Annotated in this window: 47 protein-coding genes and 1 riboswitch (1 of these 48 running past the window's edge); of the genes, 26 read left to right on the forward strand and 21 right to left on the reverse strand. The window is 72.0% G+C overall.

Features of this window, described 5'->3' with window-relative positions; genetic code table 11:
• The 3 genes from ACOWU6_RS13625 to ACOWU6_RS13635 form a co-directional block, all read left to right on the forward strand.
• A partial coding sequence (locus ACOWU6_RS13625; protein ID WP_421076008.1) for a DUF222 domain-containing protein occupies positions 1-646 on the forward strand: 646 nt, incomplete at its 5' end.
• A 51-nt stretch (positions 647-697) separates the two neighbouring features.
• On the forward strand, positions 698-1657 hold the full coding sequence (locus ACOWU6_RS13630; RefSeq protein WP_421076009.1) for a phosphotransferase enzyme family protein: 960 nt from the start codon (positions 698-700) through the stop codon (positions 1655-1657).
• Between the two features lie 21 nt (positions 1658-1678).
• Entirely contained in the window at positions 1679-2611 is a 933-nt protein-coding gene (locus ACOWU6_RS13635; RefSeq protein ID WP_421076010.1) for an aminotransferase class IV, read from the forward strand.
• Between the two features lie 25 nt (positions 2612-2636).
• Here ACOWU6_RS13635 and ACOWU6_RS13640 read toward each other — a convergent pair whose 3' ends face one another.
• Both ACOWU6_RS13640 and ACOWU6_RS13645 read right to left on the reverse strand, forming a co-directional pair.
• A complete protein-coding gene (locus ACOWU6_RS13640) occupies positions 2637-3623 on the reverse strand; it encodes a nuclease-related domain-containing protein (protein ID WP_421076011.1) in 987 nt (328 codons plus the stop codon).
• A 59-nt stretch (positions 3624-3682) separates the two neighbouring features.
• A complete protein-coding gene (locus tag ACOWU6_RS13645) occupies positions 3683-4582 on the reverse strand; it encodes a LysR family transcriptional regulator (RefSeq protein WP_271174351.1) in 900 nt (299 codons plus the stop codon).
• A gap of 99 nt (positions 4583-4681) precedes the next feature.
• On the opposite strand from ACOWU6_RS13645, the gene ACOWU6_RS13650 reads away from it, so the two are divergent.
• Entirely contained in the window at positions 4682-8137 is a 3456-nt protein-coding gene (locus ACOWU6_RS13650; protein ID WP_421076012.1) for a bifunctional proline dehydrogenase/L-glutamate gamma-semialdehyde dehydrogenase, read from the forward strand.
• Between the two features lie 264 nt (positions 8138-8401).
• On the opposite strand, the gene ACOWU6_RS13655 is transcribed toward ACOWU6_RS13650, so the two are convergent.
• Positions 8402-9793, reverse strand: a complete 1392-nt coding sequence (locus tag ACOWU6_RS13655; RefSeq protein WP_421076013.1) for a D-alanyl-D-alanine carboxypeptidase family protein — start codon at positions 9791-9793, stop codon at positions 8402-8404.
• Positions 9794-9858: 65 nt separating this feature from the next.
• A riboswitch (TPP riboswitch) is annotated at positions 9859-9969 on the forward strand.
• On the opposite strand from ACOWU6_RS13655, the gene ACOWU6_RS13660 reads away from it, so the two are divergent.
• From ACOWU6_RS13660 to ACOWU6_RS13675, 4 genes are all read left to right on the forward strand, one after another.
• Positions 9961-10581: an ECF transporter S component gene (locus ACOWU6_RS13660; RefSeq protein WP_421076014.1), complete on the forward strand. Its 621-nt coding sequence runs from the start codon at positions 9961-9963 to the stop codon at positions 10579-10581. Its footprint overlaps the riboswitch before it by 9 nt.
• Before the next feature lies 1 nt (position 10582).
• Positions 10583-12067: an ABC transporter ATP-binding protein gene (locus tag ACOWU6_RS13665; RefSeq protein WP_421076015.1), complete on the forward strand. Its 1485-nt coding sequence runs from the start codon at positions 10583-10585 to the stop codon at positions 12065-12067.
• Positions 12064-12849, forward strand: a complete 786-nt coding sequence (locus tag ACOWU6_RS13670) for an energy-coupling factor transporter transmembrane component T family protein (RefSeq protein WP_271174346.1) — start codon at positions 12064-12066, stop codon at positions 12847-12849. The genes ACOWU6_RS13665 and ACOWU6_RS13670 overlap by 4 nt, the downstream gene beginning before the upstream one ends.
• 65 nt (positions 12850-12914) lie before the next feature.
• Positions 12915-13913 carry an aldo/keto reductase gene (locus ACOWU6_RS13675; protein WP_421076016.1) on the forward strand — a complete coding sequence of 333 codons (999 nt, stop codon included), beginning with the start codon at positions 12915-12917 and terminating at the stop codon, positions 13911-13913.
• 12 nt (positions 13914-13925) lie between these two features.
• Here the strand turns inward: ACOWU6_RS13675 and ACOWU6_RS13680 are convergent, their stop codons facing one another.
• Positions 13926-15185 carry an Nramp family divalent metal transporter gene (locus ACOWU6_RS13680; RefSeq protein ID WP_421076017.1) on the reverse strand — a complete coding sequence of 420 codons (1260 nt, stop codon included), beginning with the start codon at positions 15183-15185 and terminating at the stop codon, positions 13926-13928.
• A gap of 217 nt (positions 15186-15402) precedes the next feature.
• On the opposite strand from ACOWU6_RS13680, the gene ACOWU6_RS13685 reads away from it, so the two are divergent.
• On the forward strand, positions 15403-16242 hold the full coding sequence (locus ACOWU6_RS13685) for an SDR family oxidoreductase (protein ID WP_421076018.1): 840 nt from the start codon (positions 15403-15405) through the stop codon (positions 16240-16242).
• Between the two features lie 7 nt (positions 16243-16249).
• Here the strand turns inward: ACOWU6_RS13685 and ACOWU6_RS13690 are convergent, their stop codons facing one another.
• The gene (locus tag ACOWU6_RS13690; protein ID WP_421076019.1) at positions 16250-16975 is read right to left on the reverse strand and encodes a phosphotransferase; all 726 of its coding nucleotides are present in this window, start codon (positions 16973-16975) and stop codon (positions 16250-16252) included.
• A gap of 60 nt (positions 16976-17035) precedes the next feature.
• Between ACOWU6_RS13690 and rlmN the strand changes: the two genes are divergently transcribed.
• From rlmN to ACOWU6_RS13705, 3 genes are all read left to right on the forward strand, one after another.
• Positions 17036-18286, forward strand: coding sequence for a 23S rRNA (adenine(2503)-C(2))-methyltransferase RlmN (gene rlmN / locus ACOWU6_RS13695; RefSeq protein WP_282980105.1), 1251 nt, complete (start codon positions 17036-17038; stop codon positions 18284-18286).
• Positions 18287-18412: 126 nt separating this feature from the next.
• Positions 18413-19426: an aldo/keto reductase family protein gene (locus ACOWU6_RS13700; RefSeq protein ID WP_271174340.1), complete on the forward strand. Its 1014-nt coding sequence runs from the start codon at positions 18413-18415 to the stop codon at positions 19424-19426.
• 100 nt (positions 19427-19526) lie between these two features.
• Positions 19527-20441 (forward strand): cytochrome b/b6 domain-containing protein, encoded by a 915-nt coding sequence (locus ACOWU6_RS13705; RefSeq protein WP_421076020.1) that lies wholly within the window; start codon positions 19527-19529, stop codon positions 20439-20441.
• A gap of 128 nt (positions 20442-20569) precedes the next feature.
• On the opposite strand, the gene ACOWU6_RS13710 is transcribed toward ACOWU6_RS13705, so the two are convergent.
• From ACOWU6_RS13710 to ACOWU6_RS13725, 4 genes are all read right to left on the reverse strand, one after another.
• On the reverse strand, positions 20570-21847 hold the full coding sequence (locus ACOWU6_RS13710; RefSeq protein WP_282980100.1) for an ATP-binding protein: 1278 nt from the start codon (positions 21845-21847) through the stop codon (positions 20570-20572).
• 131 nt (positions 21848-21978) lie between these two features.
• Positions 21979-23076, reverse strand: a complete 1098-nt coding sequence (locus ACOWU6_RS13715) for an NAD(P)-binding domain-containing protein (RefSeq protein WP_336619522.1) — start codon at positions 23074-23076, stop codon at positions 21979-21981.
• Between the two features lie 131 nt (positions 23077-23207).
• A complete protein-coding gene (locus ACOWU6_RS13720; protein WP_421076021.1) occupies positions 23208-26753 on the reverse strand; it encodes a choice-of-anchor I family protein in 3546 nt (1181 codons plus the stop codon).
• Between the two features lie 186 nt (positions 26754-26939).
• On the reverse strand, positions 26940-28886 hold the full coding sequence (locus ACOWU6_RS13725) for a bifunctional metallophosphatase/5'-nucleotidase (RefSeq protein WP_421076022.1): 1947 nt from the start codon (positions 28884-28886) through the stop codon (positions 26940-26942).
• Between the two features lie 121 nt (positions 28887-29007).
• Here ACOWU6_RS13725 and ACOWU6_RS13730 point away from each other — a divergent pair, with 121 nt between their 5' ends.
• Positions 29008-30153 carry an alpha/beta hydrolase family protein gene (locus ACOWU6_RS13730; RefSeq protein WP_421076023.1) on the forward strand — a complete coding sequence of 382 codons (1146 nt, stop codon included), beginning with the start codon at positions 29008-29010 and terminating at the stop codon, positions 30151-30153.
• Here the strand turns inward: ACOWU6_RS13730 and ACOWU6_RS13735 are convergent, their stop codons facing one another.
• The 4 genes from ACOWU6_RS13735 to ACOWU6_RS13750 are packed head-to-tail and all read right to left on the reverse strand — an operon-like array spanning position 30154 to position 32529.
• Positions 30154-30810, reverse strand: a complete 657-nt coding sequence (locus tag ACOWU6_RS13735) for an SRPBCC domain-containing protein (protein ID WP_421076024.1) — start codon at positions 30808-30810, stop codon at positions 30154-30156.
• Between the two features lie 2 nt (positions 30811-30812).
• Entirely contained in the window at positions 30813-31199 is a 387-nt protein-coding gene (locus tag ACOWU6_RS13740; protein WP_421076025.1) for an ArsR/SmtB family transcription factor, read from the reverse strand.
• Between the two features lie 50 nt (positions 31200-31249).
• Positions 31250-32014 (reverse strand): coenzyme F420-0:L-glutamate ligase, encoded by a 765-nt coding sequence (gene cofE / locus ACOWU6_RS13745; protein ID WP_324013872.1) that lies wholly within the window; start codon positions 32012-32014, stop codon positions 31250-31252.
• Between the two features lie 5 nt (positions 32015-32019).
• Positions 32020-32529: a GNAT family N-acetyltransferase gene (locus tag ACOWU6_RS13750; RefSeq protein ID WP_271174330.1), complete on the reverse strand. Its 510-nt coding sequence runs from the start codon at positions 32527-32529 to the stop codon at positions 32020-32022.
• 151 nt (positions 32530-32680) lie between these two features.
• Here ACOWU6_RS13750 and ACOWU6_RS13755 point away from each other — a divergent pair, with 151 nt between their 5' ends.
• Together ACOWU6_RS13755 and ACOWU6_RS13760 are read left to right on the forward strand one after the other, a co-directional pair.
• A complete protein-coding gene (locus tag ACOWU6_RS13755; protein WP_421076026.1) occupies positions 32681-33208 on the forward strand; it encodes an acyl-CoA thioesterase in 528 nt (175 codons plus the stop codon).
• A gap of 33 nt (positions 33209-33241) precedes the next feature.
• On the forward strand, positions 33242-34546 hold the full coding sequence (locus ACOWU6_RS13760; protein ID WP_421076027.1) for a hypothetical protein: 1305 nt from the start codon (positions 33242-33244) through the stop codon (positions 34544-34546).
• On the opposite strand, the gene ACOWU6_RS13765 is transcribed toward ACOWU6_RS13760, so the two are convergent.
• From ACOWU6_RS13765 to ACOWU6_RS13775, 3 genes are read right to left on the reverse strand one after another with little or no spacing between them, the layout of a single operon-like run.
• Positions 34436-34960 (reverse strand): hypothetical protein, encoded by a 525-nt coding sequence (locus ACOWU6_RS13765; protein ID WP_421076028.1) that lies wholly within the window; start codon positions 34958-34960, stop codon positions 34436-34438. The genes ACOWU6_RS13760 and ACOWU6_RS13765 overlap by 111 nt on opposite strands.
• 1 nt (position 34961) lies before the next feature.
• A complete protein-coding gene (locus tag ACOWU6_RS13770; protein WP_421076029.1) occupies positions 34962-35522 on the reverse strand; it encodes a hypothetical protein in 561 nt (186 codons plus the stop codon).
• The gene (locus ACOWU6_RS13775) at positions 35519-36250 is read right to left on the reverse strand and encodes a hypothetical protein (RefSeq protein ID WP_421076030.1); all 732 of its coding nucleotides are present in this window, start codon (positions 36248-36250) and stop codon (positions 35519-35521) included. The genes ACOWU6_RS13770 and ACOWU6_RS13775 overlap by 4 nt, the downstream gene beginning before the upstream one ends.
• 77 nt (positions 36251-36327) lie before the next feature.
• Here ACOWU6_RS13775 and ACOWU6_RS13780 point away from each other — a divergent pair, with 77 nt between their 5' ends.
• Positions 36328-40056, forward strand: coding sequence for a proline dehydrogenase family protein (locus ACOWU6_RS13780; protein WP_421076031.1), 3729 nt, complete (start codon positions 36328-36330; stop codon positions 40054-40056).
• Between the two features lie 24 nt (positions 40057-40080).
• Here ACOWU6_RS13780 and ACOWU6_RS13785 read toward each other — a convergent pair whose 3' ends face one another.
• A complete protein-coding gene (locus ACOWU6_RS13785) occupies positions 40081-41349 on the reverse strand; it encodes a TetR/AcrR family transcriptional regulator (RefSeq protein WP_421076032.1) in 1269 nt (422 codons plus the stop codon).
• 120 nt (positions 41350-41469) lie between these two features.
• Between ACOWU6_RS13785 and ACOWU6_RS13790 the strand changes: the two genes are divergently transcribed.
• The 7 genes from ACOWU6_RS13790 (at position 41470) to ACOWU6_RS13820 (ending at position 50646) form a co-directional block, all read left to right on the forward strand.
• Positions 41470-42774, forward strand: a complete 1305-nt coding sequence (locus ACOWU6_RS13790; RefSeq protein WP_421076033.1) for an MFS transporter — start codon at positions 41470-41472, stop codon at positions 42772-42774.
• Complete coding sequence (locus ACOWU6_RS13795; protein ID WP_421076034.1) at positions 42771-44549, forward strand: glycoside hydrolase family 3 protein; 1779 nt, start codon at positions 42771-42773, stop codon at positions 44547-44549. The genes ACOWU6_RS13790 and ACOWU6_RS13795 overlap by 4 nt, the downstream gene beginning before the upstream one ends.
• A gap of 82 nt (positions 44550-44631) precedes the next feature.
• The gene (locus ACOWU6_RS13800) at positions 44632-45462 is read left to right on the forward strand and encodes a histidine phosphatase family protein (RefSeq protein ID WP_421076035.1); all 831 of its coding nucleotides are present in this window, start codon (positions 44632-44634) and stop codon (positions 45460-45462) included.
• Between the two features lie 397 nt (positions 45463-45859).
• Positions 45860-46729: a dimethylargininase gene (gene ddaH, locus ACOWU6_RS13805; RefSeq protein WP_282980086.1), complete on the forward strand. Its 870-nt coding sequence runs from the start codon at positions 45860-45862 to the stop codon at positions 46727-46729.
• The gene (gene rocD / locus ACOWU6_RS13810; protein WP_421076036.1) at positions 46726-47925 is read left to right on the forward strand and encodes an ornithine--oxo-acid transaminase; all 1200 of its coding nucleotides are present in this window, start codon (positions 46726-46728) and stop codon (positions 47923-47925) included. The genes ddaH and rocD overlap by 4 nt, the downstream gene beginning before the upstream one ends.
• Positions 47926-48113: 188 nt before the next feature.
• On the forward strand, positions 48114-49400 hold the full coding sequence (locus ACOWU6_RS13815) for an MFS transporter (protein WP_421076037.1): 1287 nt from the start codon (positions 48114-48116) through the stop codon (positions 49398-49400).
• Positions 49401-49620: 220 nt separating this feature from the next.
• On the forward strand, positions 49621-50646 hold the full coding sequence (locus tag ACOWU6_RS13820; protein ID WP_421076038.1) for an Ltp family lipoprotein: 1026 nt from the start codon (positions 49621-49623) through the stop codon (positions 50644-50646).
• A 123-nt stretch (positions 50647-50769) separates the two neighbouring features.
• Here the strand turns inward: ACOWU6_RS13820 and ACOWU6_RS13825 are convergent, their stop codons facing one another.
• The 3 genes from ACOWU6_RS13825 to ACOWU6_RS13835 are packed head-to-tail and all read right to left on the reverse strand — an operon-like array spanning position 50770 to position 52990.
• Positions 50770-51123, reverse strand: coding sequence for an L-rhamnose mutarotase (locus ACOWU6_RS13825; RefSeq protein ID WP_271174324.1), 354 nt, complete (start codon positions 51121-51123; stop codon positions 50770-50772).
• A 53-nt stretch (positions 51124-51176) separates the two neighbouring features.
• Positions 51177-52544 (reverse strand): MFS transporter, encoded by a 1368-nt coding sequence (locus ACOWU6_RS13830; protein ID WP_421076056.1) that lies wholly within the window; start codon positions 52542-52544, stop codon positions 51177-51179.
• 5 nt (positions 52545-52549) lie between these two features.
• Positions 52550-52990 carry a MarR family winged helix-turn-helix transcriptional regulator gene (locus tag ACOWU6_RS13835; protein WP_271174323.1) on the reverse strand — a complete coding sequence of 147 codons (441 nt, stop codon included), beginning with the start codon at positions 52988-52990 and terminating at the stop codon, positions 52550-52552.
• 59 nt (positions 52991-53049) lie between these two features.
• Here ACOWU6_RS13835 and ACOWU6_RS13840 point away from each other — a divergent pair, with 59 nt between their 5' ends.
• From ACOWU6_RS13840 to ACOWU6_RS13850, 3 genes are read left to right on the forward strand one after another with little or no spacing between them, the layout of a single operon-like run.
• Positions 53050-53907: an alpha/beta fold hydrolase gene (locus tag ACOWU6_RS13840; RefSeq protein WP_421076039.1), complete on the forward strand. Its 858-nt coding sequence runs from the start codon at positions 53050-53052 to the stop codon at positions 53905-53907.
• A 60-nt stretch (positions 53908-53967) separates the two neighbouring features.
• Positions 53968-55017 carry a lipoyl protein ligase domain-containing protein gene (locus ACOWU6_RS13845; RefSeq protein ID WP_271174321.1) on the forward strand — a complete coding sequence of 350 codons (1050 nt, stop codon included), beginning with the start codon at positions 53968-53970 and terminating at the stop codon, positions 55015-55017.
• Entirely contained in the window at positions 55014-56024 is a 1011-nt protein-coding gene (locus ACOWU6_RS13850) for a DNA-methyltransferase (RefSeq protein ID WP_271174320.1), read from the forward strand. The genes ACOWU6_RS13845 and ACOWU6_RS13850 overlap by 4 nt, the downstream gene beginning before the upstream one ends.
• Positions 56025-56036: 12 nt before the next feature.
• Here the strand turns inward: ACOWU6_RS13850 and ACOWU6_RS13855 are convergent, their stop codons facing one another.
• Positions 56037-57671, reverse strand: partial view of a 5'-nucleotidase C-terminal domain-containing protein gene (locus ACOWU6_RS13855; protein WP_421076040.1) — the 3' portion only. Its footprint extends 408 nt past the window's final position; the window shows 1635 of its 2043 coding nt (coding positions 409-2043); its start codon lies off the right edge, out of view; the stop codon is at positions 56037-56039.

Consider the following 57671-nt stretch of genomic DNA (forward strand, 5'->3'; position numbering starts at 1 on the left):
CCGCACCCCCGGACAGAAACGCCACGACGCGTTCTTCGCGATGATCCAGGCCGCCTCACGCGCCGCCGAGACCCCCACCCTCGGCGGCGCCGCCCCCACCGTCATGATCCACATCACCGCCGACGACCTCACCACCACCAACCCCACCGGCGACGGCCCGGGTTCCGCGTTCGCCCGCCCGCGGCACGGCATCGCGCACCTCGACGGGGTCGACGCGCCCGTCCCCGCGACCGTGGCCCGCCGGATCGGATGCACCGGAGACATCCTCCGCGCCGTGTTCAGCCCCGAAGGGCGCATCCTCGAGCTGCGCAGCATCCAACGCTGCTTCACCCCCACCCAACGCAAAGCCATCGTCGCCCGCGACGGAGGCTGCATCATCCCCGGCTGCACCATCCCCGCCGCCTGGTGCGAGATCCACCACGTCCAAGACCACGCCCGAGGCGGACCCACCGAAACCGACAACGGCGTCCTGCTCTGCTGGTGGCACCACCACCACCTCGACACCTCCGGCTGGAACATCCACATGCGCCACGGCGTGCCCTACATCGCCGCCCCCAACTGGATCGACCGACACCACCGCCACCGACCAGCACCCACCTCCCGCACCCGACTCCACACCAAACTCACCCAACACCTCAGATGCTGACCACCGCACCATGAGGGTCGTCCCCAGATCTGCTCCCCGTAGCATCGCTGCATGACCCTGCCTGCTGGCCTGTCGATGCTGTGGGAGCAGACCTCTCCCGACGCGGCGCTTCTCGAACGGTTCGGGTTCACCGGTCTTCCCGACGCCTCGGAGTGGCTCTCGGTCACGCTGCGCGAGGGGTGGGGCATCGGTCTGCACGGCGTCGCCCGTCTCGTGATCAGCGATCGCAACGCGATCGTCTGGGTGCGCAGCGGCAGCGGCCCGTTGGTCGTCAAATGGTCCTGCGCGACGGAGCAGTTCGATCGGCTGGCTGCCTCCGCCGAGATCCTCAGATCGCTTGCGGCGCGCGGGGTCCCCGTGGCGGAACCGATCCTGACGACGGAACGTCGTGCCCGCGCGGTGCAGGACGGCCCGCGCGGTCCGCTCTCCATGGCCGTCCTCCCCGAGGTGTCGGGCGTCTGGCTCGACACGGCTGATCTGGACGCCGTTCACGCTGCGGGGCAGTGCCTTGCTCGACTCCACGACGCCCTGGGCCGCGAAAGCGGTGACAGCGCCCTCCAGGTGGACGTCGGCGACCCGCGAGCACGGATCCGAACCTGGCTCGCGCACCACGATCGACGTGAGGTTCCGGAGGCCTCCTCGCGGCTCGAAGCGCTCCTCGTTGACCTGCCCGACCTCGAGGACACGCCCCAGCTCGTGCACAACGACTTCCGGGCCGCGAACATCCTGACCCGCGGCTCCACCGTCGCCGCCGTACTGGACCTCGACGAGGTCGCGACCTCACATCGGGTGAACGACCTCGCGCGCGCGTCGGTGTACCTGCGCACCCGGTTCACCGACTGGCGGCCGACCTCCGAGGCGACGCGCGAGAGCCTGCGGCGCGGGTACGAGTCCGTGAGAGCCCTCGGAGAAGCGGAGCGCGCATGGCTCGAAGCTCTCATCCTCTGGCACGGGCTCATGGCCATCCCGTTCGGCGGTGATCCGTCCGAGTGGGCGGCCGCGCTCCGCTGAACCCGGCACTAGCGTGATCCCATGACCGATTTCGGAGTCTTCTTCGGGCGGGCCGACCAGCTCCTCGACACGTCCTTCGCGGGCGAGCCCGACATCCGCGCGATCGACCCCGCCGCCGCCAGCGTGTCCGCGTTCGACCTCGGGCTGCTCCGCGGCGACGGCGTCTTCGAGGCCACGACGATCGTCGACGACGTGCCGCTCGCCTGGCACCTCCACGTGCGGCGCCTCCTCCAGTCAGCGGCCGCGCTCGACCTGCCGGCCCCGAACGTCCGCGCACTCGACCTGTTCGTGCGCGCGGCCATCCGGCGGATGAGCCCGATCGCCCGCGCCCACATCAAGCTCGTGATCACGCGCGGGGCCGATGCGACCCTGTCGGCGGTCGATGTGCCGACGTCCCCGACCGTCTTCGCGATCATCGACCCCGGGTTCGCTCCCAAGAAGCCCGAGATCGAGGTGGCCACGCTCGAGCGCGAGCTCCTGCGCGATTCCGCTCAGCGCGCACCGTGGCTGCTTCTCGGCGCCAAGACCCTCTCGTATGCGACGAACATGGCGGCGCGCCGCGAGTACGAGCGACGGGGAGCCCAGAACGGCGTCTACGTGACCCGCGACGGCTTCGTTCTGGAGGGGCCGCAGTCGTCGATCGTCCTGCGCGAGGGCGCCCGAGTCGTGACGCCGCATCCGCGGATCGGCATCCTCCACGGCACGACGCAGGTCGAGCTCTTCGCCTGGGCGTCGCTGAACGGCCTCGAGGTCGCCTACGAGGACGTCGAGGTCGAGCGGCTGCACGCGGCCGACCAGGTGTGGATGATGGGCGCATCGTTCGTGCAGTCCGTCACCGCGATCGACGGGCGCGCCATCGCGCACGATCGTGCCGCGACGGACGCGATCAACGCGTTCATGCAGACCGAGCGCGCAGCGATCGACGCCTGGACGCGCGCGCACGTCCCGGGCTGAGAAGCGCGCGCACGCGCCCGCCCGGTCAGCTCTCGTCGGCCCCGAAGCGCGTGGCGTCGGCGCCGAGGGCGGACAGCGTCTCGAACAGGGCCGCGTCGTCTCGCCGCGTGTCGTCGTTGCCGGTCCGGCTCGCGAACGACTTGAGGCACGCGACGAGTCCGTCGGCGCCCGCGACGACCCACGTGCTCGCTCCGCCCGATGACTGGTCTCGCTGCCGGAGGTGCGCCTCGGCCCGCTCGTGCGAGTAGAGCACGCAGGTGTCGAACCAGATCGGCTCCGACAGCTCCTGCTCGACGAAGCGCGAGAGCTGCTGCGCCTGACGCCGCACCTGCACGACGGGCGCCCGCTCGCCGAGATGGCGGTTCACGGTGATCGACTGCGGCGACTCGGGATCGCGGCGCAGCTGCACGGCGAAGTGCTCGCCGAGGTCGTTCTCGTCGACGAGCTTGCCGAACGCCTCGTGCACGGCGGATGGCCGCACGCCGTCGAAGAGCACGCCCTGCCAGCGCTTGTTCTCGATGACGAGCCGCGCGCCGTCGAGCAGGAGCACGTGGTCGATCTGCGTGACGAAGGTCCGCGTCTCGAGCGCGTCGGAGGGCATGAACACGACGTTCGTGTGGAGGCTCCCGCGAAGACCGAGCTGCTCGCACGCGGCGAGGATGAGCCGACGCGATGCGGCCTCCCACTTCAGCCCCGTCGCGAGCGTCTCGCGCGTGCGGCGCGCCACCTCCATCGACGCCGCCGTCTCGGCGCGCAGTCGCATGGTCTCGCGCTCGTGATCGTCGGATACCGCGGCGAGCCGGCTCTCGTGCTCGGCCGCCAGCGTCGCGACCTGGTCTTCATGCGCGCGGGTCAGCTCCGCGGCGCGCGTCGCGCTCGCGACCTCGATCTCCGCCACTCGACGACGTGCGCGCTCCCTGCCGCGGCGGTTCGCGATGACGAGCACCACGACCGCGATGAGGAGCACACCGCACCCCGCGCCTGCCACCCACAGCCACTGCGTCTCATCCACGACTCCAGCCCATCACATCTCGGCGGCATCCTCGTCGCGGCGTCCCGCTGAGGTGCGACTCAGGTCTCGGGGAGCGAGCGGAACGCCTCCGCGAGGGCGTCGCGAGCGATCCGGAGCCCGGGCAGACGCTGTGCCGACACGCGCGTCGAGGTGAAGATCTCGCGGTGCGGCGAGCCGGGCAGGTCCACGAGCCGCGGCTCTGCCTCGTCGGCCGCGACGGCGAGACCCGGGATGAGCCCGACGGCATGCCCAGCGGCGATGAGACGGAGGTGCGCGGAGAGGTCCGTCGCCTCGTACCGGATGTCGGGCTCGAACCCCGCAGCCCGGCACTGCTGCACCGCCCACGCGCGGGCGGCTGTCCCCTCGGGCTCCATCACCCAGGCCGCCTCGCGCGCGTCGGAGAGCGACGCGATGCCGCTCGCGGGTCCCGCGGCGAAGCGGATCGGGTCGCGGCCGAGCAGCTCGCGGTCGAGACCGGCGCGATGCGGCCGAGTATGGCCCGGGTACTGCTCGGCCATCGCGAGATCGAAGCCCCCGGCCTCGGTCTCGAAGAGGCCGTGCTCGGGAGGGGTGACGATCACCTCGACGCGCAGCGCGGGGAGGGCGTCGCGAAGGGCGTCGAGCATGCGGGGGATGAGCGTGCGCGCGCTCGTCTGGAGCGCCGCGATCCGCAGCGGCGCCGCGTCGGGCGCCAGGGCCGCGAGCTCGCCGCGCAGCGCCTCCTCGGCAGCGAGCAGCTGCGCGGCGTGGCGGGCGACCGCCTCGCCCGCTGCCGTCAGGCGCAGGCCTCGCCCCTCGGGCTCGAGGAGGGGGAGGCCGACCTCCCTCTCGAGCTGCTGCAGCTGATGCGACACGGTCGATGCGCTGTAGCTGCGCGCGGCCGCGACGGCCGAGAGGGTGCCGCGCATCCGGAGCTCGTGCAGGAGCAGGAGACCGCGGCTGTTCCAGGGAGTCGCCATCGTTCGAGAATATCGAAAGGTCATGCCCGAAAACGTGCGCTTTTGTCGGATGGTCGACGGTCGCACAATGAGAGCGATCCTCTCGAGAAAGACCTCGCCATGACCATCGCACCCCCGTCATCCGCTCACGAGGCGGCACACGTCCCCGGCATCGACCCGCAGCTCGCGGAGGAGGCGATCGCGCTCGTCCGCACCTGGCTGCGCGAGGCGCGCGACGAGAAGGTCGACGCGGCCGCGAAGAACCTCGCCGGCGTCCTCCGCGACCCCAACGGCCTGGCCTTCACCGTCGGCTTCGTCGACGGCGTCGTGCGCCCCGAGGACACGCGCGTCGCCGCGCGCTGTCTCGCCGGCCTCGTGCCGCTCATCCCGCGCTTCCTGCCGGCCCCGCTGCGCGGGCTCATCCGTCTCGGCGGCGCGCTCGCGCCCGTCCTCCCGAGCGTCGTCGTGCCCGCGAGCCGCGCCGTCCTGCGCCGGATGGTCCGGCACCTCATCGTCGACGCGCGCGACGAGAAGCTCGGATCGACGCTCGCGCGCCTGCGCGGCAAGGGCATCCGCCTCAACGTGAACCTCCTCGGCGAGGCCATCCTCGGCCAGCGCGAGGCCGACAAGCGCCTCGCCGGAACCCGACGCCTCATCGAGCGCGACGACGTCGACTACGTCTCGATCAAGGTGTCCTCGACCGTCGCGCCGCACAGCCCGTGGGCGTTCGACGAGGCCGTCGACCACGCCGTCGCCGCGCTTGCGCCGCTCTACACGGCCGCTCGCGCGAACGGCACGTTCATCAACCTCGACATGGAGGAGTTCAAGGACCTCGACCTCACGCTCGCGGTGTTCATGCGCCTTCTCGAGCGCCCGGAGTTCCACGACGTCGAGGCCGGCATCGTCCTCCAGGCATACCTCCCCGACGCGCTCGGCGCGATGATGCGCCTTCAGGAATGGGCGAGTGAGCGCGTCGCGCGAGGCGGCGCCCCGATCAAGGTCCGCGTCGTGAAGGGCGCGAACCTCCCCATGGAGCAGGTCGACGCGGAGACCCACGGCTGGCCGCTCGCGACCTGGCCGAGCAAGCAGCACAGCGACGCGTCGTACAAGGCTGTGCTCGACTACGCGCTGCACCCCGAGCGCGTGCGATCGGTGCGCATCGGCGTCGCGGGCCACAACCTCTTCGACATCGCGCTCGCATGGCTGCTCGCGAAGCGCCGCGGCATCGCCGACGGCCCGGGCCTCGAGTTCGAGATGCTCCTCGGGATGGCCACGGCTCAGGCCGCGGTCGTGCGCCGCGAGGTCGGGTCGCTCCTCCTCTACACGCCGGTCGTGCACCCCGACGAGTTCGACGTCGCGATCGCGTACCTCATCCGCCGCCTCGAGGAGGGCGCGAGCCCGGAGAACTTCATGTCGGCCGTGTTCGACCTCGACGCCGATCCCGCCCTGTTCGCGCGCGAGCGCGACCGCTTCCTCGCGTCGATCGACCTCATGCCGAGCGACGTGCCCCCGTCCAACCGGGTGCAGGATCGCCGTGAGCCGCAGCCCGAGGGTCCGCGCGACGGCTTCCGCAACGCGCCCGACAGCGACCCGAGCATCGCCGGCAACCGGGCCTGGGCCGCGGAGATCCGCGCCCGCATGGCGGCGTCGACCCTGGGCGAGGAGACGCTCGCCGCGCACACACTCCGCACGCTCGAGGAGGTCGACGCCGTCGTCGACGGCGCGGTCGCGGCGGGCGAGGGATGGCGTGCGCTCGCCCCCGCGGAGCGCGCGGCGATCCTGCATCGCGCGGGCGACATCCTCGAGGCCCGGCGCGCCGAGCTGCTCGAGGTCATGGGGTCCGAGTGCGGCAAGGTCATCGAGCAGGGTGACCCCGAGGTCTCCGAGGCGATCGACTTCGCGCACTACTACGCCGAGAGCGCCCTGCGACTCGCCGAGGTCGATGGGGCCGCGTTCGAGCCCGTCCGCCTCACCGTCGTGACGCCGCCCTGGAACTTCCCCGTGGCCATCCCCGCAGGCTCGACCCTCGCGGCGCTCGCCGCAGGGTCGCCGGTGATCCTCAAGCCGGCGTCGCAGGCGCGACGCTGCGGCGCCGTGCTCGCCGAGGCGCTGTGGGAGGCGGGCGTCCCGCGTGACGTGCTGCGTCTCGCGCGGGTCGAGGAGAACGAGCTGGGGCGCCGTCTCGTGTCGCACGAGCGCGTCGAGCGCGTCATCCTCACCGGCGCGTACGAGACCGCCGAGCTCTTCCGGTCGTTCCGGCGCGACCTCCCGCTCCTCGCCGAGACGAGCGGGAAGAACGCGATCATCGTCACCCCGTCGGCGGACCTCGACCTCGCCGCGAAGGACGTCGCGTACTCGGCGTTCGGCCACGCCGGCCAGAAGTGCTCGGCGGCGTCGCTCGTCATCCTCGTGGGATCGGTCGCCCTCAGCGAGCGGTTCCGCCGCCAGCTCGTCGACGCCGTCGAGGGCTACGAGGTGGGCATGCCGTGGCAGGCCGCCGCCCGGATCGGCCCTCTCATCGGCCCCGCTGAGGGCAAGCTCCGCCGAGCCCTCACCGAGCTCGAGCCCGGTCAGACGTGGGTCCGCGAGCCGAAGCAGCTCGACGACTCCGGCGCCCTGTGGACGCCCGGCATCCGCGACGGGGTGCAGCCCGGCAGCGAGTTCCACCTCACGGAGTACTTCGGCCCGGTGCTGGGCATCATGACGGCCGAGACCCTCGACGAGGCGATCGACCTCGTGCGCGCCGTCGACTACGGCCTCACGTCGGGGCTGCACGCCCTCGACGAGGACGAGATCGCCCGGTGGCTCTCGCGCATCGACGTCGGCAACGCCTACGTGAACCGCGGCACGACCGGCGCGATCGTCGAGCGCCAGCCGTTCGGCGGCTGGAAGAAGTCGGCGGTCGGCGCCGGGACGAAGGCCGGCGGCCCCAGCTACCTCTTCGGGCTCGGCACCTGGACGGATGCGCCCGTCGCGACGGCGAGCAGGGCGGATGGCGCGGCACGGCGCGCGGTCGAGGCGCTCGGCGCCGCGGATGGCGCGGAGTGGCTCGAGAGGGCACTCGCGACCGACGTCGTCGCGTTCGCAGAGGAGTTCGGCGTCGCGCGGGATGTGCAGGGCCTCCGGCTCGAGCAGAACGTGCTCCGGTACGCGCCGGTTCCCGTGACGATCCGCTTCGACGGACGCCCGCCGACGGAGCTCGTGCGCGTTGCGGCCGCGGGGCTGCGTGTCGGCGCCGAGCTCGTCGTGAGCACGCCGACCGCTCTTCCCGAGCGGGTCGCGACGTGGCTGACGGACGCGGGCGTCGAAGTGGCGTTCGAGGATGCGGAGGCGTGGGCGGCTCGCGCGGCGCGCCTCGCCCAGACGGGCGGGCGCATCCGCCTCCTCGGCGGTGCGCTCGCCGACGTCGTGGCGGCGACGGACGGCGCCCCCAACGTCGCGGTGTACGACGGTCCCGTGACGTCGGCCGGCCGCGTGGAGATGCTGCCGTTCCTGCACGAGCAGGCGGTGTCGATCACCGCGCACCGGTTCGGCAACGAGCGGCGGTACGTCGTTCCCGGTCTCGCCGACGCCTGATCAGAGGGCGGGCCGCTCCCTCCCGGGGCGGTCCGCCTCTGTCACCCCGTCCGTCCGCGCCTCGCCCGATCTGCATGTCGCCCGCCCCGCAGGTCGCCCGCTCTGGATGCCGCCCGATCTGCATGTCTCACTCCCGGCGGGATAGGGAGGCCGAATCCCGCGCTGAGTGAGACATGCTCGGCCGGCCTCCCGTGTCGAGCGAGACATGCTCGGTCGGCTTCCCGCGCCGAGCGAGACATGCTTGGTCGGCTTCGGTCGGTCGGGTCAGTCGAGGCCGAGCAGCGACAGCGGGTGCGTGAGCCTCCACCAGAAGGAGGGCGGGGGCACGTCGTCGGTGAGGGTGAGCGCGACGCTCGTGTCGTCCATACCGCCCTGCACGGCCAGCGTGCCGACCTCGTCGCCGGCTTCGGCTCCGAGCTCGACCTCGTACGACGGATCGGTGGATGGCGCGACGCCCTGCCACGAGATCACCTGGGCCTCGTCGGCGGTCACGATCGTGCTCTGCGCGCCCCACTCGGTCCTGACGTGCGCGACGGGCACCTCGGCGGCGACCGCGGTCGTGAGCTGCATGCCCTCCTCGAGCTGCGCGAGGAGCTCGCGGCTCACGATCGCGCGGCTGTCGTCGTCGGGCTGGCCGACGACCGCGGCGTAGAGGGTCACGCTCGTCTGGCCGATCGTGACCTCCTTCGCGGACAGGAGGTTCCAGTACTGCGTGCCCGTCGACCACAGCGAGCCGGTCTTCAGGCCGACCACGCCCTCGTCCCCGATGAGCGGGTTCGAGTTCTCGACGAGCCCCGCTCCCGGGAGCACGACGGAGTCCTCGGCCATGATGCTCGCGAGGACCGGATCCTCGAGCGCGATCTCGGCGAGACGGATGAGCGAGCGCGCGTCGGCGGTGTTCGCCGGGTCGATGCCGCTCGGGTCGGCGACCGTGATGCCCGTGAGCTCGTGCTGCGCGAGCCAGGCCTGCGCGTCGGCGAGCCAGGCCTCCTGCGTGCCCCACAACTCGAGGACGAGCCGGTCGACGTAGTTGTTCGCCGACCCGAGCATGACGCCCTGGAGCATCTCGTGCAGCGTGAGCGTGCCGCCCACGGGGACATCGAGCGACGACTCATCGGCCGTGAGATAGGCCCAGTACTCGTCGCTGTCGGCCTGCGTGAAGGCGTAGGACGGCCCATCCTGACCCAGCTCGAGGCCCTCGCGCTCGATGATCATGAGCGCGGTGATGATCTTCGTGATGCTCGCCATCGGCAGCGCCTCGTCGCTCGAGGCGATCGGGCCGCCGGGGCCGCCCTCCGCAGCGAGGGCGGCGATGCCGTCCTCCGGCCAGGTGACGGGGAACTCCTCGCCGATCGGCGTCTCGACGGTGAGATCCGAGATGGTGGGGGCGACGTTCGTGAGCGGCCACACCGCGCAGGACGCGACGTAGCCGAGAGCGAGCACGCCGAGAGTGACGGTCGGCCCGAGCCAGAACCGGCGGCGGGTGCGCGGCGGAAGGAGCGACGGTTCGACGGGCACGAGGCGGCTCGTGGGAAGCGCGCCGGCCGTGCGCGAGGCGGCGACGGCGTCGGGGTCGACCCAGCCGAGCGCCGTGAGCGCCGCAGCGGCGTCCTGCGACGGCGCGGTCTCCGCCGCAGGGATGTCGTCGATTGCCACCCGCATACGGTACCCGCTGCTCCTGCGAAGACGGGAAGCGGCTCGTGGGATGCGAGTAGAATCAGCCCACATCACACGGGAGTCCGCCGAGCCGGACTGAGAGGACGCGAGCCGCGCGTCGACCGTCGAACCTGATCCGGGTCATGCCGGCGAAGGAAGGAGAACGAATGTCCACGTCCGTTTCCGCAGGACAGACCGCGACCGGCCGCCGCTTCACGTGGCGGGTCGTCGACATCGTCGTCGCGAGCGTGATCGGCGTCGCGTGCGCGGTCGTGTTCCTCGTCTGGAACATCGCCTACGAGCTGCCGAGCACGCTGCTCAGCCCGCTCCTGCCCGGGCTCGGCGGCCTCGTCGCCGGCCCGTGGCTCATCGCGGGCGTGATCGGCGGACTCGTCGTCCGCAAGCCGGGCGCCGCGCTCTACACCGAGCTGCTCGCCGCCGTGATCTCGGCGCTCGTCGGCAACCAGTGGGGTCCGCTCACGATCGTCTCGGGCCTCGTGCAGGGCCTCGGCGCCGAGATCGTCCTCGCGATCTTCCTGTACCGCGCCTTCGGCCCCGTCGTCGCGACGCTCGCGGGCGCTGCGGCGGGCCTCGCCTGCGGCATCAACGACATCGTCAACTGGTACGCGGGGGCCGACGCGGCCTTCACGGCCATCTACATCGCGTCGACGACGCTGTCGGGCGCCGTCATCGCCGGCCTCGGCGGCTGGGCGATCGTGCGCGCACTCGCGGCGACCGGAGCGCTCAGCCGCTTCGCCGCGGGGCGCGACGTCGCGCGACGCGTCTGACGTGACGGCCGCGGAGACCCGCCCCTGCGGCATCCTCGCCGAGGGGTGGGGATGGCGGTACGGCACGCGCCTGGCATGGGCGGCCCAGGACGTCACGCTGTCGATCCGGCCGGGGGAGCGCGTGCTGCTCCTCGGAGCGAGCGGATCGGGCAAGTCGACTGTGCTGCAGGCGCTCGCCGGCGTGCTCGGCGGGGAGGACGAGGGAGAGCAGGCGGGCCGTCTTCTCGTCGACGGCGCGCCGCCGGAGGCCGCACGCGGACGGACCGGGCTCGTGCAGCAGGATCCCGACGCACAGGCCGTGCTCGCGCGCGTCGGGGACGACGTCGCGTTCGGGTGCGAGAACCTCGGCGTCCCGCACGACGAGATCTGGTCGCGCGTGCGGGAGGCGCTCGCGATCGTCGGCCTCGACGTGCCGCTCGACCGCTCGACGTCCGCCCTGTCGGGCGGGCAGAAGCAGCGCCTCGCCCTCGCCGGTGCGCTCGCCATGCGCCCCGGGCTCCTGCTGCTCGACGAGCCGACCGCGAACCTCGATCCCGAGGGTGTCGTCGAGGTGCGCGACGCGGTGTCGCGCGTCGTCGCGCACACGGGCGCCACGCTCGTCGTCGTCGAGCACCGGGTCGACGTGTGGCTTCCCGTCGTCGATCGCGTGATCGTCCTCGGCGGCGGGCAGCAGGGCGTCGTCGCGGACGGGACGCCCGAGGTCGTCCTCGCCCGACGTGGCGCCGAGCTCGCGTCGGGCGGCGTGTGGGTGCCGGGCATCCCGCCGCGTCGCCCCGGCCCGCCGCGCCACGCGCCGGGCGCTCCTCTCCTCGCTGCGGAAGCGCTGCAGGTGGGGCGCCTGCGCGACACGGCCGTCGCCGGCCCCGTGGACCTGGAGGTGCGCCCCGGCGAGGTGCTCGGCATCACCGGCCGCAACGGCGCGGGGAAGTCGACCCTCGCGCGCACGCTCGCAGGGCTCCTGCCGCCGGTCGACGGCCGAGTGGCGGCGGCACCCGAACTCGCGGCAGGCGCAGGCCCCGCGCCCATCCGATGGCGCTCGCGCGAGCTCCTCACCCGGATCGGCACCGTGCTGCAGTCGCCCGATCACCAGCTCCTCGCGAACACGGTGCGCGCCGAGCTCGAGGTGGGCATGCGCGCGCTCCGAGTGCCCGACGCGGAGATCTCGGCGCGCGGGGAGGAGCTCCTCGCCGCGCTGCGCCTCGCCCACCTCGCGGACGCCAACCCCCATACCCTCTCGGGCGGCGAGAAGCGCCGCCTCACGGTCGCGGCCATGCTCGCGACCCGGCCGCGCGTCTGCGTCCTCGACGAGCCGACGTTCGGCCAGGACGCGACGACGTGGGCCGAGCTCGTCGACATCATCGCGCGGCTGCGCGACGGAGCAGACGCCGCTCCGTCGGCGGTCGTCGCCGTGACGCACGACGCCGACGTCCTCGCGGCCCTCGACGCGCGCGTCCACCGCCTCGACGGAGCGGGGGTGCTCGGATGATCCCAGCGCCGCCCATCCCTCGGGGCCCGCTCGCGCACGTGAACCCGGTCGCGAAGCTCGGCGCCGCGCTCCTCATCGCGTTCCCGCTCATCCTCACGATCGACGTCGTCTCGGCGGCGGTCGCGCTCCTCCTCGAGATCCCGCTGCTCCTCGCCGCCGGCGTCGACGCGCGCACGTTCTGGCGCCGCACCGCGCCCGTCTGGATCGCGGCGCCGCTCGCCGCCGTGACGATCGCGCTGTACGGCGAGCCCAGCGGCACCGTCCACTTCGAGTGGCTGCTCGTGCGCGTGAGCGACGGATCGCTCGCCCTCGCCGCCGCGACGTGCCTGCGCATCCTCGCGCTCGCGCTGCCCGGCGTCGTCCTCTTCGCGACCGTCGATCCGACCGATCTCGCGGATGGTCTCGCGCAGCGCGTGCGGCTCCCGGCGCGGTTCGTGCTCGGCGCGCTCGGCGGCATGCGCCTGGTCGGGCTCCTCTTCGACGACTGGCGCGAGCTCGAGCTCGCCCGTCGTGCGCGCGGCGTCGCCGATACCGGCCGCGTGCGCCGCGTCCTCGGGATGGCCTTCGCCCTCGTCGTCCTCGCCCTGCGTCGCGGGGCGACCCTCGCGACCTCGATGGAGGCGCGCGGCTTCGGGAGCGACCGCGCCCGGACGTGGGCGCGCCGCTCGCCCTGGGGCGCGCGCGAGTGGATGCTCCTCGCGATCGGCCTCGGCATCTCGCTCACCGCGGTCGCCGTCGCGGTCGCGACGGGCGCGTGGAACTTCATCCTCGGCCCGAGCTGAGCCCGGTGTCCTCGCGGGCGGGCATAATCGGACGCGGCTCGACAACCCACGACGCGGAGGCGGACATGGAGCACAGGACACTCGGACGAACCGGACGCGACGTCTCTGTCGTCGGACTCGGCACGTGGCAGCTCGGCGCCGACTGGGGCGACGTGTCGGAGGCCGACGCGCTCGGCGTGCTCGCGGCGGCGACGGAGGGCGGCGTGACGTTCTTCGACACCGCCGACGTCTACGGCGACGGCCGCAGCGAGCAGATCATCGGCCGCTTCCTCGACGAGCGCGGTCTGCGCGACGACATCGCGGTCGCGACGAAGATGGGCCGTCGCGTCGATCAGGTGCCCGAGAACTACACGCTCGAGAACTTCCGGGCGTGGACCGACCGGTCGCGCGCCAACCTCGGCGTCGACACTCTCGATCTCGTCCAGCTGCACTGCCCGCCGTCGTCGGTGTACGCCGACGACGCGGTCTTCGACGCGCTCGACGTGCTCGTGGACGAGGGGGCGATCGCCCACTACGGCGTGAGCGTCGAGACCGTCGCGGAGGCGCTCGCGGCGATCGCGCGGCCGAACGTCGCGACCGTGCAGATCATCGTGAACGCCTTCCGCCTCAAGCCGCTCGACGAGGTGCTCCCCGCGGCGCAGGAGGCCGGGGTCGGGATCATCGCCCGGGTGCCGCTCGCGTCGGGTCTCCTGTCAGGGCGGTACGACGAGACGACCTCGTTCGCGGCGAACGACCACCGCACATATAACCGCTCGGGCGAGGCCTTCGACGTGGGCGAGACCTTCTCCGGCGTCGACTACGCGACCGGCGTCCAGGCCGCGCGCGAGTTCAGCGCGCTCGTCGCCGAGCAGGCACCCGAGGGCGTGTCGCCCGCGCAGGCGGCGATCGCGTGGCTCTGGCAGCAGCCCGGCGTGAGCAGCGTCATCCCCGGCGCCCGCTCGATCGCCCAGGCGCGGAGCAACGCAGCCGCGGGCTCCGTCTCCCCGCTCGGCGAGGCGTTCGAGGCCGGCGTGCGCCGGATCTACGACGCCCACCTGCGCGAGGCCATCCACCCGCGCTGGTGAGGCGGCGCGGGCTCAGCCCGCGATGACCGTCGCGATCGCGTTCCAGGCCTGGTACACCCCGAGCACGATGAAGAGCACGGCCGTGATGCCGAGCGCGACGTTGTGGTGCCAGCGGTTGCGGAACTCCGTCGGCACGCGATCGGTGTTGAGGATGGGCAGGAGCGTGATCGCGAGGAAGGGCATGAAGAGCGCGCCGAGGAATCCGTAGAGCAGCACGAGGAAGATCGGCTGGTCGAGGAACAGCATGAGCATGGGCGGGAACGTCAGCCACAGCACGTAGACGCGGAACCACTTGCCGTGTCCGCGGGAGTCGGCGTGATCGGAGCCCTTGCCGGTGATGTTGCCCATGAAGTCGGCGAACATGAGCGAGACGCCGTTCCAGACGCCGAGCAGCGACGAGAAGCCCGCGGCCCAGAAGCCGACGAGGAACCACACGCCGATGAACTCGCCGTAGCGCTCGCGCAGGACGGCGTCGAGCTCGAGAAGGCCCTGGTCGCCGGATGCCAGCGCCACGCCCGCCGCCTGCACGACCTCGACCCCGACGATGAGCATCGAGATCACGAAGATGCCGGTCACGACATACGCGACCGTGTTGTCGATGCGCATGACGCGGAGGAAGCGGGGCTGGTCCCACCCCTTCTCGCGCAGCCAGTAGCCGTACGCCGCGAGCGTGATCGTGCCGCCGACCCCGCCGGCGAGCGCGAGCGTGTAGAAGATGCCGTTCGGGGCATCCGGCAGGAGAGGGACGAGGCCGGTGAGCACCTGGAAGACGTTGGGCGCCGCGATGATCGCGAGGATCACGATCGTCACGAACATGAGGCCGACGAGCGCGGCCGTGATGCGCTCGAAGAAGCGGTACTTGCCGAACCAGATGAGGACGAAGCCGGCGAGCCCCATCGCGACCGCCCACATCCAGGTCTCGCCGCCGAACAGCGCGACGAGCGGGAGCGCGGTCGAGCTCATGGCCGACGCCGCGTACACGAAGCCCCAGATGACGATGTACGGGGCGAAGTACCACACGGGCCAGCGCCCGAGCGAGCGCCACCCCTCGAAGATCGTCCGGCCGGTGGCGACGGTGTACCGACCCGCGCCCTCGACGAGCACGATCTTGAGGATCACGCCGAGGACCACGGCCCACAGGAGCATGTAGCCGTAGTTCGAGCCCGCGACGAGGGTCGCGACCATGTCGGCCGAGCCCACGCCGGTCGCCGCGACGACCAGGCCGGGGCCGATCACCTTCCACTTCGGGGTCTGCTCAGGCGACGTCGACATGCGAACCTCCTCGTCTCGCGGCGCGGCACGGCCCGCGCACTCCGACGCTAACGGCAGATCGCGGCGGATCGGCGCATCCGCTCCGGGGTGGTGCGCGGGCGGGAGCGCGGCGGCCGCGTTGTGCGCATCCGATAACGCCTTCGTCCGTCGGTGCCGCGCGGGGGCAGGATGGACCCGCGCGCGCCCGCGCGCCACAGGCACGTTCGAAGGAGAGCGGATGATCCAGGACGGTTCCCTCGCAGGGCGGACGATCCTCATGTCGGGCGGGAGCCGCGGCATCGGACTCGCGATCGCGCTGCGCGCCGCGCGCGACGGGGCCAACGTCGCGCTGCTGGCGAAGACCGACAGCCCGCACCCGCGGCTCGAGGGCACGGTGCACACCGCGGCGGACGCCATCCGCGCCGCGGGCGGCCAGGCCCTCGCGATCGTCGGCGACGTCCGCGACGACGACGCGATCGCGCAGGCCGTCATGGAGACCGTCGGGACGTTCGGGGGCATCGACGCCGTCGTCAACAACGCGAGCGTGATCGACCTCTCCGGCTCGGAGGACCTCGCGGCGAAGAAATACGACCTCATGCAGGACGTCAACGTCCGAGGGACGTTCATGTTGAGCCGGGCCGCCATCCCCGTCCTGCGCGAGAGCGGCAATCCGCACATCCTGTCGCTCTCGCCGCCGCTCACCGTCACGCCGCGGTGGCTCGGGGCCCATCCCGGCTACAGCATCGCCAAGTTCGGGATGACCATGGCGACCCTCGGGCTCGCCGCCGAGTTCGCGGACGCGGGGATCGCCGCGAACGCGCTCTGGCCGAAGACGCTCATCGCGACCGCGGCGGTGCGCAACGTCATCGGCGGCGACGCGATGATGGCGCGCAGCCGGACGCCGGAGATCTACGCCGACGCGGCGCACGTCGTGCTCACCCAGCCGGCGCGCGCGTACTCGGGCCAGACGCTCATCGTCGAGGACGTGCTCGCCGACGCCGGCGTGACCGACCTCTCGGGCTACGCGGCCGTGCCCGGGACGCCCGACGAGGACCTCATCCCCGACGTCTTCCTCTAGCCGCGGCTCACGTGGCGCTCCACAGATCGCGGTAGTACGCCATCCGCTCGCGGTCGGGCGCGACGCCGTAGGCCTCGACGAGCGCGTCCTCCCAACCGGGGCCGTAGTTCCACTCGGTGCTCATGGCGGCCACCGCGATGTCGGCCCAGCGGTCGGCGACGCCGAGCGCGCCGAAATCCACGTGACCCGCCCACCGGCCCGCGTCGTCGACGAGGGTGTTCGGGCAGCAGGCGTCTCCGTGGCAGACGACGAGCCGGTCGACGGGCGGCGCGGCCTGGAGGGCGTCGGGCACGCGGATGCCGCGGCGCGCGGCGTTGGACACACGGTCGGGCACCTGCCACGACCAGGGGCACTCGGCGACGGGGAGCGCCTCGTGCAGCGCCCGCAGGCCCTCGCCCACGGCGCGCACGGCCGTCGCGGGGTCGGCGAGCCACCGCGGTGCGACCGCGCTCCGCCCCGGGAGCGCGCGCGTCACCATCCACTCGTGCGCGCCATCCGATCCGTGCGCGATCACCTCGGGAACCCGAGCCCACCGCACCGCCCACGCGAGCCGCTCGGCCTCGTCCGCCATGGACGTCTCGAGGTCGAGCGGGCCCCACTTGATGTACCGCCCGTCGTCGGTGCGGAAGGTGAGACCGCCGAGCTCGTTCCGCCAGGCGGGCTCGAGCCGCGCGGGCCCCGCGAGGGCGCGCACGCGGTCCGGTACGGCGATGTCGTCGACGGGGATGCTCATGCAGCCATCCTGCCCTGCCGGAACCAGCGGCTTCGCAGGGCGGGGCTCTACCCTGGAGGAATGACCGAGCGCCCCGAGAGCACGACGACACGCCCGACGAGCACCGGCGTGCGGCAGGTGCGCCCGCGCACGGAGGGGTGGCAGCAGCAGAAGGACGAGAGCGGTCGCCCGCTCCTGCAGTTCGCGAGCCCGAAGCGGGGCAAGCCCCCTGTGCACCTCGCCGACCTCACGCCCGAGGAGCGCGTCGCCAAGGTCAAGGAGCTCGGCCTCCCTGGCTTCCGGGCGAAGCAGCTCGCGAAGCACTACTTCACGCACTACACGAGCGACCCCGCCGCGATGACGGACCTCCCCGCGGAAGGGCGCGAGGAGCTCGTCGCGGGGCTCCTGCCCCCGCTGCTGACCGAGGTGCGCCGCCTGCAGACCGACGGCGGCGACACGATCAAGTTCCTCTGGAGGCTGCACGACGGAGCGCTCGTCGAGTCGGTGCTCATGCGCTACCCCGGGCGCATCACGCTGTGCGTGTCGTCGCAGGCCGGCTGCGGCATGAACTGCCCGTTCTGCGCGACGGGGCAGGCGGGTCTCACGCGCAACATGTCGGCAGCCGAGATCGTCGACCAGATCGTGCGCGCGAACCAGGTCATCGCGTCGGGCGAGCTGGGCGGCAAGAAGGCCGACGATCACAGCGCCGAGCGCGTCTCGAACATCGTCTTCATGGGGATGGGCGAGCCGCTCGCGAACTACGCCCGCGTCATGCAGGCGGTGCGGGTGATGGTCGACAAGAAGGAGGGCCTCGGCATGAGCGCCCGCGGCATCACGGTGTCGACCGTGGGGCTGGTCCCGGCCATCCGCAAGCTCGCGGCCGAGGACATCCCCGTCACGTTCGCGCTGTCGCTGCACGCGCCCGACGACGAGCTGCGCGACGAGCTCATCCCCGTCAACTCGCGCTGGAAGGTCGACGAGGCGCTCGATGCCGCGCGCGCCTACTTCGACGCGACCGGACGCCGCGTCTCGATCGAATACGCCCTCATCCGCGACATGAACGACCACGCGTGGCGCGCCGACCTCCTCGCCGAGAAGCTCAACGCGCGCGGCAAGGGATGGGTGCACGTGAACCCCATCCCGTTGAACCCGACGCCGGGTTCGGTGTGGGACGCGTCGGAGCGCTCGGTGCAGATGGAGTTCGTCCGCCGCCTCAACGATGCGGGCGTGCCCACGACCATCCGCGACACCCGGGGCAAGGAGATCGACGGCGCGTGCGGTCAGCTCGTCGCGACCGAGGACGATCAGGCGGCTGCGGCAGCCGCGGGCTGAGCGAGCGAAGCGAGACGAAACCGCCACGGAGGACGACCAGGCGGCTGCGGCAGCCGCGGGCTGAGTCGTAGCAAGCGGTTTCCGGATTCGCGCCGAGGTGCCATCAGGGGCGGCTAGCGTGAAGGCATGGTCAACTATCGCTACCTCGGCAACAGCGGTTTCAAGGTCTCCGAGATCACCTACGGCAACTGGGTGACGCACGCCTCCCAGGTCGAGAACGACGCGGCGATCGCGACGGTGCACGCCGCCCTCGACGCCGGCATCACGACGTTCGACACCGCGGACACGTACGCCAACACCGCGGCCGAGGAGGTGCTCGCGGAGGCCCTCAAGGGGCAGCGTCGCGAGAGCCTCGAGATCTTCACGAAGGTCTACTTCCCGATCGGTCCGAAGGGGCCGAACGACACCGGGCTCAGCCGCAAGCACATCTTCGACGGCATCCACGGATCGCTGCGCCGCCTGAACGTCGACTACGTCGACCTCTTCCAGGCGCACCGCTATGACTACGAGACGCCCCTCGAGGAGACGATGCAGGCGTTCGCCGACGTCGTCCGCCAGGGCAAGGCGCTGTACATCGGCGTCTCGGAGTGGACGGCGGAGCAGCTGCGTGAGGGCCACGCGCTCGCGAAGCAGCTCGGCTTCCAGCTCGTGTCGAACCAGCCCCAGTACTCGATGCTGCACCGCGTCATCGAGGGCAAGGTCGTCCCCGCGAGCGAGGAGCTCGGCATCTCGCAGATCGTCTGGTCGCCCATGGCGCAGGGTGTCCTGAGCGGCAAGTACCTGCCGGGCCAGCCCGTGCCGGCCGGCAGCCGCGCAACCGACGAGAAGAGCGGCGCCGGATTCATCCAGCGCTTCCTCACCGAGGAGACGCTCACCGCCGTCCAGCGCCTCAAGCCGATCGCGGCCGACCTGGGTCTCACGATGCCGCAGCTCGCGATCGCGTGGGTGCTGCAGAACAAGAACGTGGCGGCCGCGCTCGTCGGCGCCTCGCGTCCCGAGCAGCTCGCCGACACGGTCAAGGCGTCGGGCGTCGTCCTCGAGCCCGGAGTCCTGGCCGCGATCGACGCGGCTCTCGAGGGCGTCGTGAACGACGACCCCGAGGACACGTACGGCGTCTCGCCCAAGACCCGACTGGTCTGAACCACACGGAGGGCTCGCGGCCGAGAGGCCGCGAGCCCTCCGTGTGCGTTGTGTTTCATCCGGTTTCCGGATGAGGTGCCGCGATTGGCATGATCTTCTCGTGACGTCCCCCCGCCCCCGCACGCCATGGCCGCGTGCGCTCGCGTACCTGCTGGGCGCCGCCGGTCTCCTCGTCCTCGCCGCCGCGGGTGTCGCCGCGGTGCGCGTCGTCGCCAGCCTGGAGCCCGTCGCGGACTTCCTGCGCGCGTACCCCGGCGACTCGACGCTCCCCGACTTCGTCACCCCGGGCATCCCCGCGTGGGTCTCGTGGACGCACTTCCTCAACGCGTTCTTCCTGGTGCTCATAATCCGGTCGGGGCTGCGTGTGCGGAACGAGAAGGTGGCCGGAGGGCTGTGGTCGTCGAAGCGCGTGAAGAAGCGCCGGATGAGTCTCGCACTGTGGGGCCACATCGCGGTCGACGTGCTGTGGCTGGTCAACGGCGTCGTCTTCGTCGTGCTCCTGTTCGCGTCGGGTCACTGGGCGCGCATCGTGCCGACGAGCGCGGACGTCTTCCCGAACGCGCTGTCGGCGCTCATCCAGTACGCGTCCTTCGATTGGCCGACGCACGACGGCTGGACGAACTACAACGCGCTGCAGCAGCTGAGCTACTTCGCGATCGTCTTCCTCGCCGCTCCGCTCGCGGCGATCACGGGGTTCCGCCTGAGCGCCTTCTGGCCGCGCCAGAGCGAGCGTCTGAGCGCGCTCTTCCCCGAGCGCCTCGCGAAGGCCCTGCACTGGCCGACGATGCTGTTCTTCGTGGCGTTCGTCGTCGTGCACGTCGGGCTCGTGCTCACGACCGGGATGCTCCGCAACCTCAACACGATGTACGCCGGGAACGACGGCGACGGATGGCTCGGCTTCGGGATCTTCGCGCTCTCGGTCGTGGCCCTCGTGGTCGGCTGGTTCGCCATCCGCAACGACGCGTGGATCGCGGCGTTCGCCCGGCGCTTCGGCGACGTGCGCCTGCGCAAGTAGCCGCGGCTGCCTGAGACTAGCGTCCGTCGTCGAGACCAGCGCTCCGGGCACCGGCCTCGACGACCGACGCTAGTCTCGGCGGCCGGGGCCGGGGCCGGGGCCGGGGCCGCGGCCGGGGCCGGGCGCCGTCACAGCCGCGCGATGGTCTGCACGTCGTCGCGGAACTCGCGCGCCGTCTCCTCCGAGACGGTCGCGCGCGTCGCGCCGAGCGCCGCGAGGTAGTCGTCGGTGCCGAGATCCGCTTCTCCCATCTCGCCGTCGCGCAGGGCACGGGCCAGCGCCTCCTGCGACGCGCGTCGGGCGGCGTACTCGATGTCGGCCGGCGTGAGGCCGTCGCTCGCGTCGACGAGCGCGTCGAGATCGAGTCCGTCGACGAGCTGCGACGGCACGTAGCGGCGCCAGATCGCCCGACGGGCTTCCTCGTCGGGGAGCCCGATCGGGATCACGTAGTCGAACCGGCCGTGTCGCAGGAACGCCGCGTCGAGGGCGCGCACGAAGTTCGTCGCGCACACGAGCAGACGCCCCTCGCGCTCGCGGAACTCCGCCACGAGCTTCAGCAGCTCGTTCGTCACGCCCTGCATGGGCGACGGCGGCTCGCCTCCACGCCGTGCCGCGATCTCCTCGACCTCGTCGATGAACACGACCGCGTGCTCGAGCTCGCCGATCATCTCGAACGTCGCGCGCAGGGCCGCGGCGAGCCCGCCCGGCTCACCCGACAGGCGCGAGGGGAACAGCTCGACGAACGGCCAGTCGAGGCGCGAGGCCACCGCCTTCGCGAAGGTCGTCTTGCCCGTGCCGGGAGGTCCGAACAGCATGACCGCGCGCGGCGGCACGACCCCGAACCGATCGGCGAGGTCGGGGCGCGACAGCGGCACGACGAGCCGTTCCTCGAGCAGGTCCTTCTCGAGCTGCATGCCGCTCACCGCATCCCACAGGTGGCGGGGGAGGATGCGCCCACCCACGCCCTTCAGCAGATCGAGCTCGCGACGCTGCACGGGCATCTGGCGCTCGAGGTACCGCAGCTGCGTGCGCGCCTCGAATCCGTTCGCGGTGAGGCCGTCGATCGCTCCCGCGCGGTCCGCGACGAGGATCGACAGCTTGCCCAGGCCGAGCGGAGCCATCCGCCGCTCAAGCGCGTCGAGGAGCCCTGCCTCGACGCGGTCGGTGCGCTCGTGCGGCGCCACCGCGAAGAACACCACCCACCCCTGCGCGTGCGCGGCACGGCCGACGGCGGCGCCGACGATCTCGTCGTCGCGCACGGCGACGACCGCGTGGTCGGCCTGGCACGACGCGATGACCTCCGACAGTGCGTAGACGGGTGCGTCATCGTCGTGGGAGTCCTCCCACAGTCGGACGATCCCGTCGAGATCGTCGTCGTGGAAGTCGCGGATGCGGGTACGGCTCATGATGCCTCCTGGCGGCAGCGGTCGCTCTCGGGGGAGCGGCGGAGAGGTGCCGGCAGGGGTCGTGCCGCGTCATCGCGGTCCCGGGTGCGGGACGGTAACGGACAGCGTAGCGGATGGCGGTGGCGGGTCGATCACGCCGCCTGCGCGCCCGCGCGGTCGAGCTCAGCGACGATGGCGTTCACCGCCGCGCGGCCCGCACGGTTCGCGCCGACCGTGGACGCGGACGGCCCGTACCCGATGAGGAAGAGCCGCGGCTCGTCGAGGGCGCGCCCGTGCGACGCGCGGATGCCGCCATCGGGTGTCCGCAGGCCCAGGGGCGCGAGGTGACGCAGCGCCGGCCGGAACCCGGTGGCCCAGAGGATCGCGTCGGCCGCGACGAACGCGCCGTCGGCCATCCGCACCCCGTCCTCCTCGATCCGCGCGAACATCGGATGGCGCACGAGCACTCCGCGGTCGCGCGCGGCCCGCGCCCAGGGCGTCCAGTGCATGCCCGTCACCGAGATGACACTGCCGGGAGGGAGCCCGCGGCTCACGCGCTCCTCGACACCGGCGATCGCCGCAATGCGAGCCGCCTCGTCGAAGTCGTCGTCGATCCACTGCGGCTCGCGCCGCGTCATCCACACGGTGTCGGCAACGCGCGAGATCTCGTCGAGCAGCTGGACGGCCGAGATGCCGGCGCCCACGACGATGACGCGCTGCCCGGCGAACTCGTCGGTGGAGACGTAGTCCGCGACATGGAGCTGGCGTCCGAGGAAGCGCTCCTGGCCCGGGTATCGCGGGACGAACGGGCTCGTCCACGTTCCCGTGGCGTTGACGATGAAGCGCGCCGACCAGGCGCCGCGATCCGTCTCGACACGCAGGCGGCCATCGGGGTGGTCGTCCTCCCGCCGCACCGCGCGCACGGCGACCGGACGGTGCACGCGCAGGTCGAACATCCGCTCGTACTCCGCGAAGTACGCGGGGAGGACGTCGCGGCTCGCGCTCGCCGGATCCGCCTGAGGCACAGGATGGCCGGGGAGCTCGTGGATGCCGTTGACCGTGCCCATGCGCAGCGAGGCCCAGCGATGCTGCCACGCGCCACCCGGTGCGGCGTTCGCGTCGAGCACGACGAAGGTGCGCTCGCCGCCCTCGTCCACCGGAGCGAAGCCCCGTCGACGGAGGTGGTAGGCCGCGGAGAGTCCGGCCTGCCCGGCGCCGATGACGACGACGTCGACGGGCTGCGGAGTCATATCCGGGGGAACGCGGGCGGCGCGGTGCGTATTCCATGCGAGTGCATGGATGTACGCGGAGTCGATCATTCCGCATACGGAGGAGGCCGCCCCGCGACGCACGTCGCGGGGCGGCCCCTGATCCGGTCGCGTCAGACGCGTCGACGGCGCACGACGAACAGCAGCGCGCCGACGGCGATGAGCATGGCTGCCGCGATGCCGCCCACGACGGCCATGTCGCCACCCGTCGGTGCGAGCTCGCCCTGCGGCTTCTGCTCGGCCTGCGGCTCCTGCGGCGCAGGCGACTCGGGCGCGGGCTCCTCCGGCGCGGGCGTCTCCGGCGCGGGGCTCTCCGGCGCGGGCGACTCCGGTGCCGGCGTCTCCTCGGGTGCCTCGGGAGCCGGGGTCTCACCCGGGACGTGCTCGGCGGCGCGGCCGAGCGGCGCGGGGTCGACGACCTCGTGTGCGGCGAAGTAGTCCACCGTCGCCGACAGGTCGATGAGGCCCGTGTCCGCCGTTCCGACGCCCTCCGCGAAGGTCGTGAATCCGTCGCCGCCCGACGCGATGAACGAGTTCGTCGTCACGAGGAACTCGTCCTCGGGGGCGATCGGGTCTCCGTCGAACGTCATCTCGACGATGTGCTCTCCGGCCGCAGCGTCTTCGATGTACTCGTACGCGAAGCCGTCCGAGATGCCGAGGTGCAGCTTCGGGCGCTCGTTGCCGGGCTGCCACTGCTCCTCGAGGATCTGCTCGAGATGCGCGCCGGTGAGCGTCGTCGTGACGAGCGTGTTGCCGAACGGCTGGACGGCCGCGGCCTCTTCATAGGTCACGGTGCCGTCCTCGCCGTAGAGCAGGTCGTCGCGCAGACCACCCGGGTTCATGATCGCGATGTCGGCGGGTCGGCCGCCGTAGTTCGCGTACTCCGCGGACGTCGCCCACCGGTAGATGTCCGCCACGAGGTTGCCCATCGTCGACTCGACGCCGCGGTCGTCGCCGGGCGGGGTGCCGCCGCGGAGGATGTCGGCGCTGATGCGCCCGACGACCTCCTGCCCGAGCACGTCCGCCTCGGCCGCCGCGGCGTCGACGATCGCCTGCACCTCGGGGTCGGCCGGGAAAAGCGGGACGTCGATCTCCTCGCCCAGCTCGTCGGTCTCCTGGGCGACGAGGTCGACGGTGGAGCTGGCGATCGAGAGCAGCTCGCCCGTCGCGTCGTCGACCTGGAAGTCGAGGGCGCCGAGCGTCGTGCCGTACTGGTGCGCCGAGATCACGGGGCGGTCGGCGATGTCGCACGAGTACAGCTGGTGCGTGTGGCCCGACACGATGGCGTCGATCTCGGGAGACGCCTCGCGGATGAGCTCGCCGTACTCCGACTGCTCATCGGCGACCGAGGTGCAGTCCTCCGATGCCGCACCCGAGTGCGTGAGCAGCACGATGACGTCCGCGGCGCCATCCGCCGTGATCTCCGCGGCCACGCGGTTGGCGGCCTCGAGCTGGCTGCCGAACTCGAGCTCCGAGATGCCGGCGGGGCTCACGAGCGTCGCGGTGTCGCTCGTGACCGTGCCGATGAAGGCGACGCGGACGCCGCCGACCTCGCGCACGGCGTACTCCTCGAGCGCGGGGGTGTCGGTGCCCTTGAGGTACACGTTCGCGCCGAGCGCGAGGTCGGCACTGCCGTAGCGCGGGATGACGCGGTCGCGCAGGTCGGCGAAGCCCTGGTCGAACTCGTGGTTGCCGACGGCGCTGACATCCAGCCCGGCGGCGACGAGCGCGTCGATCGTGGGGTTGTCGTCCTGGATGAACGAGGTGAACGTCGAGGCGCCGATGTTGTCGCCGGCCGACGCGAAGATCGTGTTCGGGTTCTCGGCCTTGAACTGCGCGACAGCGCCCGCGAGCACCGCGGCGCCCGCCTCGTCGCCGTTCGCCTCGATTCGACCGTGGAAGTCGTTGATCGTGAGGATCCGCCCCTCGGTCGTGCCATCGTCGATCGTGTAGAGGGTGGTCGACCCGGACACCTCGTTCCCGACGGCGAGCAGGGGCTTGCCGGTGGGCGACGCGCTCGCGGGGATGAAGTCGAGGCCCTCGGGCCCGAGGTCGCCGGCCTGCGAGAGGATCTCGGCCTGGCGCTCGGGAGCGGCCTCGATGTCGTCCGCAGCCGACACCGAGAAGTCGCGGTTGTTCACGTAGGTCACGTACGCGGGCGACGCGGGGTCGGAGATGTCGTACGCGATGACGCCGCCGAGGCGCTCGAAGCCGATGAAGGCGTAGGTGCGGCCGTCCACCTCCCCGACGGCGAGATTCTCGGGCTCCACGCCCTTGGCGTCGCTGCGGCTCTCGAGCTCGCTGTCGTCGTGGCCCGCGTTGAAGTGCTCCGGCAGCAGCCCGGCCGTGATCTCCTCGAACTGCGCGCCCGAGTCGAAGACCTGCGTGCCGTCGGCGGTGTAGATCGAGAACGAGCGCGCCCCGTAGGCGTAGAGCTCGTCGTAGCAGCCCTGCTCCTCGTCGAAGCCGAGCTCGGTCGTGACCTCGAGGCGACCGAGCTGGTCGTCCTCGAGCAGAGCCGCGTCGAAGGCGGTCTCGCACACGGGCCCGTAGCCCGTCATGAGCCCGGTCTCGTCGTCGACCTCGCCGAGGTCCTTGACGCGGGCGGGCTCGACGTAGTCGCCCCACTCGCGCGCATCGCCCTCGTTGGCCGTCACGAGGTAGGTCTCGCCGTCCACCTCGTACGACGCGATGCCGTCGGGCATGTACATCCCGTGCAGACCCTCGAACGTGCGCAGGTCGATCGTGGGGGCGTCTTCGGGATCGCGGTCCGACGGGTCGAGGGCGACCTGGCCCCAGTCCTTGAAGCCGAGCGACCAGATGTCGGTGACGGTCGCGGTCGGCACGTCGATCACCGCGACCGCGTTGGCCTCCTGGAGTGCCGCATAGGCGGTCGTCCCCGAGACGGCGATGTACTCCGGCTCGAGATTGCGCGACACGGGAAGGTCGTCGCCGTGGGGGCGCGGGCCGAACACGCGGACGTCGGCGGGGAGTGCGCCGCCCTCGAACGCGTGGAAGTCGGCGATCCGGACATCCGCCTGTGCGGGCGCGGCGAGCGTGCCGGCCTCCGGCAGCGTGACGATGCCGATCGAGCCCTCGGGATCGCTCGAGAAGTCGTCGGCAGGCTCGCCCTCATTCGCCACGAGCGCGTATGCGCCGTCGGGTGAGACGGTCACCATGTCGGGCAGAGCGCCGACCGTCACCGTGCCGAGCACGGTCGCCGACTCGGCATCCGCGTCGAAGAAGAGCAGCGCGCCGTCCGCGGTCTTGTCATCGGCGACCTCGAGCGCGACGACGCCGAGCCCGTCCTCGCGGATCGCGACGGAGTTGGCGACGAAGCCCTCGGCGCCGATCGTGTAGAGCAGGGTGGGAGCGGCTGGGTCGCTCATGTCGAGAACGCTCACCGACCCCTCGGCGGCGTTGATCGAGAAGAGGCGGTCGCCGTGGGCCTGCACGATCTCGGACGCGCCCTCGTCGAACACGCCGGTCTCGAACGTGCCCGTGGGCACGAGATCGAACGGCGCGTCCGCGGAGGCGTGGACGAGCGGATCGGGGACGAGAGCTGCGCTCGCCGCGGTGACGGGCGCGATCGCGAGCGCGCACGCGGTCGCCGCGACGGCGGCCGCGCCCACGGCGCGACGGAAGGGAGAAGAAGGCATCGCTGTCCTCGTGGTCGGAGAGAGCGCCGGGTCGGGATGCCCGGGCACCGCGCTCCACCCTGTCGTCGGCAGGTGTCGCCGACGTGAACGGATGGCGAACGCCTGTCGGCGAGGTCGGCGCCCCCTCCGCGCGCACAGCACGGCGCCCCGCGTCGACGGATCGTCGCGGGGCGCCGTGGGTGATCGCTACGCGCGTTCGCGGCGTCGACGGGCGACGAGGAGCGCGCCTGCCGCGACGAGACCGGCCGCGGCCGCGGCCAGGCCCCACGTGACGTCCGTCCCCGTCGGCGCGAGGTGCTCGTCCTCGGGCTTCTGGGTGGGCGGCGTCGAGGGCTCGCTCGTCGGCTCGGGCGTGGCCGTCGCCGTGGGCTCGGGAGACGCCGTCGGCGTCTCGGTCGGCTCCGGCGTCGCGGTCGGCGTGGCGGTCGGCGTCGCGGTCGGCGTGGGCGTCGGCTCCGCGACGTACTCGGCGGCACGGCCGAGCGGCGCGGGGTCGACGACCTCGTGCGCGGCGAAGTAGTCGACCGTCGCCGACAGGTCGATGAGACCCGTGTCCGACGTGCCCGTGCCCTCGAGGAAGGCGGTGAAGCCGTCGCCGCCCGCCGAGACGAACGAGTTCGTCGTCACGAGGAACTCGTCCTCGGCGGCGATCGGCTCGCCCTGGAACGTCATCGACACGACGTGCTCGCCCGCGGGCGCGTCCTCGATGTACTCGTACGCGAAGCCGTCCGAGATGCCGAGGTGCAGCTTCGGGCGCTCGTTGCCGGGCTGCCACTGCTCCTCGAGGAGCTGCTCGAGCTGGGCGCCCGTGAGCGTCGTCGTGGTGAGGGTGTTGCCGAACGGCTGAACCGCCGCGACCTCCTCGTACGTCACGGTGCCGTCCTCGCCGTAGAGCAGGTCGTCGCGCAGGCCGCCGGGGTTCATGACGGCGATGTCGGCGGGCTCGCCGCCGTAGTTGGCGTACTCGGGCGACGTCGACCAGAGGTAGATGTCGGCGACGAGGTTGCCCATCGTCGACTCGACGCCGCGGTCGTCGCCCGGCGGGTTGCCGCCGCGCAGGATGTCGGCGCTGATCGTGCCGACCACCTCCTGGCCGAGCACGTCCGCCTCCTCGGTCGCCGCGTCGACGATCGCCTGAACCTCGGGGTCGGCGGGGAACTGCGGGACGTCGATCTCCTCACCGTTCTCGTCCAGCTCCTGCGTCGCGAGGTCGACCGTGGACCCCGCGATCGACACGAGCTCGTGCGTCGCGGTGTCGACGCTGATCTCGAGCGAGCCGAGCGTCGTGCCGTACTGGTGGGCGGAGATGACGGGGCGGTCGGCGATGTCGCACGAGTACAGCTGGTGCGTGTGGCCCGACACGATGGCGTCGATCTCGGGAGACGCCTCGCGGATGAGCTCGCCGTACTCCGACTGCTCGCCGGCGATCGCCGCGCAGTCCTCGGTCGCCGCGCCCGAGTGCGTGAGCAGCACGACGACGTCGGTCTCGTCGGCGATCTCGGCGGCCACGCGGTTAGCCGCCTCGAGCTGGCTGCCGAAGTCGAGCTCCGAGATGCCGGCGGGGCTCACGAGCGTCGCGGTGTCGCTCGTCACGGTGCCGATGAAGCCCACGCGCACGCCGTCGACCTCGCGGATGGCGTACTCCTTGAGCGCAGGCTCGGTCGTGCCCTTCGCGTAGACGTTCGCGCCGAGCGCGAAGTCCACACCCGCCGCCCACTCGCCGCTGCCGTAGCGCGGGATGACGCGGTCGCGCAGGTCGGCGAAGCCCTGGTCGAACTCGTGGTTGCCGACCGCGCTGACATCCAGTCCGGCGGCGACGAGCGCGTCGATCGTGGGGTTGTCGTCCTGGATGAACGAGGTGAATGTCGAGGCGCCGATGTTGTCGCCGGCCGACGCGAAGATCGTGTTCGGGTTCTCGGCCTTGAACTGCGCGACGGCGCCCGCCAGGACGGCCGCGCCGACCTCGTCGCCGTTCGCCTCGATCCGACCGTGGAAGTCGTTGATCGTGAGCACGCGGAGATCGGTCGTCTCGGGCTCGACGGCGGCGTGCGCCGCCCCGGGGAGGAAGGCGAGAGCGCACGCGGCCGTCATGGCGGCCACGCCGGTCACGCGTCTGAGGGAGGGAGAGGGCATCGTGATCCTCGTCGTGAGAGAGCGGATGGATGGCGCGGGTCGCGCACACTCCGCCATCCTGCCCCGGCGACGGGGCGAGGGGAAGAGCAGGCCGCGGAAGACGGATACGCTGGCGAGCACCATGGGAACTCCGCGCGACCCCCGCATCGTCGTCCGCGTGCTCGGGGGAGCCGCGGCCGGGGGAGCGGCGGTCGGGGCCCTCGGCGTCGCGCTCGCCGCGGCGTTCGCGCGCCGGGTCGTCCGCTGGCGACCGCACGACGACGAGCGCGTGCTCGCGGCAGACGAGCGGATGGTCGTGCTCGCGGCATCGCTCAAGACGCGTCATCCCGGGGTGTTCGGCATGCGGTACGAGGACGGGTACGCCCTTGTCGGCCCGGTCGTCGCCGAGGACGCTCGGACGGTGACGCGCGAGCTGCGCGAGGTCTCCGGACGCCCTCCCGGTCGAGGAGGCGTCAGCTGGGAGGGGGACGTGCACGCCCTCCCCTCGGACGTCGGACCGCACGTCGATGTGCTGATCGACGCACCGAGCGGGCCCGCGCCCGCGTGGCGCTTCGGTCCGGCCGAGAACGCGACCTGGGCCATCCACATCCACGGCATCCGCTCGACGCGCGACGGCGCACTGCGCACCGTGCCCGCGGCCGACGCCGAGGGCCTGTCGAGCCTCGTCGTCTCGTACCGCGGCGACGGCGACGCGGCCCCTGCACCGGGAGGCGCGAGCCGTCTCGGGCTCGACGAGGCGGACGACGTCGATGCCGCGATCGGCTTCGCGGTCGAGCAGGGCGCCGAGCGGATCGTGCTCGTGGGCTGGTCGATGGGCGGCGGGATCGCGCTGCGGCTCACGGAGCGCAGCGCGCATCGCGAGCGGATCGCCGGCCTCGTGCTCGTCGGCCCCGCGACCGACTGGCGCGCGGCCATCCGATCGGGTGCGGCGGCCGGGGGCGTCCCGCTGCCCGGGGCGGCCGCGCGCATCGCGTGCGCCGCGCTCGGCCATCCGCTGCTGTCGCGGCTCGCGGGCATGCGCGCACCGGTCGACCTGGACGAGCTGGACTGGACGCGACCCGGGCGCCTCGCCGTGCCCACGCTGGTCGTGCATTCGCGGGCCGACCGCACGGTGCCATTCGACTCGACCGAGCGGTTCGCGGCGGCGAACCCTGGGCTCGTCGAGGTGCAGGAGGCGCCGGCGGCCGATCACTCCTGGGAGTACAACGTCGCGCCCGAGTGGTTCACCGAGACGGTGCGCGCGTGGCTGCGCGCGCACGTCGCCTGATCACTGCTGGCCCGTGTAGAAGTCGAAGGTCGCATCGGCTGCCGCCTGAGCGGCCTGCGGGTCGGCCCCTGCCGCGACGTGGGCGGCCGCCCAGCCGTCCGCGGCGGCGCGCGTGAACGCCCGCCCCTCGTCCGACAGCTGCCACGCCTCGGCCTCGGCGGGCGAGACCGCGCCCTCGACCGCGCCGAGGTGCAGCGCGAGGCCGAGGAGGCCCTGGTCCCATCCGACGCCGGTCGCCCCGGGGCCGAACGTCTCCCACATGCCCGGCGGCACATCCGCCGTGCGCGCGGTGTGCTCGAGCTCGAGCCGGGTGCGGCCGTCGGCGACGGACCTGAGGCGGACGGCGAGCCACGTCACGCCTCCGCCGTACTCCCAGGTGACGCGGTAGCCCGCCGAGCCGCCGTCCGGTGCGGCGCACGCGAGCACCTCGCCGCCCGCGTTGCCCTCGAGCTGGTACCGGCCGCCGAGCCGCAGGTCTCCTGACACGGGGAGGAACCAGCGGGCGATGCGCTCGGGCGCGGTCACGGCCTCCCACACGTCGTCGATGCCCGACGGGTACTCCTGCGCGATGGTCTGCACGTGCGCAGCGTGCCCGTCGACCTCGTCCTCCCGCAGCTCGCGCGAGACCGCATCGAGCTGCGCCTGGATGTCCACCATGATCATTCCTCTCTGTCGCCGGGAGGCTCCCGGTCATCGTCTTCGCGCTCGGATGGCCCCTCCGCACGGCGCGCGCGCCGCCCGCGCGCGAGCTCGGTGTCGAGTGCCGCGAGGGGGCCCCGCCAGAAGCGCTCGAACGGGGTGAGCCATGCGCTCGCGGCCTGCATCCCGCGCGGGTCGACCGCGTAGATCCGCCGGACGCCCTCGGCGCGCACGGTCGCGAACCCCTGCTCGCGGAGCACGCGCAGGTGCTGGGAGACGGCCGGCTGGCTGATGCCGAACTCGGCCTGGATCACCGAGCCGAGGTCTCCCGCGGCGGTCTCGCCGTCGGTCAGGAGCTCGAGGATGCGCCGGCGGACCGGATCCCCGAGGACATCGAGCGCGTGCATGCGCCCATTCTTCACCTGGCGCTTATATAAGTCAATGCTTAACTCAGTGGTCAGCGCGCGGCGCGGCCAGCGGCGTAGCCCTCGGCGTACGCCTCGTCGGCGCCGAGTCGGAACATGTCGCGCTCCCCGGTGCGCACGATCGACCGGGCGCCCGGCAGGTCGAGGTCGCCGACGAGGTCGCCGCGCCCGCGCACGACCGCGACGGGCATCCCCGTCGCCTTCCGCTTGACGAGGTCGGCTGCGGCGCACAGTTCGTCCGCGACGCACGGGAGGGTCACGACGAGCGGACGGCCCTGCGCGTCGACCTCGCCGCGCAGATCCTCGAAGACGTGCACGCCGCCCGCGCCGATCGCGTGGTCGGTCTGCCCGTCGCGCCAGGCTCGGCCGAGGGTGTCCGAGACGAGCACCCCGAGGCGCACGCCGAACCGGTCCCGGAGCGCCGCCGCGAGCGCGCGCGCCGACGCATCCGGATCCTCCGGCAGCAGCAGGACCGTGCCTTCGGGTGTGTTCGACGCGTCGACGCCCGCCGCCGCCGACACGATCCCGAGCCGGTTCTCGACGATGCGCGTCGTGTGCCCGGACGGCGCGGTGCGCGTCGCGACGACCCGCACGGTCTCGCGCGTGATGGCGTCCTCGCGGTCGTCGGCGACCACGAACCGGCCCTCGGCCTTCGAGACGATCTTGCTCGTGACGACGAGGATGTCGCCATCCGCCACCGGGACATCCGCCGCCGCGAGCGCGTCGCCGATGAGCTGGGCGAGGTCGTCGTCCGCCGTGACCTCGCCGATGCCGGCGAGCGCCCAGATCTGCAGCACGCGCGTCAGCTGCGCGAGTAGCGCACCTCGGTGATCGTCTCACCGAGGAACGCCTCTTCGCGCCGACCGCCGTCGAGGCGCAGGTTGCGCTTCTCGTAGAAGTCGCGGGCGCCGGGGTACTGCTCGGCCAGCCACAGGTACAGCGGCTCGTCCTTCTCGACGACCGCGTCGAAGAGCGCGCGGCCGATGCCCTTGCGGTGCCACGAGTCGAGCAGGTACACGAAGTACAGCTCCCGGGCGGCCGGGGCGTCCGTGTCGCGCGCCGGACCGGAGCCCGCGAAGCCGATGATCTCGCCGTCGACGAGAGCGGCGGCCATCCGGTACTCGGGGCCGAGGGCCGTGTAGTGGGTCCAGAGCTCGGCCAGGCGCTTGGGCGAGACGTTCTCGAGCGTGGCCTTGCTGATCAGCTGGTCGTAGGTCTCGTGCCAGACCTTCGCGTGCACGCGTCCGAGTGCCTCGACGTCGACATCGCGGACAGGTCGGACGAGCACGTCGGCGTGCGTTTCGGTGGCCATGCCGTCAGATTACGCGCGCCCGGAGGAGGGGCGAAATCGGAGGGGGATGGCCGGCCGCGGGGTTGTGGGACGAGCACAAGGAAAGCGGCCCGGGCGCGCGCCGCCGGTAGCGTCCGGACCCGTGAACGTGCTCTGGCGAACCCTCTTCGTGATGCTCCGAGCGAAGCTGCGCAGGCGCCGTCGCGGGACGCGGCCCCTCACCGACGTCTACCGCATCCGTCTCCGCGTGCTGCCGACCGACATCGACCTCCTGCGGCATCTCAACAACGGGCGCTACCTGTCGCTGTTCGACCTGGGGCGCTGGGACATGCTCGAGCAGGCCGGACTCACCGATGTCTTCCGCGCCCGCGGCTGGTACCCGGTCGTCTCGAGCGAGACGATCACCTTCCGCCGCTCGCTCGACCTGTGGCAGCGGTTCGACCTCGAGACGCGCTGGATCGGCCGCGACCACCGCGCGCTCTACATGGAGCACCGCGCCGTGGTCGACGGCGAGGTCTTCGCGCGCGCCATCGTGCGAGCGCGCCTCCTCGGCCCCGGCGGGCCGGTTCCGCACGACGACCTGTTCGCCGCGGTGCACGTGCCCGAGGGCCTTCCCGAGGTCGACGAGTGGATCCACACGTGGGCCGACGCGGCGGCGCTGCCGTCGACGCGGCGCCCCGCCCCCAGCATCTGGGACTGATGTCGCCCGGTCCCGGGGCATTACCGTGAACGCATGCTCCGGATGCTCGGGACCATGGGGAGGCTGCTGCTCGCGCACTGGCCGGCGCTGCTGGCGTGGTTCCTCTTCGGGCAGCTCGGGCGCCACCTCGCGGTCGAGGCCGCCGCCTACGTGGGGCTCTACTCGGGCATCGGCGGGCTCATGCTCCTCGCGCTCGGCGTGCTGTTCCGGCTCGTCGCGCTCGTCGCGATGCTCCTCGTGATGCGGGACGGGATGGCCGCGCTGCAGCAGGTCGCGCCGACTCCCGTCGATCGCCGAGAGCGGCGCGACTTCTTCATCGACGCCCTGATCGCGGCGATGATCCCGTTCATCGCGTTCTACGTGGCGGCCGGCTATCTCGAGGAGGACCGGCTGGACTGGGCCCGGCGCGCGGGCGAGCTCTACGCGACGGACCTCGGCTGGGGCGACAGCGGCGCCGACCTCTCGCGGATCGTCGAGGTCGAGGTGAGCGCGCTGACGATCGTGCTCATCGTGGTCGCGTTCACGGGGCGCACTCTCTGGACGAGGTTCCGCGACCGGCTGCCCGAGTGGACGGCGGCCGTCGCCGTGGTCTTCGAGCTCGTGTGGACCTTCTGCGTCGGCTTCATCATCCAGTCCTTCTCCGCGCCCGTCCGCGACTGGGTCGAGAGCCGCGCCGCGACGGCCTGGGCCGAGGGCGTGGGCGACGCCATCGCCCGCGCGGCGACTCCCGTCGCGTGGGCGTGGGAAGCACTCTGGTGGCTGGTCACGCAGCTCGTCGAGGTCGTCTCCCTTCCGCTGGCGTGGCTCGCGATCGCGGGCGTCGTCTACGGCGTCGCGATCAGCGCGCGCGGGCTCGAGCTCGATCACCGCGTCATCCGGGCGGCGCGCACGCGTCTGTCGCGCCTTCCCGCGTCGGCGCAGCGACGGCTGAACGACCTCGGCGGGATGGCCGCGTCGCGCGTCGCGCCCATCTACGGCGCGATCCGGCTGATGCTCCGAGGCGGGCCCGTTCTCATCGGCGGGTTCATCCTGCTGTACAGCGTGACGCTCCTGCTCGAGCCCGTCCTCCTCTACGCGATCACGCGCCTCGTCGGCCCGCACGATCTCGCGACGTTCTGGGGCGTCTTCGATCGGCTGATCCTCCTGGTCATGCCGCTGATCGTCGAGCCGCTGCGGCTCGCGCTCGTCGCGTCCGCCTACGACGCGACCCTCGATCGCGTCGTGCTGTCAGCGGGGCAGCTCGAGACGGACGAACGCCGGGGTCTCGCCCTGGACCGGGATGTCGAGAGCAAGGGCGCCGTCGACCTGGCGAGGGACGAGGAAGCTCAAGCCAAGTAGGAAATCCCCGTCGGACGCGTCGCAGAACGCGTCGACCTCCGGGTCGTAGGGCACGTCGAGGTCGGGCGGGTTCGCATTCCACTGCCGGTGCGAGCCGCCGATCTCGCTGAGGCGGATGATGCTGCAGGCGAGTTCGTCGTCCGAGGGCGACACCTCGACGGTGACCGTGATCGCCCGCCCGCCGGGAGGCAGCGGCGACGTGACCTCCGTCGAGACGTCCTCCACGCTGCGCACGCGCCAGGTGGCGCCGCCGAACGCGCCGGTCTCGCCGGCGGCGACCGTGTGCGGGAAGACCGGCATCGTCTCGTGTCGCGACCACCACGCGGGGCCGCCGATGCCGGCGATCGCGCCGACGAGGAGCACGCCGAGCGCCGTCAGGGCGAGGGCGTTGCGTCGCAGCCAGGACCTCTGCATCTCAGCCGCTCCATCCGAGGGGCAGGAGCTCGACCGACGGCCGCACCTCGAGGGAGCCGAGGTCGAGGTCGAGGGAGATCAGTGCGTCGACCCACGGCTCGAGCTCGGTGCCGATGTCGATGCGGGCCCGCTCGTCGGCGGCTTCCAGCGGCAGCTCGAAGGCGACGCTGCCGGTGCGCGGAAGCCCGACGTGGGTGGGGGCGCGATAGAGGGAGTCCTCCGGGCGCTCGCTCGCCGTGTACACCGTGCCGTCGTCGAGGGTCAGCCGCACGTGCTCGAGGGAGCGGTCGGCGTCGGTCTCCATGGCGGCGATCTCCAGGTCGAGGACCAGCCACATCCCCGTGTCCCGCCATCCGCTCTCGTCCGAGATGCGCTCGCCGAGCCGTGCGTCCGTGACGGCGCCCGCGAGCGTGCGGGTCTCGACGTGCTCGCCGACCGATGCCCAGGTGCGGAACGGCTCGCGCATGACGTCGTCGTCGGGGGTGAGCTGCATGACGCCCCAGGCCGCGCCGACGAGGGCGAGGCCGGCGCCCCAGCGGAGGGCGGCTGCGCGCCGGATCACGATGCCCCGCTTCCAAGGTCCTCGACGGCGAGGGAGACGGTCGCGGCTTCGGCGAAGTCCGTCCACTCGTCCTCGTGCTCGAAGGTCGTGTAGACGAAGAGCTCGGGGTCGCGGAGGGCGATCTCCACGGGCTCGCCGTCGGCATAGCGATCACCCGGGACGACCCAGGACAGCACCAGGGTCTCGGGCACATGCGGCTGCAGCACGACGCCCGACGTCTCGTCCTCCAGGCGCACGACGCTCATCTCGGCGTCCCGGTCGAACTCGTCGAGCTCCGTGTGCGGCGCGAGCACGCTCGACTGCAGGGTCGTCGTCGCGTAGAGGGGCCGGTCCCACCGGCTCTCGACGTCGACGACCAGGGCGAACACGCGGTCGTCGGAGTCGTCGTCGGGGGAGCTCCCCGACCCGGACAGCTCGTCGATGACGATCGCGCGCTGCACCGTGATCCGCAGGGCGTCGTTCACGTGCTCCTCGCCCGCGGCGACCGAGACGATCGTGGGCGGGGGCACGGGCGCGTCCTCGAGACCGCCGAACATGGCCGTGGCACCGAGCGCGAGCCCGGTGAGGATGGTGGCGCTCCACCCGGTGGGGATGCGGTCGATGAGGTTCCGCGCCCACGCGCCGAGGGCGGGTGCTCCTCCGCCGCTGAGCGCGGCAGCGTTCACGGCGGTCGCCGCCGACTCCGAGGCGGCGGCCTCCGTCGGCCGCGCGCCCTCCGCCTCCTCCATGACGCAGAGCATACGACTCAGCAGACCCACATCATCCATGCCCGCCGCCGCGGGGATCGCGCTCGTAGGCTGAGCGCATGGCCGAGCAGACACCATCCGAGGGCACGGACGAACTGGTCGAGCGCGCCGTCGCGCTCGCGCGGCGCTGGGTCCACGAGGCGGCTGAGGCGGAGGTCGATCCGGCCGCGAAGCGCCTCGCCGGCGTGCTGCAGGATCCGAACGGCCTGCCCTTCACGCTCGGCTTCGTCGACGGGGTCATGCGCCCCGAGAGCCTCTCGGCAGCGGCGTCGCAGCTCGCCCGCATCGCCCCGAAGGCGCCGCGCTTCCTGCCCTGGTACCTCCGCCGCGCCGTGCAGGCGGGCGGCGTCCTCGCTCCCGTCGCCCCGATCGCGGTCGTCCCGGCGGCCCGCGCCGCTCTGCGGCGGATGGTCGGGCACCTCATCGTCGACGCGCGGCCGGAGAAGCTCGGGCCGGCGATCGAGAAGCTCCGCGAGAAGGGTGCGCGGCTCAACCTCAATCTCCTCGGCGAGGCCGTGCTGGGCGAGAAGGAGGCGCGGCGTCGCCTCGAGGGCATCCACGATCTCGTCCGCCGCCCCGACGTGGACTACGTGTCGGTCAAGGTGTCCGCGATCGCGAGCCGCCTCTCGATGTGGGCGTTCGACGAGACCGTGGAGCTCGTCGCCGAGCGGCTCCTGCCCCTCTACCTCTCCGCGGCGAAGAACGGCACGTTCCTCAACCTCGATATGGAGGAGTACCGCGACCTCGATCTCACCATCGCGGTCTTCCAGCGCGTGCTCGACGACCCGAGACTGCACGGCTACCACGCCGGGATCGTGCTGCAGACGTACCTGCCCGACGCGCTGCCGGCGCTCGACCGCCTGACGGACTGGGCGACCGAGCGCGTCGAGGGCGACGGCGCGCCCATCAAGATCCGGCTCGTCAAGGGCGCGAACCTGGCGATGGAGCGGGTGGACGCGACTCTGCACGGGTGGGAGCAGGCGCCGTACGACACCAAGCTGGACACCGACGCCAACTACATCCGCTGCCTGCGGGCGGCCTTCTCGCCCGAGCGCACGCGGGCCGTCCGCATCGGGGTGGCCGGCCACAACCTCTTCGACATCGCCTTCGCGTGGCTGCTCGCGGGGGAGCGCGCGGTGCGCGATGCGGTCGAGTTCGAGATGCTCCTCGGGATGGCCGAGGGCCAGATGAAGGCGGTCTCGCGCGAGGTCGGGCGCGTGCTCCTCTACGTCCCCGTCGTGCACCCCGACGAGTTCGACGTCGCCGTGAGCTACCTCGTGCGGCGTCTCGAGGAGAACGCGTCGAGCGAGAACTTCCTGTCGGCCGCCTTCTCTCTGCACGAGGACGAGACGCTCTTCGCGCGCGAGGAGAACCGCTTCGCGGGCGCCGTGCGCCGAGCCGACGACGCGTCTCTCGCGCGCGGGCCGCGCCGTGCGCAGCGGCGGGTCGACGACGCGGACCTCGATGGCGGTTCGGGTGACGCGGCGTCGGATGGCGATGGCCAGCTCACGCAGGTCGTGCTCGACATCGCAGCGGGCGAATCCGCGTCGGCCGCGGGCTTCGAGGACGACTGGGTCGAGACCGCCGTCTTCGCGCGAAAGGAGAGCGCGGCGGCGGCAGGCGCGCCGGGGTTCCGGAACACCCCGGACACCGATCCCGCCCTGGCCGCGAACCGCGAATGGGCGCGGGAGATCCTCGCCCGCATTCCCGACTCGCGCGCAGGAGCCGACACCGTCGCGACGTCGCACGTGGCGAACGCCGGCGCGCTCGACGAGATCGTCGAGCGCGTGCGCACGGCGGGCAGGGAATGGGGCGCGCGCCCCGCGGCCGAGCGCGCGGCCGTGCTGCGCCGTGCCGCCCGGGCGCTCGAGGCGCGGCGGGCCGAGCTCATCGAGGTCGCCGCGTCGGAGACCGGCAAGGTGCTCGCCGAGGCCGACACCGAGGTGAGCGAGGCCGTCGACTTCGCGAACTACTACGCCGCGAACGCGGGCGAGCTCGACCGGGTGGCCGGGGCCGTCTTCCAGCCATCGGCCGTCACGGTCGTGGCACCGCCCTGGAACTTCCCCATCGCCATCCCGTCGGGCGGCGTGCTCGCCGCGCTCGCCGCGGGCTCGGGCGTCGTCTTCAAGCCCGCGCACCTGTCGCGGCGCTGCGCGGCGGTCGTCGCCGAGGCGCTCTGGGACGCGGGCGTGCCCCGAGACGCGCTCGCCCTCGTCGCGCTCGACGAGCCCGAGCTCGGGCAGCGCCTCGTCTCGCATCCCGCCGTCGAGCGCGTGATCCTCACGGGCTCGTGGGACACGGCGCAGCTCTTCCGGTCGTGGCGCCCCGATCTGCCGATCCTCGCTGAGACGAGCGGCAAGAACGCGATCGTCGTGGCGCCGTCGGCGGATCTCGACCTCGCTGCGGCCGATGTCGTGCGCAGCGCGTTCGGCCACGCCGGGCAGAAGTGCTCTGCCGCATCGCTCGCGATCCTCGTCGGGCCGGTCGGCCGCTCCCGGCGCTTCGCGCGGCAGCTCGTCGACGCCACCCGGTCGCTGCGCGTCGGACCGCCGCACGACCCGCTCTCCGAGATGGGGCCCGTGATCGAGGAGCCGCAGGGCAAGCTCGCGTGGGCGCTCACGGAGCTCGAGGAGGGGGAGTCGTGGCTCCTCAAGCCGCGCCGTCTCGAGGACGCTGATGCCCGCTACTGGACGCCGGGCATCCGGATCGGCGTGCGGCCCGGTTCGCGCTTCCACCGCGAGGAGTTCTTCGGGCCCGTGCTCGGGATCATGCACGCCGCGAGCCTCGAGCAGGCGATCGAGCTGCAGAACGCCGTCGACTACGGTCTCACCGCCGGTCTGCACACGCTCGACCCCGACGACCTCGAGCAGTGGCTCGAGACCGTGCAGGCCGGGAACCTCTACGTCAACCGCGGCATCACGGGCGCGATCGTGCAGCGGCAGCCGTTCGGCGGCTGGAAGCGCTCGTCGGTCGGAGCGGGCGCCAAGGCCGGAGGGCCGAACTACCTCGTCGGCCTCGGATCGTGGCGCGCGACGAGCGGAGGCCCGTCGTCGCAGTCGCTGCACCTGCGCGGGCTCGACACGCGCATCGCCGCGCTCATCGAGGCCGCGCAGCCCTCGCTGTCGTACGACGAGTTCGAGTGGCTGCGGCGCGGCGCGCTGTCCGACGCGATCGCGTGGGACCGCGAGTTCGGCCGCGTCAAGGACGTCTCGCGGCTCGGAATCGAGCGCAACCTCTTCCGCTACCGTGCGGCCTCTGTCGCGATCCGGGCGACCGCCGACGCTCCGTGGCAGGCCGTGCTGCGGGTCGTGATCGCGGGCGTCCGAGCCGCCGACTGGTTCTCCCTCAGCGTGCCGTCGGGGCTCCCGGCGGCCGTGCGCCGTGCGCTCGGCGAGCTCGACGTGCCGGTCTTCGTCGAGAGCGACGCGGAGTGGATCGAGCGGATGGCCGGAGCCGCGCCCGCCGACGAGGCCCTCGAGGGCGGCGAGGCTCGAGACGTCTCCGAGGAGGAGGCCGACGACGCGGCGGTGCCGACCTCGGAAGACATCCTCGGGATCCGACGCGAGCGGCCGTCCCGCGCGCGCCTCGTCGGATCGCGCGAGAGCGTCGAGCGTCTGCATCGAGCGCTTGCCGCGCGCGTCGAGGGCGATCCCGATCTCGCGGTCTATGCGGGAGAGGTCACCACGGCCGGACGCCTCGAGCTGCTGCCGTTCCTGCGCGAGCAGTCGATCTCGATCACGGCGCACCGCTTCGGCAATCCCGACGACCGCTTCTCCGACGTGATCTGACGGTCAGCGCGGCGCGGGGCCTGATCAGCGCGGCGGCAGCACGTCGGCGAGATGCGCTCGCAGCTGCGCTGCCACGTCGACACTGTCGCGATCGTAGAGCCAGTGGTACTGGAGCCCGTCCCACAGGGCCAGCACCCAGAGCGCCTCGTGCGCGGGGTCGCGATGCGGCGGGAGGTCTCCGGCCGCCGCAGCGGCACGGAACATGCTCTCGAACCCGTCGAGCGCGGTCGCGTAGCGGTGCGCGACGTACGCGTGCGCCGGATGGTCGGCGGGCACGGCCTCGCACGAGATGACGGCGTAGACCTCGATGAGGCCGGGCTCGTCGCGCTCGTTCGCGGCCGCGGCATCCGCGAACCCTCGGATGACGTCGGCAGGCAGGTCGCCGGACATCGAGCCCACCACCCGGTCGATGCGGCGGTCGCGCTCCTCGAGCACCGCGAGCAGCAGGGCGTCCTTCGAGGGGAAGTGATGGTACAGAGCGGACTTCGACACGCCCACGCGCTCCGCGATGTCGCGCAGGCTGGTGTCGCCGTAGCCCTCGCGGGAGAACAGGGTCGTCGCGTCGGCGAGGATGCGCTCGCGTCGGGCGCGGCCTGATCGGTACCCCGTCTCCTCGGCGGGCGGCGGGACGAGCGGCGGCATCTGCGGCGTCTCGGGGGGCCTCGCCGGCGCCCCGTCCTCGGGGTCGCGCCAGCCGAGCGGGAACGACAGGAGGCTCTCGTGCCGCTCGAGCGCCGCGACGACGTCGGAGCGGTCGGGAAGGTACCGCTCGATCACCTGGAGGGCGTCCCACGCCGCCATGAGACGCACGGCCTCGGCGTCGGGGGTGCGGTCCGTTCCCACGAGGCCCTCCGCCTGGGCTGCCTCGATCGTCGCGGCGGCGAGGGGGCGGAACGCGTGCGCGCGGTCCCGCAGCGCGGCGTGCGCGGGATGCGCCGCGGCGGAGGCCTCGCCGATCAGGGAGGAGAAGAGGGGGAGGTAGCCGGGCGTGCGCGCGTTCCGCCGCGCGATCGCCGAGAACGGCAGCTCCCCGGCTGAGCTCGACGAGAGGTCGTCGAGCAGCTCGTCGCTCCTGTCCTCGTCGAACCGCTCGAGCACGAGGCGCAGGAGCTCCTCCTTGCCCGAGAAGTGCTTGAGCAGCGCGGGATGGCTGACGCCGGCCTCCGCGGCGATCTCGCGGAGGGAGACGGCGCGGTAGCCGCGCTGGGTGAAGAGCGCGAGCGCCGCATCGACGAGCGCCGCGCGCGTGCGCTGGGTGCGGGCCCCGCGGCTCGCGTCGGCTGTGATCTGCACGTGCCCTCCCGGCTTCCATCGTACTTCGGTTACCGATCGGTCGAGGTTCAGTTACCAGTTGGTCGTTTTTCATGTACGCTGGCGCGTTCGTCGGTGCAGACGAGAGAAGAGGACACGACGATGACAGAGATGTCAGCGGCCGCATCGGCGGCCTACGCAGGGACCACGGGCTTCAAGGCGCCGGGCACGACGCCGGCCCGCACACCGCGCGGCTACACGCCCGGGCTCGCGACGGTGAACTTCGGCATCTACATGGCGCTGCTGACGCCGGTCATGGTGTCGATGGCGTTCAAGGTGCAGCACATCGCCAGCTCGACCGAGGAGGCGACCGGCCAGCTCGGCCTCGTCCTCGGCGTCGGCGCGCTCTTCGCCCTCGTCGCGAACCCCCTCGCTGGCCGTCTGTCCGACCGCACGACGTCGCGCTTCGGCATACGCCGCCCGTGGATCCTCGGCGGCGGCGTCGTCGGGCTCGCGGGCCAGGGCCTCATCGGCGCGGCCACCTCCGTCTGGGCCGTGCTGATCGGATGGTGCGTGGCTCAGACCGCGCTGAACGCTGTGCTCGCCGCGGCGAACGCCACGCTGCCCGACCAGGTGCCGGTCTCGAGCCGCGGCCGCGTCTCAGGCGTCGTCGGCATCACCACGCCGCTCGCGATCCTCGGCGGGAGCTTCCTCATCAACTTCATCGCCGACGATCTCATGCGCTTCCTCGCGCCGGGCCTGCTCGCGCTGCTGTTCATCATCCTCTTCGTCCTCGTCCTGAAGGACCGCCGCCTCGAGCACAAGCCCGCTCAGCGCTTCACGGTCGGGCAGTTCTTCGGGTCGTTCGTCTTCAACCCGCGCAAGCACCCCGACTTCGGCTGGACCTGGCTGACGAAGTTCTTCGTCATGTTCGGGTACGCCGGCATCGCGACGTACCTGCCGTACTTCCTGACCGAGAAGTTCGCCCTCGACGAGCAGGGGGCGATCTCGACCATCCTGCTCGCCAACATCGCGTCGACGCTCGCGATGGCCGTGTCGAGCCCGATCGGCGGCTTCCTCTCCGACCGCTTCGGCAAGCGCCGCCCGTTCGTCGCGGCTGCCGGGCTCATCATGGTCGTCGGGCTGGTGCTCCTCGCGTTCGCGCCGTCGATCCCGGTCATCGTCGTGGCGCAGGCGATCATCGGCCTCGGCGCCGGCTCGTTCTTCTCGGTCGACCTCGCGCTCGCGACGGAGGTGCTGCCGAACGCCGAGGACACCGCGAAGGACCTCGGTGTGCTCAACATCGCCAACGCGCTCCCGCAGTCCATCGCGCCGGCGATGGCCCCCGGCATCATCGCCCTCGGCGCGGGCACGGCGATCGGCGGCTACTCGACCTGGTACCTCTTCGGCGCCTTCGTGGCCTTCCTCGGCGCCGTGCTCGTCTACCGCATCAAGGGAGTGAAGTGACCGACCTCCAGGCGCCGACTGCCCGTCCCTGGCTCGACGCCAGCCTGCCCGTCGAAGAGCGCGTCGAGCTGCTCCTCGCTGAGATGACCCTCGAGGAGAAGGCGGGGCTCCTCTTCCACACGATGATCGGCATGGGCGACCTCGACGCGTCCAACCCGATCTTCGGGACGCCGTCGGCCGTCGAGTACGTCGAGCAGCGGCGCATGACCCACTTCAACCTCGTCGGCGGGGCGGCGACGGCGCGAGAGATCGCGGCGTGGCACAACGCCGTCCAGCGGCTGGCGGCGTCGACGCGGCTCGGCATCCCTGTCACGCTCTCGACCGACCCGCGGCACTCCTTCACCGACAACCCCGGCACCGGGATGATGGCCGGCCCGTTCTCCGAGTGGCCCGAGCCGCTGGGCCTCGCGGCCATCCGCTCGGAGGAGGTCGTCGAGCGCTTCGCCGACATCGCGCGCCAGGAGTACCTCGCCGTCGGCATCCGCGTGGCACTGCATCCGCAGGTCGACCTCGCGACAGAGCCGCGCTGGTCGCGGCAGATCGCGACGTTCGGCGAGGACGCAGAGCTCACGGCCCGCCTCGGCGCCGCATACGTGCGGGGCTTCCAGGGTGAGGCATTCGGGGCCGCGTCCGTGTCGACCATGACGAAGCACTTCCCGGGCGGCGGGCCGCAGAAGGACGGCGAGGACCCGCACTTCGCCCACGGTCGCGAGCAGGTCTACCCGGGCGGAGCGTTCGAGCACCACCTCGAGCCGTTCGAGGCCCTGTTCGACGCGGGGACGCGCCAGGTCATGCCGTACTACGGGATGCCTGTGGGCACGGAGCACGAGGAGGTCGGCTTCGGCTTCAACAAGTCCGTCATCACGGGCCTTCTGCGCGAGCGGTTCGGCTTCGACGGCGTCGTGTGCACCGACTGGGGCCTCATCACCGACGCCGAGATCTTCGGCGACCCGTTCCCCGCGCGGGCCTGGGGCGTCGAGCACCTCTCGCCGCGCGAGCGCATGAAGAAGGTGCTCGAGGCGGGAGCCGACCAGTTCGGCGGCGAGGCGTGCCCCGAGCTGCTCGTCGAGCTCGTCGCCTCGGGCGAGGTGCCAGAGGCGCGGATCGACATCTCGGCGCGCCGCCTGCTGCGCGATAAGTTCGCGCTCGGTCTCTTCGACGACCCGTTCGTCGACGAGGACGCGGCAGACCGCATCGTGGGCAGCGCGGAGTTCCGCGCTGCCGGAGAAGCCGCGCAGCGTGCCTCGATCACGCTGCTGACGAACGGGGTCGACGGCGCCCCCGCGCTCCCGCTGCGCCGAGGGCTGCGGCTCTACGTCGAGGGCATCGATCGGGAGGTCGCTGCCGCGTACGGATCGGTCGTCGATCGTCCTGAGGACGCGGACGCGGCCATCCTCCGCCTGCAGGCGCCGTACGAGGCTCGCCCGACCGCGTTCGAGAACCTCTTCCACTCCGGATCGCTCGACTTCCCCGACGACGTCGTCGCCCATGTGCGCGACATCGCCAGCCACGTGCCGACGGTCGTCGACGTGTTCGCCGAGCGGCCGGCCATCCTGCAGCCGATCGTCGAAGCCGCCGCTGCCGTCACGGTCAACTGGGGCGCGAGCGCAGCCGCGCTGCTCGACGTGCTCACCGGCGCGTCGGCTCCCTCAGGGCGCCTCCCGTTCGATCTGCCCCGCTCCATGGCGGCCGTCGAGGCGTCGCGCCCCGACGTGCCGTTCGACACGGCCGACCCGCTCTTCCGGTTCGGTCACGGGCTCGGCTACTCGGCCTGAACCCGGACCGCCGGCGTCGGCTCGTGGCCCGACGCCGGCGGTGCTCCGTCCTGCCACGACCCCTCGATCGAAGGAGATCTTCGTGCACACAGCACACGTGCGCCGCATCGGCCTCGCCGCTCTCGCCACCGCCGCCCTCGTCGGCGGGACGACCGCTTGCGCGGCGTCCGAGAGCGCCGATGCGACGGCATCCGCCCCGCCCAGCGAGCAGGGCGCGGTCACCGTGTACCTCACGCGCCACGGCGAGACCATCCTCAACGCGCTCGAGCGCGCGCAGGGCTGGGCCGACTCGCCGCTCACCGAGGACGGCGAGCAGCTCGCCGTCGACCTCGGCGAGGGCCTCGCCGAGGAAGGTGTCGAGTTCGAGGCCGCCTACTCGGCCGACATGGTGCGCCACTTCGACACCGCATCGCTCGCGCTCGAGGGCGCGGGTCAGACCCTCGAGCCTCAGCGCGACGAGCGCCTCCGCGAGATCGCGTTCGGCAGCTTCGAGGGCAGCGAGAACGAGGTGATGTGGAACACCGCGGCGCAGAGCCTCGGCTACGCCGACCAGGCCGAGATGTTCGGCGACTTCGGCGCCGACTTCTCGTTCACGGACGCGCTCGACGCGATCGCCGCGGCCTCGACCGATGAGGAGCTGCCCGCCGAGACGAGCGACGACGTCGGCGCTCGGGCGATCGAGGCGCTCACGGAGATCGCGGAGGCGCAGAGCGAGGCCGGCGGCGGCGATGTGCTCGTCGTCTCGAGCGGCATCACGATCATGGTCGCGCTCGAGGCCCTCGACGCCGACCTCAGCGAGGTCACGGCGGGCATCGAGAACGCCGCCGTGAGCAAGCTCGTCTACGACGACGGCACCTGGACCGTCGAGAGCGTGAACGACCTCAGCTACGTGGAGGCCGGCGCCGAGCTCTGACGCTCGCTCCCGGCGCCCTGTGCACGCGCCCCGCGGATCGGATGGTCCGCGGGGCGCGGTCGTGTCCGGCGTCGCGCTGGCGTGTCGGGAGTCGCGCTGGCGTGTCCGGCGCGGCGCAGGCGTGTCCGGATTCGGATCGGTGGGGCGCGTGTGCGCGTGTCGGCCCCAGGAGCTCACACCAGCCCCACCGGTCCGATTCCGGGAGCGTTCACCGGCAGCGGGCGCTCACAGCGGGCACGCCCTCGGCAAGATCGTCGTGGTGCCCTGACGCCGCGTTCTCACCGACGACTCGGGATCGCCGTGGAAGAATGACCTCGGCGTGCCCGGATCGCGGCTTCCAGCTCCGCCGGGCCTCTGGACAGCGTCCGCCGCCCGTTGCCACGACGAGGAGCGAAATATGTCCGTCGCGTCTCCCGCGCCCACCGAGGCGCCGACTCGCACTCAGCACAAGCGGCGCTATCTGATGTGCCGCCCCGAGCACTTCACCGTGTCGTACTCGATCAACCCCTGGATGGAGCCGACGCGGCCGACCGACACCGCGCGGGCGGTCGCCCAGTGGCAGGTGCTCTACGACACCTACCGCGAGCTGGGGCACGAGGTCGAGCTCATCGAGCCCCTCGCCGACTACCCCGACATGGTCTACACGGCGAACGGCGGCTTCGTCATCGACGGCATCGCCTACGGGCCGAGCTTCCGCTATGTCGAGCGCCAGGGCGAGGCGCCCGCGTTCATCGACTGGTTCCGCGCGAACGGCTTCGAGACGGTCGTGCCCGAGGAGGTCAACGAGGGCGAAGGCGACTTCCTCCTCGCGGGCGACGTCATCCTGGCGGGCACGGGCTTCCGGTCGACGGGCGACAGCCACGCCGAGGTGGCCCGCGTGTTCGGCCGAGAGGTGATCAGCCTCAACCTCGTCGACCCTCGGTTCTATCACCTCGACACGGCGCTCAGCGTGCTCGACCCGGTCGAGGACGAGACGACCGGGCCGGCGAACATCGCCTATCTCCCCGGCGCATTCGACGAGCGCAGCCGCGCGATCCTCGAGGAGCGGTTCCCCGACGCGATCCAGGTCTCGGATGAGGACGGCGCCGTCTTCGGCCTGAACTCCGCCAGCGACGGGTACAACGTCTTCATCTCGCCGCGCGCGAAGGGCTTCGAGGCGCAGCTGCGCGAGCGCGGGTACAACCCGGTGCTCATCGACCTGTCCGAGCTCCTGCTCGGTGGCGGCGGCATCAAGTGCTGCACGCTCGAGCTGCGGGGCGCGAAGTGACCACGGCCGAGACCGCGACGAGCCACGTCGCGCACAACTACCACCCCCTTCCCGTCGTCATCGCGGGCGGCGAGGGCGCGTGGGTGACGGATGTCGAGGGCAAGCGGTACCTCGACATGCTCGCGGGGTACTCGGCCCTCAACTTCGGCCACCGGCACCCCGACCTCGTCGCGGCCGCGACGGAGCAGCTGGGGCGGATCACGCTGACGAGCCGCGCGTTCGACAACGACCGCCTCGAGCCGTTCGCGACGGCACTCGCCGAGCTGTGCGGCAAGGACCTCGTCCTCCCCATGAACACCGGCGCCGAGGCCGTCGAGACCGGCATCAAGGTGGCGCGGGCGTGGGGCTACCGGGTGAAGGGCATCGCCGACGACCGCGCGAAGATCGTGGTCGCACACGGCAACTTCCACGGCCGCACGACGACGATCGTGGGCTTCAGCGACGACCCCGAGGCGCACGACGACTTCGGGCCGTTCCCGGCCGGATTCGTGGCCGTGCCCTACGGCGACGCCGACGCGCTCGCCGCGGCGATCGACGACGACACGGCAGCCGTGCTCATCGAGCCGATCCAGGGCGAGGCGGGCGTCGTGATCCCGCCGGATGGCTACCTCCGGCGGGTCCGCGAGGTCACGCGCGAGCGCAACGTGCTCTTCATCGCGGACGAGATCCAGTCGGGGCTCGGCCGCGTGGGCGAGACGTTCGCGTGCGATCGCGAGGGCGTGGTCCCCGACGTCTACCTGCTCGGCAAGGCGCTCGGCGGCGGCATCCTGCCGGTGTCGGCTGTCGTCGCGGATGCCGACGTGCTGGGCGTCATCCGCCCGGGTGAGCACGGGTCCACGTTCGGCGGCAATCCGCTGTCTGCGGCCGTGGCGCTTCGCGTCGTCGAGCTGCTCGCGACCGGCGAGTTCCAGAAGCGCGCGCAGCTCCTCGGTGCGCACCTGCGGGAGAAACTCGAGGCGCTCGTGGGGCAGGGCGTCACCGAGATCCGCGTCGCCGGGCTCTGGGCCGGTGTCGACATCGACCCGTCCATCGGCACGGGGCGTCAGGTGTCGGAGGCGCTCATGGCGCGCGGCGTGCTCGTCAAGGACACCCACGGGCAGACCATCCGGATCGCCCCGCCGCTCGTCATCCGCGCGACCGAGATCGACTGGGCGCTCGAGCAGCTCCAGGTCGTGCTGGCGGATCTCGCCGGCTGATCCCGTTCCTCCAGAAGCCCTCCGCCCCGCCAGGGGTCGGAGGGCTTCTGTCGTCCGGCGGTTTGCGGATGGTCCCCGCGCCGCGTAAGGTACCGACTCGGCGTCGTTGAATCGTTTTATGAGAGCGCTCACATCGGAGCGCGAGGACGCGGACGACGTCGAACGGATTCAAGGAAGAGACGACTCACATGGCACGCATCGGAGCGAAATCGACCACGGGGTGGAAGGCCACCATCTCGGTCGCGATGTCCAACTACATCGAAGCGGGCTCGATCATCGCGATCGCGACGAGCCTCGGATTCTGGCAGGCGCAGTTCGGGTTCACCGACGGCTTCGCTGGCCTCCTCGCCGCGCTCAGCGCGAACGCGTTCGGCGCCGCGATCGGAGCGATCATCGGCGGGCCGCTGTGCGACCGGTTCGGGCGCAAGTTCATCTACACCTACGACCTCATGGTCTACATGGTCGGCGTGCTCATCGCGGCATTCGCCGTGAACGAGTGGATGCTGCTCGCGGCGTTCGTCATCACCGGCATCGCCGTCGGCGCGGGCGTGCCCGCCTCGTGGACCTACATCGCCGAGGAGGCGCCCGCCGACAAGCGCGCGGCCCACGTCGGCACGGCGCAGCTCGCCTGGTCGGTGGGCCCGATGATCGGCTTCCTGCTCGCTGCTCTGCTCGAGCCGCTCGGACTGCTCGGCTCGCGCATCATCTTCGTGCACCTCTTTGTCGTCGCCTTCGTCACGTGGTGGGTCCGGCAGGGGCTCTCCGAGTCGAAGCGCTGGAAGGCCTCGCGCGACGACGCCTCCGCCAACGCGGTCGGCGGCAAGGGGCTCAAGGCGCTCTTCGGCCGCAAGCAGAACCTCACGGCGCTGCTGTTCCTCATCGGCGTCTACGGCTTCTGGAACACCGTCGCGGGCCAGGCCGGCATCTTCATGCCGCGTGTCTACGACGCGGCGGGCCTCACCAATGCGCAGCAGCAGTTCTTCCTGCAGTCGCTGCTGTGGCTCTTCACCGTGCTCGGCACCTACTTCGGGTTCATGCGCTTCGCCGACCGCGTCTCCCGTCGCCTGCTCTATGTGGTCGGCGCGGTCATGGGGATCGCCGGATGGGTGGTGCTCGTCTACCTGCCGGCCTCCGCCGTCACGATGCTCGCGTTCGCGGTGCTGTGGGGCTTCGCCTCGGGCATCGGCGCGCAGGCGTTCTACGGCCTCTGGACCGCCGAGCTGTTCTCGACTCGCTACCGCGCGTCGGCCCAGGGCGTGCTGTTCTTCGCCGCTCGCATCATGGTCGGCATCCTGAGCTACGGCTTCCCGGTCTGGCTGACCACGATGGGTCTGCACGGACTCGGCGCGCTGCTCATCGCCATCCTCGCGGTCGCCCTGCTCGTCGGCGCGATCTGGGCACCCGAGACGCGCGGCAAGACGCTCGAGGAGATCGAGGAGGAGCGCTACGGCGCTCCCGCGACGTCGCTCGTCTGAGCTCCCGCAGCACGAAGCCCTCCTGCGCTGACCGGCGCAGGAGGGCTTCGTCGTCGCTGCTAGGCGCCGCGGGCGTCGGCGATGTCGCCGCCGTGCGATATACATGGGGAGTTCTACCCGGGGAGTATTCCTGTATTGCAGAAGAATGCTCCGGCCTCACAGAGGAGTCCCCATGTCGTTCGACAGCACCCCGCCGCCCCCTCCGCCGAACGGTCCCGCCGTGCCTCCGCCGACGGCGGCGTACCCGCCCGGCGCCCCGATGGCCCAGGCTCAGACGCAGGCTCCCTTCGGCGCGACCGCCCCCGAAGGCGACAAGTCGTTCATCGCGACCTGGCTGTTCGCCTGGCTGCTCGGCTTGTTCGGCGTCGATCGCTTCTACCTGGGCAAGATCGGCACCGGGGTGCTCAAGCTCGTCACCCTCGGCGGCATCGGCATCTGGTGGCTCGTCGACCTGATCCTCGTCCTCGTGGGCGCCACGCGCGACAGCCGCGGCCGAGGGCTGGCCGGCTATCGCGAGAACCGCAAGGTCGCTTGGATCGTCACGGGGGTCGTCATCGTCCTCGGACTCATCGTCAACGCGATCACCGGCACCGCGCTCTCGAACGCGGCCTTCGAATCCCAGCGTTCCTCCTTCAGTGAGCTGGCGGAGGAGGAGCCGGAGACGGTCGCCGATCCGGTCGAGGAGGAAGAGACGGTCGCCGAACCGGTCGAGGAGGAGGATGAGCCGGTCGAGCCGAGTGCGCAGCCGAGCGTCGACACCCGGGTGGAGGTGCCCGATCTCAGCGGCGTCACGGTGGGCGAGGCGCGCCTCGCACTGGAGGCGCTGGGGCTCGCTCTCGCGATCCCGGAAGGGGTCGCGGACGACCACCTGATCGAGACCCAGTCCGTGTCGGCCGGCGACAAGGCGGAGCCCGGCAGCGAGGTCTTGGTGACCGCGAAGGCACCTGAGCCGGAGCTCACGCTCGCGCAGCAGAACGCCGTGGAGTCGGCGGAGAACTACCTCTCCTTCATGGGCTTCTCGCGCACGGGATTGATCGAGCAGCTGGAGTTCGAGGGCTTCAGCACGGAGGAGGCGACCTTCGCGGTCGACTTCGTCGCTCCCGACTGGAACGCGGAGGCGGCGGAGAAGGCGCAGGCCTACCTCGACACGATGTCCTTCTCGCGCGAGGGTCTCTACGATCAGCTCGCCTTCGAGGGGTTCGAGCCGGCCCAGATCGACGCGGCTCTCGCCGCCGTCGGCTACTGAGGAGACGCTCATGGAAGCAACCGCGCTCAGCCTCATTGCGTGGGCAGTGCTCAACAGCCACTGAGCTCCCGCAGCACGAAGCCCTCCTGCGCCGACCGGCGCAGGAGGGCTTCGTCGTCGCCGCTAGGCGCCGCGGGCGTCGGCGAGCTGCGACTCGAGGTGGAACACCTCGGGGAATGTCTCGGCCGCCTGGTCGGCGCGGCCGTCGAGCGACACGAAGAAGGGGGCCATCGACTCCTCCCAGCGCGCCGCGATCTCCGACTCCGCGAGGTAGGCCTGCGCGGCGGCGTCATCGTCGGTCTCGTAGAACCCGATGAGCTCCCCGCCGCCCAGGTGGAAGATCGAGTAGTTCCGCCGCCCGGCTGCGGCGATCTCCTCGAGCATCTCCGGCCACACCGGGCTGTGGCGCGCGATGTACTCGTCGAGCATCTCGGGCTTCACCCGGAGACGGAAGCAGACGCGGGTCGTGGAGCTCATGGGCGGGGCCTCTCTCGATGGCGGGCAAGCGCTTTCATGCTAGCTGCCGAGCCTCAGCGGCCGCGCCGCGCCATCCGCTCGTCCTCGTCCTCGTCGTCGATGCGGATGGCCGTGGTCTGGGCCACCTGGTCGCTGAACTCCTCGGGCGCGACGGTGGGGTTCGCCTTCGTGATGATGTCGAGCGGGCGGGTCTCGTCGAGGGAGACGCCGAGGCGGCGGTCGGCATCGCGGTGCAGGCGCCCCGACCAGATGACCCAGGTGAGCCCGATCAGGCTCGCGAGCACGCCGGCCGCGCCGCCGAGGACGATGGCGGCGCGAGGGCCGAACGCGTCGGCGACCCACCCCGCGATCGGCGCGCCGATCGGGGTCGAGCCCATGATGACCGCCATGTAGAGGGCGAGCACGCGGCCGCGCAGGGCCGGGTCGGAGTTCGTCTGCACGTAGCCGTTCGCGGTGGTGAGCATCGTCACCGTGCCGAAGCCGACGAAGACGAGGGCGGCGGCGTACGTCCAGTAGCTCGGCATCGCCGCCGACACGAGCGACGCGACGCCGAATCCGCCCGCTGCGATCATGACGACGCGCAGTCGGGCGCGCTCGCGTCGGGCGGCGAGCAGTGCGCCCGTGAGCGAGCCGATCGCGAGCACCGAGCTCAGCAGCCCGTAGCCGTCCGCACCGTGCCCGAACTCGATCGCCATGGTCGACGCGAAGATCGGGAAGTTCATGCCGAACGCGCCCACGAGGAACACCATGACGAACGCGACGATGAGGTCGGGGCGACGGGAGACATAGCGGAAGCCGTCGGCGACGCGCGCCGCGCCCTGGCTGCGCACGCGCGGCACGAGCTCGTCCCGGCGCATGAGCATGAGCGCCACGATCATGGCGAGGAAGGTGGCGGCGTTCACGAAGAACACCCATCCGCTCCCGACCGCGACGATGAGCAGACCGCCCACGGCCGGGCCGATGAGGCGCGCCATGTTGAACGACGCCGAGTTCAGCGCCACGGCGTTGGCCGCGTACCGGCGCTCGACGACGTCCGACACGAACGCCTGCCGCGCGGGGCTGTCGAAGGCGTTCGCGACGCCGAAGGCCAGCGCGAAGAGCAGCATGAGCGGCAGGGTCATCACGCCGGCGAGGAGGAGCGCGCCGACCCCGAGCGCGAGGAGCAGGAGCACGCCCTGCGTGACCATGAGAAGACGTCGCCGGTCGAAGCGATCGGCGACCCAGCCGGTCACGCTCACGAGCACGAGCGGCGGGCCGAACTGCAGCGCCATCGTGACGCCCATGGCCGTCGCGTCGTTGTCGGTGAGCTCGGTCAGGACGACCCAGTCCTGCGCCGTCGACTGCATCCATCCGCCGACGTTGGAGATGAGGGCCCCGAGGAACCAGATGCGGTAGTTGAACGAGGCGAACGAGCGGAACATCGCGTTCATCGCTCGACCTCCCGCATGATGATCGCCGCCGCGCTGCGGAGCGTCTGGCGGTCTTCGGGTGACAGGTCGGCGAGCACCTTCGAGAGCCACTCGTCGCGTCGCCGCGCGGTCTCCTCGACGACGCGACGCCCGCTCTCGGTGATCTGGATGTCGACCTTGCGCCGGTCATCGCCGTTCTCGGTGCGGCTGAGGTGGCCGAGCTCCTCGAGGCAGTTGACCGTCCGGTTCATGGATGGCGCGGTGATGCCCTCGCGCTCGGCGAGCGCGGACAGCGTGTGCGGCCCGTGCACCTTGAGGGCGACGAGCACGGCGAACTGCCCGTCGGTCATGTCCGAGACGGCGCGCTGCTGCTTGAGCCGCCGCGAGAGGCGGAAGACGGCGGCCCGGATCTCGGAGGCGTCGGAGGAGAGCTTCGTCGATGCGGATTGTTTAGCCATGTCAACCATTAGCATAGCTCATTAGCCTTGCTAAATAAAGGGGTGTGTACGATCGACGCATGCCCGAGTTCGTCGACGCGCACGGCGTCGCCATCGTGTACGACGTCTACGAGCCGGAGGGGCGGCCCCGCGGTGTCGTCCAGGTGCTGCACGGCGTCGGCGAGCACGCGGGGCGCTATGCCGCGCTCGCCGAGGCGCTGACCGGGGCCGGCTTCGCGGTCTACGCCGACGACCATCGCGGTCACGGCCGCACGGGCATGCGCCAGCACGGTGACGCGGCGAAGCTCGGTCGCCTCGGCGTCGGCGGGCACCGCGCGGCGGTCGACGCGGTCTGGCAGCTGTCGCGGCGGATCCGCGACGAGCGCCCGGGCCTCCCGCTCGTGCTCCTCGGCCACTCGTGGGGATCCTTCCTCGCGCAGATCCTCTTCGACGCCCACCCCGAGGCGTACGACGCGCTCGTCCTCGTCGGCTCGTCGCTGCGGTGGCCGGGCGCCCTGAACCCGGGCGACCTCAACGCGCCGTGGAAGGCGCCGGGCGCGACCGGCGTCGAGTGGCTCTCGACCGACCCGGCCGTGCAGAAGGCGTTCCTCGACGATCCGCTCACGGTCAACGTGCCGCTCGTCAAGCTGTTCGGCGTGGTCGAGGCCGCCCGGATCTACGGGCGCCCCCGCCGCGACCTCCGCGAGCGGGCGGGGGCCGACGTCCCCGTGCTCCTCCTCGTCGGGCGCGACGACACGGTCGGCGGCCCGCGCGGCGTGCACAAGCTCGCGCAGGCGTATCGGGAGCGCGCCGGGCTGACGGATGTGACGACGCTCGTCTACGACGGGCGGCACGAGATCCTCAACGAGCCCGTGCAGGGGCGCGTGCGCGCCGACATCCTCGCCTGGCTCGACGCGCGCGTGCCGGCGCGGTCGTAGCGTGCGAGAGAGCGCTCGCTCTCTCGGCGTCGTCTCGACGCGACGACGTAGGCTGGACGCGTGCACGGCGAGTACAAGGTCCCCGGTGGAAAGCTCGTGGTCGTCGACCTCGAGGTCGAGGCCGGGAGGATCAGCTCCTTCCACCTGGCGGGCGACTTCTTCCTCGAGCCCGACACGGCGCTCGACGACATCAACCGCGCGCTGATCGGCATGCCCGACACTGCCGACGTCCCGGCGATCGCCGCGGCCATCCGCGCGCGCCTCCCCGAGGGCGTCCAGATGCTCGGGTTCACGCCCGAGGCCGTCGGCACGGCCGTGCGCCGCGCGCTCGTGACGGCGTCGACCTGGACCGACTTCGAGTGGGAGATCATCGACGACCCCGCCGTCTCGCCGCTCGTCAACCTCGCGCTCGACGAGGTGCTCACGGGGCGCGTGGGCGACGGTCGCCGCAAGCCGACGCTCCGCATCTGGGAGTGGGACGAGTCGGCGGTCGTGATCGGCTCGTTCCAGTCGTACCGCAACGAGGTCGACCCCGAGGGCGCCGCACGCCACGGCTTCCAGGTCGTCCGCCGCATCTCGGGCGGCGGCGCCATGCTCATGGGCGCCGGGCAGATCATCACCTACTCGCTCTACGTGCCGGCATCGCTCGTGGCGGGCCTCACGTTCGCCGACTCGTACGCCTTCCTCGACGACTGGGTGCTGCAGGCGCTGCGCGGGCTCGGCATCGAGGCGACCTACCAGCCGCTCAACGACATCGCGAGCCCCTCGGGCAAGATCGGCGGGGCGGCGCAGAAGCGGCTCGCGAACGGCGGGGTCCTCCACCACGCGACGCTCTCGTACGACATCGACGGCCAGGTCATGACCGAGGTCCTGCGGATCGGGCGCGAGAAGCTCAGCGACAAGGGCACGGCGTCGGCCGCGAAGCGCGTCGACCCGATCCGCAGCCAGACGGGCATGTCGCGCCGCGAGATCATCGACCGCTTCATCGCGTCGTTCCAGGCGTTCACCGGCGCCGAGCGCGGGCACGTCGCGCCCGACGAGCTCGCAGAGGCCGAGGAGCTCGTGCGCACCAAGTTCGCGACCGACGCGTGGCTCCACCGCGTCCCGTGAGCCAGGACATCCTCGACGACGCACCGCTCGCCGCCCTCACACCGGGCCGCGGCGCGGTCGCGATCCACTACGGCGACAACCTCGACGTCGCGGCACGGCTGCCCGACGGCGCCTTCACCATCGCGTACCTCGACCCGCCGTTCAACACGGGGCGCGGCCGCGAGACCGACGAGAGCCGCCGCGGCTTCTCGATCCACGTGCCGGACGAGCCCGAGGCCGCGGCGGATGTCCCCGAGCCCGTCCTCGAGGACGGCGCGCTCTTCGGGAGCCCGGACGGCGCCGACATCGCGGCGATCGACGCGCACGAGGCCGAGGTCCGCGCGGCGACGCACACGGGCTTCCACGGCCGCAGCTACGAGCGCGTGCGGGGTGCGCTGCGCACCTTCGACGACCGGTTCGACGACTACTGGGGCTTCCTCATGCCGCGGATCGAGGAGGCCTGGCGGCTCCTCGCCGACGACGGCACGCTCTACCTGCATCTCGACTACCGCGAGGCGCACTACGCCAAGGTGATGCTCGACGCGGTCTTCGGGCGCGACGCGTTCCTCAACGAACTCATCTGGGCGTACGACTACGGGGCGAAGTCGCGCCGCCGATGGCCGACGAAGCACGACACGATCCTCGTCTACGTCAAGGACCCCGACCGCTACTGGTTCGACTCCGAGGCCGTCGACCGCGAGCCGTACATGGCACCCGGGCTCGTCACGCGCGAGAAGGCGCGTCGCGGCAAGCTGCCGACGGATGTCTGGTGGCACACGATCGTGCCGACGAGCGGGGCAGAGCGGACCGGATACGCGACGCAGAAGCCCGAGGGCATCCTGCGCCGCATCATCCAGGCCTCCTCGCGCCCGGGGGATCGCGTCCTCGACATGTTCGCGGGCAGCGGCACGACCGGAGCGGTCGCCGCAGCGCTCGGCCGCGACGCCGTGCTCATCGACGACAACCCCGACGCCATCCGGATCATGGGAGACCGCATCCCCGACGCGCGCGTCGTTCTCCGCAGGTAGCGCCGCCCCGCCTCAGACTCGGCGCCGGCGCGCCGCGAGGACCACGGCCCCCGCTCCGAGCACGAGGACGCCGGCGACGCCGGTGCCGATGACCGTCGAGCCGCCCGTCGGCGCAAGCGGAGCATCCTCGTCGGCCTCGGGCGAGGGCGCTGAGGTGGGCGTGGGCGAGGGCGCCGCGGTCGGCTCGGCAGTGGGCTCCGGCGAGGGCGCCGCGGTCGGCTCCGCAGTCGGCTCCGGGGTGGGCGCCGGCGACGGCGCCTCCTCGACGGGCGAGGTGGTGAGGGACCAGTTCTCGGTGAAGAAGTCGGCCGGGTCGATCACGCCGCGCGACTGCGCCCAGTCCACGAGCAGCTGCCGGATCTCGAGGCGCTCGTCGTAGACGACGGGCGCCTCCGCGACGTGCGGGTAGCCCGAGCCGCCGCTCTGCCGGTAGTTGTTCACGGCGAGCACGAACTGCTCGTCGTCGGACACGGGGGTGCCGTCGGGGTGACGGAGCCCCGTGATGCGCTCGCCGACCGGCTGCGAGATGTCGATCGTGTAGTCGAGCCCGGTGAGCACGTCGTACGCGTAGTCGGGGATGCCCTCAGGGGCATCCTCGTAGCGGGCGTTCGTGCCGTTCTCGGGATCGAACTCGGCGCCCTCCTCCGTCTGGACGAAGTAGCGCGCGGAGTGCTCGAGGTAGTCCTGCACCTGCGCGCCCGTGAGCACGACGCCGAGAAGCGTGTTCTCGTAGATGTAGAGGCCTGCGAGATCGCGGATGGTGACCTCGCCCTGCGGGAAGCGCGCCGTCCGCGAGAACGGCGACGCCTGGGAGAGCACCGGCAGGTCGGCGTACTCCGTCGTGTCGAGCGCGTTCGCGACGGTCTCGGCCTGCACCTCGCTGATGAAGTCGATGATCGGGGTGTCCTCGTAGCGCGACGTCTCGGTGCGCAGCTCCTCGGTCGACGTCGCGACCGGGGTGTTGACGTACGACACCGTGGTGTCGTGCGCGCGCTGAACGGCCTCGGCGAGCCCGGCGCTCTCGCCGATCCCCTCTCGCCCGTAGTGCGGCACGACGACCGGGGCGTGGCCATCCGACCAGTCGACACGGAAGCCGTCGCCGTCGGCGACGAGCGTCAGGTCGACCTGGCTCGCGCTGCGCGCCCAGTACTCCGGCTGGGTGATGAGCACCTTCTCGCCCGCGGCGTTCTCGACGACCTCCTCCGGCTCGTCCTGATGACTGTGGCCGGCCACGACGACGTCGATGCCCGGCACCTGGGTCGCGATGTTGCGGGCGGCGTCCTCCTCGAGCAGAGCCGGGTCGTAGTCCGCGTCGGCAGTGGTGCCCTTGCCCGTGTGCGCGAGCACGACGACCACATCGGCCTGCTCCTCGACCACGGGCACCCACTCCGCCGCGGTCTCGACGACGTCGCGGAACTCCAGCACGCCGTCGACGATCGCCTTGTCCCACACCCGAACGCCGGGGGTCACGACCCCCAGCACGCCGATCGTGACGGTCTCGCCGTCGATCTCGCGATCGATGAGCGTGTAGGGCTCGTGATAGGGCTCGCCGGTCGCGGCGTCGATGACGTTCGCGCCGAGAAGCGGAGCGTCGAGGCCCTGCTCGTAGGCGGCGAGGAGGTCGAGACCGTAGTTGTACTCGTGGTT

The organism is Microbacterium sp. SA156, from assembly GCF_049065455.1.
Classification (GTDB): Bacteria; Actinomycetota; Actinomycetes; order Actinomycetales; family Microbacteriaceae; genus Microbacterium; species Microbacterium barkeri.

Coding starts and splice junctions, on each gene's coding strand:
- ACOWU6_RS13630 (WP_421076009.1), top strand. CDS start 698: ATGACCCTGCCTGCTGGCCTGTCGATGCTGTGGGAGCAGACCTCTCCC.
- ACOWU6_RS13635 (WP_421076010.1), top strand. CDS start 1,679: ATGACCGATTTCGGAGTCTTCTTCGGGCGGGCCGACCAGCTCCTCGAC.
- ACOWU6_RS13645 (WP_271174351.1), bottom strand. CDS start 4,582: ATGGCGACTCCCTGGAACAGCCGCGGTCTCCTGCTCCTGCACGAGCTC.
- ACOWU6_RS13650 (WP_421076012.1), top strand. CDS start 4,682: ATGACCATCGCACCCCCGTCATCCGCTCACGAGGCGGCACACGTCCCC.
- ACOWU6_RS13660 (WP_421076014.1), top strand. CDS start 9,961: ATGTCCACGTCCGTTTCCGCAGGACAGACCGCGACCGGCCGCCGCTTC.
- ACOWU6_RS13670 (WP_271174346.1), top strand. CDS start 12,064: ATGATCCCAGCGCCGCCCATCCCTCGGGGCCCGCTCGCGCACGTGAAC.
- ACOWU6_RS13675 (WP_421076016.1), top strand. CDS start 12,915: ATGGAGCACAGGACACTCGGACGAACCGGACGCGACGTCTCTGTCGTC.
- ACOWU6_RS13680 (WP_421076017.1), bottom strand. CDS start 15,185: ATGTCGACGTCGCCTGAGCAGACCCCGAAGTGGAAGGTGATCGGCCCC.
- ACOWU6_RS13685 (WP_421076018.1), top strand. CDS start 15,403: ATGATCCAGGACGGTTCCCTCGCAGGGCGGACGATCCTCATGTCGGGC.
- ACOWU6_RS13690 (WP_421076019.1), bottom strand. CDS start 16,975: ATGAGCATCCCCGTCGACGACATCGCCGTACCGGACCGCGTGCGCGCC.
- rlmN (WP_282980105.1), top strand. CDS start 17,036: ATGACCGAGCGCCCCGAGAGCACGACGACACGCCCGACGAGCACCGGC.
- ACOWU6_RS13700 (WP_271174340.1), top strand. CDS start 18,413: ATGGTCAACTATCGCTACCTCGGCAACAGCGGTTTCAAGGTCTCCGAG.
- ACOWU6_RS13710 (WP_282980100.1), bottom strand. CDS start 21,847: ATGAGCCGTACCCGCATCCGCGACTTCCACGACGACGATCTCGACGGG.
- ACOWU6_RS13715 (WP_336619522.1), bottom strand. CDS start 23,076: ATGACTCCGCAGCCCGTCGACGTCGTCGTCATCGGCGCCGGGCAGGCC.
- ACOWU6_RS13720 (WP_421076021.1), bottom strand. CDS start 26,753: ATGCCTTCTTCTCCCTTCCGTCGCGCCGTGGGCGCGGCCGCCGTCGCG.
- ACOWU6_RS13725 (WP_421076022.1), bottom strand. CDS start 28,886: ATGCCCTCTCCCTCCCTCAGACGCGTGACCGGCGTGGCCGCCATGACG.
- ACOWU6_RS13730 (WP_421076023.1), top strand. CDS start 29,008: ATGGGAACTCCGCGCGACCCCCGCATCGTCGTCCGCGTGCTCGGGGGA.
- ACOWU6_RS13735 (WP_421076024.1), bottom strand. CDS start 30,810: ATGGTGGACATCCAGGCGCAGCTCGATGCGGTCTCGCGCGAGCTGCGG.
- ACOWU6_RS13740 (WP_421076025.1), bottom strand. CDS start 31,199: ATGCACGCGCTCGATGTCCTCGGGGATCCGGTCCGCCGGCGCATCCTC.
- ACOWU6_RS13750 (WP_271174330.1), bottom strand. CDS start 32,529: ATGGCCACCGAAACGCACGCCGACGTGCTCGTCCGACCTGTCCGCGAT.
- ACOWU6_RS13755 (WP_421076026.1), top strand. CDS start 32,681: ATGCTCCGAGCGAAGCTGCGCAGGCGCCGTCGCGGGACGCGGCCCCTC.
- ACOWU6_RS13760 (WP_421076027.1), top strand. CDS start 33,242: ATGCTCCGGATGCTCGGGACCATGGGGAGGCTGCTGCTCGCGCACTGG.
- ACOWU6_RS13765 (WP_421076028.1), bottom strand. CDS start 34,960: ATGCAGAGGTCCTGGCTGCGACGCAACGCCCTCGCCCTGACGGCGCTC.
- ACOWU6_RS13775 (WP_421076030.1), bottom strand. CDS start 36,250: ATGGAGGAGGCGGAGGGCGCGCGGCCGACGGAGGCCGCCGCCTCGGAG.
- ACOWU6_RS13780 (WP_421076031.1), top strand. CDS start 36,328: ATGGCCGAGCAGACACCATCCGAGGGCACGGACGAACTGGTCGAGCGC.
- ACOWU6_RS13790 (WP_421076033.1), top strand. CDS start 41,470: ATGACAGAGATGTCAGCGGCCGCATCGGCGGCCTACGCAGGGACCACG.
- ddaH (WP_282980086.1), top strand. CDS start 45,860: ATGTCCGTCGCGTCTCCCGCGCCCACCGAGGCGCCGACTCGCACTCAG.
- ACOWU6_RS13815 (WP_421076037.1), top strand. CDS start 48,114: ATGGCACGCATCGGAGCGAAATCGACCACGGGGTGGAAGGCCACCATC.
- ACOWU6_RS13825 (WP_271174324.1), bottom strand. CDS start 51,123: ATGAGCTCCACGACCCGCGTCTGCTTCCGTCTCCGGGTGAAGCCCGAG.
- ACOWU6_RS13830 (WP_421076056.1), bottom strand. CDS start 52,544: ATGTTCCGCTCGTTCGCCTCGTTCAACTACCGCATCTGGTTCCTCGGG.
- ACOWU6_RS13835 (WP_271174323.1), bottom strand. CDS start 52,990: ATGGCTAAACAATCCGCATCGACGAAGCTCTCCTCCGACGCCTCCGAG.
- ACOWU6_RS13840 (WP_421076039.1), top strand. CDS start 53,050: ATGCCCGAGTTCGTCGACGCGCACGGCGTCGCCATCGTGTACGACGTC.